The following is a 57,671-nucleotide window of genomic DNA, read 5'->3' as shown; positions in this document are numbered from 1 at the left end:
ACACGAAGTCGTGGGTTCTAGAATGTTTGTGGGTTAGACGTATTCCGCTGTGCGATACGGCGATACTCATCGCAGTTCGAGTCACTTGTAGCTCACCAAAGTGCCGTGTCAGCCCTGATAGAGCGCTCTCACGGGTAGTTTCGAGAAATTTATCTGTCGGAGATAGCAGTGATATTGTCCGAGTCTTTCGGTGACCAGCGACACCGCTTACCCCGAAAACGATTCAGGAAGATTGTACGTCTGAGTGCGACGACTTGCTCTATGTGTAGAATACTGCGGCCGCCGACTGGATTTCAGGGACGCCGCGCTACTTTGAGATCGGATTCAGCTCATCGCTCTCTTCGATCATCAGTTCCGAACCGTGATCTGTTTTCACCGTTCCCTTTTCGATCACGAAGTCCTCAAGAACGAGCACGTCGAGACCCATGCCGTAAAAGTCCTTGATCGCCTGCGTCGGCGTCCGGACGATCGGCTCAGCGTGGTCATTGAACGAGGTGTTGAGGAGAACCGGCACGCCGGTGAGAGCAGCGAACTCAGAGATGAGGCGATGGTAGCGCGGATGCTGGTCCTCACGGACGGTCTGTGGGCGTGTCGAGTCGTCAGCCGGATGCAAGACGGCCGCAAGGTCCTTGGTCTTCTCGGGTCGGACATCGTAGGCGTCGATCATGAACGGTGCGGGACCACCGTTGATCAGATACTCCTCGGCGGCCGACTCAAGCATCGATGGCGCGAACGGGCGCCACTCCTCGCGGTGTTTGACGAAGCGATTCACCCGATCACGAGACGCGGCGGTGCGGGGATCAGCGAGGATGCTTCTGGCCCCAAGCGCCCGCGGTCCGAGCTCCATCCGCCCCTGGAACCAGCCGACGAGGTTGCCGTCCGCGAGCCGTTCAGCAACGTACCGCTCAAGGTCGTCCGGTTCTGCGTACTCAAGCTTGTTCGTCTTGAGAGTCGACCGGATTTCCTCGGTGCCGTATTCGGGTCCAAGGTAGATATCGGTCTGGCGGTCAACAGCCGCCGGACGCTGCCGTGCCCAGCCCGCACCGAGTGCGAGGCCCGCGTCGTGGGCAACCGGCTGGACGAAGACATCGTCGATCAGCGGTGACTCACGAACGCGCTTGTTCAGTTTGCAGTTCAGCGCGACACCGCCTGCGATCGCGACGTTCGTTGTGCCAAGCGGATCAACGGCCGCCTCCGCGATGTTCACAACCGTCTCTTCGAGTAGTTTCTGGGCAACGTACGCGAGATCTTTCTCCCACTGATTGAACTCTCCGGGCGTCTCGTTTTGGGGTCGATCGAACGCTTCTTCGAGGGTTTCGACGCCGTGGTCGGTCCCCCAGCTTTTTGTCAACGCAGTAACATCGTAGTCAGCACCAACATCGATCAGGTCGCGCAGGACGTTCTCGATCTCCGGGTTATCCTCGCCGTAGGGAGCCAGCCCCATCACTTTCCCCTCACCGTTGAACATCCGATAGCCGAGGTACTCCGTGATAACCGCGAAGAAAAGCCCGAGGCTGTTTGGGTGTTCGTACGTGTGTACTCGCGTCAGGCCGTCGGCGTCGGCGCGCCAAACGACTGTTGAGTCGTACTCTCCTTTCGCGTCAATCGTAAGGACGACACCCTCATCAAAGCCCGACGGGTAGAACGCGCTCGCGGCATGGCAGCGGTGATGGGGGATCGTCTCGATCGGCGGGACCGGTGTGCCGATCGACTCAAGGCGATTCTCGATCTGCCGCGTCGGGACGAGCCGACTCCGGACGTGTGTGATGAGCGTTTCCTCCAGTGTGAAGAGTTTCCGCGCGACACCGGGCGCTTTGAGTGCGTCAGTGACGTAGTGAGAAACGATTTCGCCCCGGAGCCGCGGCTCATACGGGAGAAGAATACGATCAAGGTCCGGCAGCGTCAGCTCCCGGTAGTCAAGGCAGGCTTGAATCGCGCGTCTCGGGAAGGTGTCAGTCGCGTGTTTCTCCCGCGTGTATCGCTCTTCTTCGACACCGAAGACGGCACGCCCATCTTCAAAGAGTACGGCGCTTGGATCGTGTTGGCCGTACAGCCCGATCGCGGGTTTGAACGCGAGTAGATAGTCAGTCATGGCTGGTGAAAGTAATGTACCGTAATCTGAGACCTGGGACAGCAAAACGACGCTGCTGATTTTCTGAGTGAGCAAATCGTCGGTGTATAGCCGTGTAAGCCTCGTTCGACTGGACACTCGTGCAAGCGGACAATATATGACGTAGCTACAAGCCGCGTTGTCGAGGCGGAAAGCCCTCCCACTCGCCTTCAGCGGCTCCTTGAGAGAAGTAGTTCATCAAGTTATATTTGCGTTCGGCCTGAGGAGTAGAGACACGATGAAATACACATGAACCTTGATCGTCCATTCGTTGATCCATCTGCTATCGGTGAGTTCATCTCCTTGAATGGCTGTCCTCGCTATCACAAATTCCACTTCACAGACTACGAATCCGAGCGTCGTAACGAACGCGACTGGAAGGAGGCGTTTGAGCCGCTTTCGTTGTTATTCGCCAGGGATGGGGGTGCATTCGAGACAGCTGTCGGTGACGAACTGTCTCAGTTTGCGCACTCCGAAAGTAATTTCGAAGAGATCAACGACTGGAACGACTCCCAGTCCCGGCTTAGGAACGTCTTTGCCACTGTCGCAGACCGTCCACCCAGCGATCAGCCAACACTCCTTCTTCAGTCACGACTGGGGTTGCGTATCGAAGCGTGGCCTGTCGCGGGTGACGCTGATATTATCGCTGTCTGGCCGACAGCTGATGGGATTCGAATCCGTGTTCTCGATATCAAAGCGTCTCACGAAGAGAAAACGTACCAACAAATTCAAGTCGCAGTGTACACCACCCTCTTGCGGCAATTTCTCGATCAGCTTTCACCTGCCTATTCGTGGACTCTCGAAGGCGGTATCATCACCCGTGAAACGGACCTCACGAGTGGCGCACCCGAGGATCTTCCTGCCTTCGACGTGACGCCGCGAGAACTCGATGTGCGAAACCTCCTACAGGCAGATGGACGATTTGACGAGCTTCACCGACAAGAGCCAGAAACGGTACGATATCAACTTGGGTCGAAATGCGGGTCCTGTGTTTACAAAGAAGCATGCTACACAGACGCCGTAGAAGAACTCTCGACAGCCGCTCTCGGTATGTCGATCGGTGAGCAGAACCGCCTCGCGGAGTATGATCTCGAAACGATTCATGACCTTGCGGAACTGGCCTATCCGGAGGATGACCCGCGACCCTACGATTACGACACGGAGCTCATGGCTCGAAACGAGATATATAACGAGTTGCGGAATGATCCGGAACTCGGACCGGTGATTCACCAGTACGTCCAGCGAGCGCACGCCATGTTAGGAGAGATACACGATCACGGGACGAACACCTCATCTGGGAATGGGGCACCGCCGTATCTGCTGGGTAGCGGTGATGGCTCGCTGCCCGCGGATGATCCCCCTTACCAACCAGATGAACTTCCTGTCGCTCGGGGAGAGCTTATCCGTATCTACCTCAATGTTCAACATGACAATCGACGCGACCGGGTCGTCATGTGTGCCGCCTACGTGACGGCAACTAACAGCGACGAGGCGCGCCACGTCTCCGAGATCGCCCCTGATCTCTCGATGGAGACAGACGCGAGTCATATCGAGGAGCGAGCCGTGTTAGACGGCTTCTGGGAGCAACTGACCGCGACTATCCATGACATCGCTGACTCGCTCGGTCGAATGGAGCGTGTCCCCATCCACTTCTATATCTATACCAGCCACGAACGAACCGCTCTCATGGAGGCGGCAACGCGCCACGATACAACCGCTGGCACCGCACTGCAGGATCTGCTCAGCCTCCGAGACGCGACGGGCGATACTCATCCTGACCAAGCAATGGTCTCGATCGTTCAGGATGAGATCCGCTCTCGATTCGCCATGCCCATCCCGAATCTAGGGCTTCTGCCAGTCAAACAGTTATTCAGTCCACCCGCTGATCGAGTACCGAACTACGAGTGGGAATTCACCCGGAGTGACGGGACTCACATCGAGAACCTCCGAGATGCCTTTCGCTTCAAACTATTCGATTACACCGTCCGATACCGGACTGGCGAGTCTGGACTCCACCTTCATACTGATGAGGCGGCGGACGGCTGGTACCCATCGCGCCTTCGTGGCGGAGCTCAGATCCCGCTGGAGTACATCTGGGCCGCTCTCGGACAGCTCACAGAAAACTGGGTCAAAGATCTGATAGCGGATTATGACGTCTATCAGTCGCTCGATCCGTTCCTGTGGGTCGATCGGGACCAACAGACGACACGCATTGTTCCTGAAGACATTACAGCTCTTGGAGAGTATCTCGCTCAGTGTGTAGCACACATTGAGCGGGGAATTCGGTATCGGAACGATTCACTCACCAAACGGCCGCTTCGACGAGAGACACTGGAGACGTTCACAGTTGGCGAATCAGATCTGGCTGGTGCTCTTACAGATGTCCTCCATCTTGAGCATTACACTGCGCGGAATGAGACAGTAGACCATCTTTCACAGCCGATCCGTCAGCGTATCCAGTCTGGCGACGCGATACCCCTCGTTATCAGGGCGGCTGAACAACAAGACGACGGATCACTCCGGGTAGAGGGACGACTCCTCTACGACCAACTCTTCCCCGACGACCACGAGCGGATCGCAAACGCGTGTCGAAAGAAAGCAGCCGAAGGGTCGACGGGCGGATCGTGGATGGTTGTAAACGAACTCACACGCTCTGGAGAACCTGCCAGAAGTGCGCATCCGAACCATCTCGAACGCGGACCGGGCGTCACTATCGACGTACTCGATGTGGACAGCAATTACATCGAACTATCAGCAGTTCCTTCATTCACACAGGAGCACGAATTCACCCGCTATCATCGCTCCTGGGCAGTCGATGATACTGACGGTGACAATAACACACTCGTCTTCGATCAGCAGACGATTCTCATTTTGGATCCGCAGACTGATGACTTGCTCTCCCAGCGCGCGTTCAACGTCTTGGAGACGGCAGGGGATCAACACCCACTTCTCGGGCGGCTCGAGGCCTTGGCAACAGGACAGATAACCGACTCGATTTCGAACACGGATTTCCGTGCCGAGGTCGAGGCGTTCACCGCGTGGTGTAAAACCAACCTTGGCCCAAAGACGCTGCCAAGCCCGCGACAACGTGCATTCATTCATGAAACACGCGCGCAGTTTTCGCTCTTGCAAGGCCCGCCAGGAACTGGCAAAACCGGAGGTTCCCTTGCCCTCGCTGTCGTCGCCCGTCTCTACGCCTGGGCACAGCGCGATCATCCACTTGTCGGTGCGATCTCTGGCGAGTCGAACAAAGCTGTTGATGAAGTCCTTGCGGATGTTGCTGACACCGTTCAGGCGTTCGTCGAGCACCCAGACACCGATACCACCCCGTATGAGAATGTCGAACTCGTTCGTCTAACAAACGAACCGCCAGAAGATCCCCACCCTTATATCACCTATCTCAACTACCACGAGAAAAGCGACGCACGAGAGATGGTCGTGCAACGACTTCGTCGGTACGCCGAGCCAGTCAAGCAAACCCGCGTGTCGGAGACGCCACAACCGCAACCGCACACGCTGGTGTTTGCGACACCTGCACGCCTGTATAAGCTCATCGACATGCTTGCCGATGCTAGCAGCGCTGAAGAGCGCGTTGCACAGGGCGAAACGTACTTTGATCTGCTGGCGATCGACGAAGCGAGTATGATGCGCCTACCATCGTTCGCCCTCTGTAGCGCATGGCTGCATGAGTCATCACAGGTGCTTATCGCTGGGGATCACCGACAGATGGCACCAGTCCGCCAACACGAGTGGGATCATGAGGACCGCCGCCCGATCCAGGAGTACGCCCCGCACCTCTCGACGCTCGATTGGTTTCGAGCACTTCGAGGGGACGATGTTGCAGAACTCGACGAAACGTACGGGACCGAACTCACGGGAACCGCGACGATCCCTCTCACACAACTTGCTGAAACCCACCGCTGTCATGAGGCGGTGACGGCGTTCCTCGCTAACAACGTTTATGCGAAGGATGGTATCCCGTACACCTCAAACCAAACAAAGACCCTTGGCACGCCGAACCCCGTGACGGAGGGGTTGGCCGCAATGCTCCAACCAGACGCTCCATTTGTCCTAGTTGTTCACAATGATGATACAAGTCGGCAATCGAATCCCGTGGAGGCAGCGATCGCGGCGGCTGTCTCACAACATGTTGGAGACGGGGACGCGACCGGAATTGTGACACCGCACAACGCACAACGAGGACTTATCCAAGCACGTCTCGATGGAGGGTTTGATGTGGACACTGTCGAACGGTATCAGGGAGGACAACGGGAGTGTATCCTCGTCTCAGCCACAGCATCGGAGCCGGGGTTTCTCCAGACCGAGGACGAATTCATCCTTAATCCAAACCGATTGACTGTTGCTATGTCGCGGATGCAGCACAAACTCATCGTTGTTGCCAGCGAAGAGGTGTTTCGACTGATTCCACAAGAGGCAGATGTCTATGATCAGGCAGATCTCTGGAAGCGACTGTTCACTCACATGGACGCCCTTACCACCGTCCCAGCCTGGGAAGGAACTGTCACAGAATTGGTGCCGACTGATCTCGATATCGGATTTGCATTCGATGATGCATCACTTCAGGTGTACCACCCAGAATGAGTTCTCACCTGATTAGTCGTGTTCTAGAGCCATGATGTGCGAGCAAAATAAATGCATAGAGAAGAAACACTACTAGTATGATAGAATCGAGACTGATTCACATCTATCATGAGCTCCGGGGAGGTCTCTAATCCGCCATGTCCACATTCATCCACACAGCAGATACACATCTCGGATACACCCAATACAACCGACCAGAACGACAAGCGGACTATCTCGACGCGTTCCAGCAGGTCGTCGACGCTGCGATCGAGAACGATGTCGCAGGCGTTATCCACGCAGGCGATCTCTTTAATACGAGTCGTCCGGGGACGGCTGCGATTCGAGGGGCAGTACAGCAACTAAATCGGCTCGGAGACGCCGACATTCCTTTTCTCGCAGTCGTTGGGAACCATGATGGGACTCAGGACACGGACTGGATACAGATCTTCTCAGACATGGATCTCGCAGTTCGTCTCGGAGATGATCCTGTCGTGATCAACGACATCGCCTTTTACGGTCAACACTACGTTGCAGCAGCCAGACGGGACCACCTCGACTACACATTCACTCCTCACGACGCCTCGCATGCAGTCTTGGTCGCGCATGGTCTTTTCGACCAGTTGTCTTCCCACGGAGAGTGGAACGTTGGTGATATCATCGCGCAAAGCCCTGTCAAATTCGATGCAGCGCTGCTTGGGGATGATCACACACCGAAGGTCCGCCGGTGGACCGACGAGGAGATCGTCCTCACGTACGCCGGATCAACCGAGCGGACGGCCGTTACCCAACGAGATGACCGCGTCTACAACGTTGTGACTGTACAGCACGAGCAGTCTGGCCATACCGCCTTCGGTATCGAACAGACGCCGCTAACGACACGTCCCCACATCTATATTGAAACGACACTCGAACCGGGGCAAGGTGCTGAACGTATCAAAACGGAACTCGACGAGCACGACGTGACCGACGCTGTTGTTGCCACCATCATCGAGGGTGATGATTCGGAGGATATCTCTCCGGCAGCCATCGAACAGTACGCGCGTGACCACGGAGCACTCGTGGCCCGGACGAGTGATCGCCGCAAACTGAAGGATCTTGATGTCGACTACGATGTCTCGTTCGTTGATCCGGACGCAGCAGTGCGGGAACAGCTCGCTGACATGGAACTGAGCGCTGCTGTCGCTGAAGTGGAAGAGATGGTCCGGGATACTGCGGGACCGGAAGCCCCAGCAAAGACGAACTTAGACGCCCTCACGAAGTCGACTTTCCGTGACCGAATCGATCATGAACCTGAGGCGTTCGAGCGGACGGCTGAGATTGAGTCACCCGATGCTGCTACTGGGCTTGTTCCCGAAGAGAGCGACACTACCAGCGAGACAGAGCGTAACGGAGCGACGACCGACAGCGAGCAATCAACCGTGCAACAGACGTTCAAAGCAATCGAGGACACAGAAACAGAAGCGCAATCTGACATGACCGACTGATACCTACCACATACACCCGCAGCTACCAAAAAGATATGATATTCACACGACTTCGGCTGAAGAACTGGAAGTGTTACGAGGAAGAGGACTTGTCGTTCGATACGGGCATCACGGTTGTTCACGGCGTGAATGGTGCCGGAAAATCAACACTGCTTGAGGCTTGCTACTTCGCGTTGTATGGTACTGACGCGTTTCAAACCGGCAAGAGCCGCGAGGATGCTATCACAACGGGGATGACTGAACTAGAGGTAGAACTCTGGTTCATCCACAATGAGACTGAATACCGTATCTACCGCCGCATCAGCGATCCGCCATCGTCTGAGTACGTCTATTCTGATGTCGAGTTCGAGACACCATCTGACATTTACGAGAAAGAGAGTGAAGTCCAACAGAAGATTCAGCGGATCATGCGAATGGACGCAGAGGCGTTTCTCAACTGCTCATACGTTCGTCAGGGAGACATCACGCGGCTGATCCACGCATCGCCAGCAGACCGACAGAACATCATCGACCGACTTCTCCAACTCGGGAAGCTCAAGACCTACCGGGAACGGATGGAACACGCGCTTCGAGGGGCACGGAATGCTCGTGATGAGAAACAAACCGAACTCCAGACCGTCGAAGAGCGCATCGAACATCTTGAAGAGCAAGATCTCGAAGCCGAGCTTGCACGGGTGAACAAGCGACTTGAATCAGTCTCTACAGCTATCGAAGATCTTGATGACGATCTCACTACTGCTAAAGACCAGCATGATGATGCACACCAACAACTTGAGGCATTTGACCAGAAACGATCCGAATTGCAAGAGGTCTCCGAAAAACTGAGGACAGCACAGGATACCCTTGATGAGGCTACGGAGATTGTGTCACAACGACAGAACCAGCTTAACGAGGCCGCCACTGAACTGGAAGCACGTCGGGCAGCGGTGGCCAACAGTCTTGCAGCTGTAGATGTATCTATCGGTGACACCTTCGACGATCTCATCGATCCAGAGACGATCGATCGATCAAGGCTCAATACCGCCCTCAATGAGCGTGAAACAGAACGAACAGAGATCCGTGAGACGATAACCCAACTCGAAGCAACGATTGAGAGGATGCAGTACGACGCTGAATCGTTTGCCGACCGAGCAGATGAGCTTCAAGCGCAAGCCTCCGACGCGGAGGCGCGTGCAGAATCAGCTGCTACTCGTGCTGAGAAGCGGCGGACCGAGGACCTCGCGGAGAAAAAAGCGCGAAAAACCAAGCTGCAGGAGGCCATTGAGACGACGAAAGCTCAGTTTGATGCGGCTCCCGATGCCGTCGAATTCGGAGACGCAGACGCATACGCCGAGCGTATTGAGACTGAACTTTCGAATGCAACTCAGGAACAGACTCGACTCACGGGTAACATCAACGCTCTCGAAGAGCAGATCAGCCACGCTGAGTCACTCATCGATGAGGGACGCTGTCCCGAATGCGGCCAAGCCGTCGATGCAGCACCCGCTGTGACTCAACTCGACGACAAGCGGGAGAAAAAGGCAACACTAGAAAGTGAACTCGCTGCGCTAGAAGAGCGTATTGCGGCACTGACTGCTAAAGAGGACACTGCGGAAGCACTCCAACAGGCTGAGAGTGATGTGGCCCAGTACACCCGTGAACAGCAGACCGTTACCCACCGGATTGCTGAGATACAAGATGGTATCGACCGGCTTACACAAGAGGCCCAAGAGAAACAGGACCTCGCAACACGGAAGTCTGTCGCTGCGGAGCAGTGGACAGCTCGTGCCGACCGACTTACCGCTGAGCGGACAGCGTTAGAAAACACACTTACAGCAGTCAGAGATGAACTGGCAACGGTAGAAGAAGAGCAGGAACGGCTTCAGCAACTCGACGACGCGTTAGACGCCTACGTTGCTGCCCACGAGCAACGAGAGACGAAAGCGGAACTCCTCGCCAGTGCGCAGGAAACGAAAGATACCCGCGCGTCGCGTGTGACGCGTCTCTCTGAGCGCCGAGCAGAACTTACGGCAACGATCGATGAAGAACGTATCGAGCTACTCGAAGAGCAAGCCGCGGACGCCAACGAGACGATCAAGCAGTTGAAAGCTGAACGGGCGGAGAAAGCTGACGAGCGGGACAGCTTGACTGCCCACCGAGGCCAGATACAAGGAAAGCTCGATGATTTAGATACTGAACGTTCGCGCGCTGCGGAGCTTCGACGGCAGCAGACGACACTCGCTGACGCCGTCGCACAACTCGAAGCCGTGAATCAGATGTATAGTGGGTTGCGCGAGACGCTTCGTGCGGCAAACGTCTCATATCTCGAACAGCTGTTGAACAGTATCTTCGGGCTTATCTACGAAAACGACGCATACGCTTACATCGAACTCGATCGCGCCTATGAGATTACCGTCCATGAGAAGAGCGGTGAGACCCTCGATCCGGACGAACTCTCAGGGGGTGAACAAGCACTGTTTAATCTCGCACTCCGGTGTGCGATCTACCAGCTTCTCGCTGAAGGTATCGATGGCAAAGCGCCGTTGCCGCCGCTCATTCTTGATGAGCCGACAGTCCATCTCGATGAGACACACGTCGGTCGACTCAATGAGCTCGTCGAACGGATGCGACAGTTGGGCGTTGATCAGACAATCGTGGTTACCCACTCGCGAGAAGTCGTTGATTCAGCTGATGAACGAATCGCTGTGTCACAGGATCCCAGCACGAATCGATCGCGTGCTGAGGTAGAGAGTGCTGACCTGCTTGCTGGGATCTAATACCGATCTCGATCACAATCACGAACACTCGATCTCGAAATCTGGGTGTCCTCTCATTGGGCACGTAAGAGAACGAGACCGACCGTCTGCGCCGGTGTGAACCCGCCAGCGAATGCGTACTCATCGGCAGCGAAACGAGATAAACAGTAATAGCGAATGCTTCACATGAAGTAAAATGTATTCATCCCCAGTCACTAATCACTGATAGATGACTACAGAGCGCGAGTCCGTTGGAATTCTTGATCCATTTCGTCAGCTTTTCGCGCTCGAACGCGACGTACTCGTCCTCTCTGTGGCGATGTTCGCGTTCAGTCTCGGTTTTCAGATGACTAATCGGTTCCTTCCGGAGTACATGGTGACGCTCGGTGCGTCGGGGTTCGTGGTCGGACTGTTCGGGACGTTCAGTAACATCATTTCGGCTCTCTATCCGTATCCGGGTGGGGCGGTCTCCGATCGGATCGGCTCACGGTATGCCCTCACCGTGTTCGGATTGGTCTCGACGATCGGATTCGCTGTCTGGCTGGTCGCCCCGAACATCGGCGCGTTCACGATCGCAGGGGTATCCATCGAGCCGTGGCTGTGGATCTTCGTCGGTCTGATTCTCGCACAAGCGTGGAAGTCGTTCGGTCTCGGCGCGACCTTCGCTGTTGTCAAGCAAGCGACCGATCCCTCACGGCTCGCAGCTGGCTTCGCCAGCACTGAGACGTTTCGCCGGACTGCCTTCCTCATCGGTCCGGTGGCTGCTGCCGTCCTTATCGGGTTCCACCCGGCGTTCACGGTGAGCTTCCAGTATGTTCTCGTGGTGGCGGTCGGATTCGGACTCGTCGGCACGGTTGTTCAGCACTACCTGTATGATCCTAGTGCCGATGATATCGGCAGCACCTTCGCGGGAATCGAGCAGGTCAGGCAGGATCTCCGAGAGATGCCCGATCCACTCCGTCCGCTGTTGCTCGGTGATACGATCGTCCGCTTCGCAAACGGCATGGTGTATGTCTTCTTCGTGCTGGTGGTCACGCAGATTCTACAGGTCGGCGTCGAGACGACCGTGTCGATCGCGGGGTATTCGTACGCAGTCGATCTTTCGCCAGCTGCCTTCTTCGGCTATCTGCTCGGGGTTGAGATGTTGATCGCGTTGCTCATCATGGCTCCCGCGGCCAAGGCTGCCGAATACATCGGCCTGAAACCGATCGTTGGGCTTGGATTTGCGGTGTACGCAATCTTCCCGATTCTCCTCATCAACACGCCGGCCAACGCGACCGCGCTGGTTCTCGTCTTCGCGTTTTCCGGACTGCGGTTTGCTGGCTTGCCGTCGCACAAGGCGTTAATCGTTGGTCCTGCTGAACAGGGTGCCGGCGGACGCGTGACCGGTACCTACTATCTGATCCGAAATACACTCGTCATCCCGAGTGCCGCTGTCGGTGGCTATCTCTGGGAATTCGTCAGCCCCGAAGTGGCCTTTACGGTCGCTGCTGTTCTCGGGGGTCTCGGTGCCGGATACTTCCTAGCCTTCGGTAAAGAGTTCGAAGCCTACCAGAGGCGGTGATTAGGACGCAGGTCACTCACACCCGATTGAGATTGAACTACCATCAATACTGTGAATGGCCGGATATCTGTCCATACGGCATTCTGTACGCGGTTGCAGTTCGCGCTCTTCACACCAACGCCCGACACGGAGATCGGCTAACTGTGCCTCGGTGTCTGGCACCCTTACTGGATCGGGAATCCTGTTATCATGACAGCCGAACGATCGGCATGAGCATACCGCTTGTGAGTCACACGCTCATTCAGTCCCGTCCGAAACTTCCTGTTTTTCCGTTGATTCGAATGGCGAAGAATCAAAGCTGAGGGACCAACGGGATCACGAGTCGCTCATCGGCCGGCTCCGCTCTACGTCTAATGGGTCTGCTGGCGATGTCGCGGTGACCAATCGTAAGAGCTGACCCGCGTTCGTGAGGAGTTTGTTCTCGGCCTTCCGAAGGTGTTCTTCGTACGTCGAGCGTGCGACGGCAGTTTGTTCGGCCAGTTCACGACGTGATGTCTTCCGGGGCTGTTCGTAGTAACCTCGCTCCAGTGCCAGTCGAAGTGCTGCTAACTGCCGCTCAGTGACATCTTCGAACAGTTGATCAACTGGGGCAAGCATACTGTGAGGAATCTGTTGTTCTGCGATCGCCGTTTTCGAAAGCACCTCGATATCACGGTACGCCTCCAAATCCTGTAGCAGGGTGCGGACATCGCTCTCGTCGAATGCGATTACGGTGTAGTGCTCCCAGCCTTGGCGGTGAACTGTCGGCGGTTGGTACAGGCAGTTGTGCTTTTCAAACCGATCGATGATGGAATCCTCTAACGAGCAGAGACAGGACTGTGTGACAACGTGGAGACCAGAGTCGTCAACTGACTTATGGAGAACGGTTCCCATCTGATCGATCTCGTCGAGTAGCTCGTCGGCTGGTGATTCTGGGGATGTGATCTCAATTACTTGGCAGTCACTCAGATACCACTCGCGGATTGTGAGATCTGGATGGCGTTCTGAGATTTCTCGATACGGACACTCGTGTTTGACGCGGAACGACGCCTCGTACAGACTCATAGCGGACTATTCGATCTGATATAAATTAACAGTGCCGGTCATGTCCGGCATTACCTATATTCTAATACTGCTCATATAAGTGAATACAAATGGCGGAGGAAAATCCCAATGAACGCAGTAATCGGTTCCAAGACGGCGAAGACGCAAACGTCGGGCAGGACGCTACGACGCTCTGTGTGGGCCTTCAGCGGCAACTCGACCGACCGGACGACGCGCTCGCCCTGCTGGCGCACGGTACTAGTTCATCGGGATCACCGGTGACTTCGAGCGAAATCAGTCACCGAACCTCGGATACGTCAAGCGAACGAGTATGGGACAAGAATCTGTCCCACCAACGAGCTGGAACTGGGCCTGAACAACGGCGCAGCAGAATGATCTAGGAGTATGGAAACTGAACTCAAACAGGGTATCAGCGAGCACCTCGGACAGTTCTCGCTCCACATCCTCCTAGTGTTCGCCACCGGGCTGACCATCGGATCTGAACGCGCCGTCGTGCCTGTCCTCGGTCGCGACATGCTCGGCGTCGAATCGGTGTTCGTCATCGGCTCGTTCGTCGTCTCGTTTGGCTTTATCAAAGGACTTCTCAATCTCTACGCCGGAAAATGGGGCGGCGAGTACGGCCGCAAGCCCGTGCTTATCCTCGGGTGGGTGACTGCACTGCCGATCCCCGTCATCCTCATCTTCGCGCCGAGTTGGAGTTGGATCACAATCGGAAACATTCTGCTGGGCGTCAATCAGGCGTTGACTTGGAGCATGGCGATCAACGCCAAAATTGACCTCGCAAGCCCTGAGCAACGAGGATTAGCCGTGGGTATCGATGAGGCGTTCGGGTATAGTGGTGTCGCAGTCGGTGCCTGGATTACGGGCGTCATCGCAGCGCAGACGAACCTCCGTCCCGAGCCGTTCTACTTCCTTACTGCCGTCGTCGTACTGGCGTTCCTTATCTCGGTCTTCCTCATCAAGGAGACGGTTCAGTTCACGGAGATAGAGGTTGATGATGACGACAGCCACGACGCGAATCTCCCGTTTGGCGAGGTGTTGAAGCGGGCCACCTATGGTGACAAGACGCTGTTCGCCGCAGCACAAGCGGGCCACATTGAGAAATTCGTTGATACGCTGTTCTGGCTCGCCGTTCCGCTGTATCTCACGGGTCAAGGACTCGGAATCGCAGCGGCGGGGTTCGTCGTTGGGATTCACAGCGCGATGTATTTCCTCCAGATTGCGACCGGCGGACTCGCGGATCGGATTGGTCGACGTTCGCCGGTTGTCGGAGGAATGTTCCTCACCGGCGCAGGCGTCCTCGGGATGGTACTTATCAACGGGTATCTCTCGTGGGTGATACTCTCGGGGGTTTCCGGTCTCGGAATGGCGTTGCTTTATCCGAATCTGATGACGGTACCGGGCGACGCCGCCCACCCGACGTGGCGTGCAACCGGGATGGGGGTCTACCGGATGTGGCGTGACTCAGGTTACGGCGTCGGCGCAATCCTGATCGGATTCTCGATGGAGTTCGTCAACGCTGAAGCCGCTTTCTATCTGACCGCCGCCCTGATGTTCGTCTCTGGGACGATCGTGTACATCTGGATGGAAGAAACCCATCCCGACTTCGGGACGCATGAGCCTCCTGCGCCTGCCCCTCAGCAATCCGATCGGACACTCCCGCAAGACTAGCTCAGCAGAACTTTTTTGCACCAACTGTATCTGACTTCTCGGATCTCAATACGAACGAAGTCAGAAACAACTATCTTGCCGGCCTCGAATGTCTCGGTTGGTTTCAAAAAACGATCTTACCGTAACATGCCTGCTGAGACCAGTGTAGTGTGACAGCTGTGCTGTATCTGTTCGAATAGAGTATTAGGAGTCGACAACAATAGGTATTTTTATTTGGTACTGCCTTTGTAATAGAGCGTGATTATGAGGATTAAAAGTGGCATCCATCAGTTGCTTCCGGCAGTGAACAAGGACGCCGAACGTATCCACGGTGCAGACGCTCAGTACGCCAACTTCTCCGCAGGAAAGGCGCTTGCCGAGACCGTTCAGACCACGCTCGGACCGAAGAGTTTAGACAAAATGTTACTCACCGCAGACGGGAAGCTCGTCGTCACGAACGATGGGGCGAGCATCCTCGATCGGATGGATATCAATCACCCGATCGCTGAGATGGTAGTGGATGTAGCCGAAACACAAGAGGACACAGCGGGTGATGGAACCACGACCGCCGTACTCTTGACAGGTGCATTGCTTCGGAATGCAGCAGACCTCATCGAACAAGGTCTTCATCCCACTACTATCTCTGATGGCTATCACCTAGCAGCCGAACGAGCGTGTGAAACTCTGCAGCAAGCCACGATCAGAATTGACGCCAATGATCCCGATCAGCTCCAGAAGATCGCCCGGACGGTCATCACGGGCAAATGGGACAATCCCGATGCTCGGTTTCTCGCCGGTCTCGCCGTCAGAGCGGTGCAAGCGGTCGAGTGTGACGGACTCATTGATCGCCGGAACATCACCCAGCAGACTGTCGCTGGTGGCAGCTGTCGCGATTCAGAAGTCATCGACGGTCTGGTGATCGATATGGAGCGGTCCTCGACATCAATGGTGTCACCGACCACAGCATTTCCACGACGGATCGAAGACGCTACGATCGCGCTCATCGACTCTCAACTAACGGTCGAGACAGTCACCGGGCACGGAACGGTCAATTTCGGTGATCCCGAACAACGTCCGGCGTTGCTCGAATATGAGGATCGCGTGTATGAGGAGTGCGTCACGACAATCGTGGACGCTGGTGCAGATGTCGTGTTCTGTCAGAAGAGCATCGACGATCCGATCCGGCATTTCCTCGCGCGTGAAAACGTCCTCGCGGTCGAGCGAACACGCAAGGACGAACTGCGCAAACTCGGGCGCGTAACCGGTGCCCAGCACGTTGGGTCGATCGACCACCTCTCTGCCGCTGACACCGGCCGTGCGAGGGTAGTCGAGCGTCGGTCGGCCGGTGATCGAGAGCTGGCTATCGTTACAGGTGGCTCAGACTCCAAGCAAGTCTCACTTCTCCTCCGTGGCGGAACTGCACACGTTGTCGACGAGATGAAGCGGATCCTTTCGGATTGCATCGCTGTGCTCGAATTGACTATCGAACACAGAGAGGTACTTCCCGGCGGTGGTGCGATCGAGGTTATGCTCGCAACAGACCTCCGTGATTATGCTGTAGGTATCGAAGGACAAGCACAGTTGGCCGCCACGGCATTCGCTGACGCACTTGAGATCATTCCTCGAACGCTCGCGAAGAACGCTGGAATGGATCCGATCGACAGCCTCATTGATCTCCGCACCCGCCACCACGCAGGCAATCATACTGCCGGGCTCGCTGTCCTGACGGGAGATATTCAGGATATGGTTGCTGTCGGAGTGCTGGAGCCACTAACGATCAAACGGCGTGCGATTACAAACGCCCAAGAGGCTTCGAATACAATTATCAGAATTGATGATATTATCGTAGCGTCAGCAGATAACGACATCGACCGAGAACACGAACACGGTTCCAACACTGTTCGCACATCGACGGGCGGGCATCCATGGGCTATCGGACATTCGACGGATGGACACGGACACTAGCGACGCTTGATCCCACCGAAAGCGGGCGCAAAGCACTCTCTTAGCCTACCACTTGAATAATTCAAACAAAGTGCTCTGGATTTATATACAGACTTAAATTTTAGTGAAGGAATTAATCTATACCTATATAAGAATAGAATCATTATAAAAATTAAACATTTAATATAGCGCATAACTATTAAGGTCGGCAGGCTCGAATAAATACACTAAGCCTATTGATTGGTGATAACCATGCCAGAAGTAAAATTCGAAGTTGACGTAGATAGTCCGCCTGATGAGCAACCCGGTGCCAATCCGTTTAACCGGTGGCATCCGGACATTCCTGCCGTCATTGAAGCCGATACAGGAGAAACCATGCGTCTCGAAGCGCTTGACTGGACCGGCGGGCAGATCCGAGACAACGACAACGCAAACGAGATTCGTGACGTGGATCTCACGCAGGTTCACTACCTAGCTGGACCAGTCCATGTGAACGGTGCCGAACCTGGTGACTTACTGAAGGTCGAGTTCCTTGATATGGGACCGTTGAACGATCGTTGGGAGTTCGGATTCACAGGAACGTTTTCACAACAGAACGGGGGTGGATTCCTCACAGATCATTTTCCCGATGCAGCGAAGTCGATCTGGGACCTTGACGGATATACGGTCTCATCCCGGCACGTTCCGGATGTCCGGTATCAAGGAAAGATCCATCCTGGATTAGCTGGATGCGCTCCGGATCAAGAACTCCTTGAAGAGTGGAACGAGCGCGAGCAGAAACTCATCGACAAACACGAGGAAGACCCCGAATCGATTCACGATCATCCGACCGGTGAAGCCGAGCCGTCAGTTGCGAATCCCCCGACGAAGGAAGGCGCTCTGATGGGAGAAATGGACGCCGATGACGCTGAAGCGGCCGCAGAGGAGGCAGCACGGACCGTCCCGCCCCGTGAACACGGGGGAAACCACGACATTAAGGACCTTTCTATCGGCTCCACGGTGTACTTCCCAGTTTACGTGGAGGGCGCAAAGTTTGGGATCGGGGATTTCCACGCGTCTCAGGGTGATGGGGAGATTACCTTCTGTGGCGCTATCGAAATGGCTGCATACATTGATGTCGAGTTTGATGTAATTAAAGATGGGATGAATAAATACGGCGTCGATCACCCCATATTCGAACCGGGGAACCGGGGACCGACGTTCGAAGACTACGTTACTTTCTGTGGGTACTCAGTCACAGAAGACGGAGAACAGCACTATATCGATCCGCACATCGCTTATCGGCGCGCCTCGCTTCAAGCGATCGATTATTTGAAGAAGTTCGGATACACCGGCCAGCAGGCCTACCACATCTTAGGCACGGTCCCCATCGAAGGACGACAGAGTGGAGTCGTTGATGTCCCCAACGCCTGTTCGACACTCGCGCTCCCGAAAGCAGTGTTCGATTTTGACATCGCTCCGGGACGGCTCAACGAGCACGAGGAGGATCGCGGCGACATCAGTATTACAGACGATCCGCTTGGATAACGCCGTCTGAACGACCAGGAGCAGAGACCGTATTCATCCTCGTCAAAAATACATTCTGGGGACATGAAACACACACCGCGAGATACCTTTCATGCGCAACGACAGAGTGACGCGAACGAGTACACAGGATGGAAACCAGTTGAGGAACGGAATTCTGATCGTACAAACCACCTCCGAGTTCTGGACGCGTGAATTGCGGTTCCGACAGCCGGGTTGCCCGAATACACGATTTTGTCGGGTTGCTTCTGAATTTTTGATAGGTTCAGGTGCTGTACTGCTGTTCGAACCGAGTAGTGGCATCGTCGGTACCGACGATGACGACTTCATCCCCCGTCTCGAAGGTGAATCTCGCTGTATCGAAGTCGGTGATCGTCTCACCGTTTCTGACGATCGCAACTACCGTACACCCTGTCCGGGTTCGAACGTCTTCATCGGCCAACGTACGTCCCTCAAGTTCGCCTACAGAGAGACGGACAACGTTGATTTGTGTGTTGTACGTCAACACCTCCTCGTCTTCGAAGACCGTTGAGGCGAGCATCCGGCCGCTGACCGTCGTCAACGATTGCACGTAGCTAGCACCCGCTCGATACAGTTTCTCGACGTCATTCTCCTCGCTGGCTCGGACGATAATGGGAAGATCCGAATTCAATTCATGAGCAATAAGTGTCGTGAAAATAGCTGTTGTATCGTCTGCAACTGTGAGTACTAGTGCGTCAGCGTTCACAATTCCGGCCTCTTTCAGGATGGCTGGTTCACGTGCGTCACCCATGACATCGGTGTGCTCTTTCTCCTCGATATCAAGGACAGTCAGCTGCGATTCCGATCGGGATAGGGCGTTGTACACCGCTTTGCCGGAGTCACCGTATCCGGCAAGAACGATCCGGTGGGATGTGAACGCTCGGACTGTCGAGGGAGTCGCGTCCTGCAGCGACTCCACTTGTTCTAGCTCGCCTGCCACGAGAAGCCGCGTTCCGGCCTCCAATACATCGTTCAAGTCGATAGGCGTTTTGAAGTCGCCATTGAACCACGCGCCGATCACCTTCACACCGAATCGTGCACGTAGCCCAACCTCGGCAAACGTTGCGCCACAGAGTTCGCTTCCCTCCGCAACCGTGAGCTTGACAAGTCCAAAATCCTCCCCAATGGCGATTTCGTCTCCGATCTCTGTGGTGACCGCTGTGGGAACGTGTGCGGCCAGACTCTCCCCCAGTAACTGCCGAGGAGAGAGCACCGCATCCACACCGGCTGCACGGTGATACTGCGCGAGATCTGGATCTTCGATGAGTGTTATTACACGCACCTCAGGACGCGCATCACGAGCGGAAAGCGCAATGCTTGCACTCGTATCATCCGCGGCATCAACGACCACAGCGATCGCGGATCCGAGTTGCGCGTTGGCAAGCGTCTCAATAGACTCGGGATCGCCTTCGATGACCTGATATCCGGCCTCATGAAGTTCCTTGGCAGTATCCTCGTCGGACTCAATGAGGACGTATCCTCGATCCCGGGCGTCGAGTTCTGTGACAAACGCCTCGATTCGAGGTGTGTACTCACAGACGATAATGTGGTCTGACACCTCAGAAATCGTCTTTGGAGCCGCCGTGGTGAGCACATCACGGAGCCAAGGAACGGCGAACACGTCTACCGCAGTGAGGATGAGTCCGATGCCAGCGAACTGCATCAGTATCACCAACACGTTCATCTGGGGTGTTTGCCACGGCGCGTCCGACCCATATCCTGTGGTCGTAAAACTCTGGACAACGAACTCCAGAGACCGATACAGGGACTGCGGGCGATTCTCCCAACTGGCCATTCCGGCGTTGTACGCACCGGTAAAGACCAGGGTGGTCACGATAACTAGTGTGAGATAATAAACCGTTCGACGGGACTGCATTGTCATATAAAGACATACGCCCTCCACTTCATTTATGATCACAGTCTCTGAGAACAGTCGACACACGATCCGACAGCACTGTCGTCATGGCGCAGTGTTCCTTGATATTTAGTAACACTACGTATCCAACAGGGCACGTTCAACTGGCATTTACACCCGGAACGCCAAGAACATATTTCCAACAGCACATCGTAGAGAGAGTGACCCATGTCGAGACTCCCCGGTTCAACGAACCGACCCGACCATCAACTCACCAGCTGACGAAACGTGATTCGACGAACAGAGCTCGGGTCGAAACAAAACAACATGAAAAGAGGTGTTCACCATGACATATACACTGCAAATCAGCGATGATCTCAAAGCACGGTTAGACGACCACCTAGAGGAAGACGAATCATACGAGGAGCTTATTACCGAACTAGTTTCCATGTACGAAACAGGCGGCACCTTCCACAGGGAAGGGTATTCGGAATGAGCTACTGTCGAAATCACGGTCATTATGGAAAAACACGCTTCTGGGTTCCACATGCATGCCCATAAGACGAAGTCATCCACGGAAAGAAGTCTAGCGAAGCCTAGCGGACACAGCGTATCCCTTAGCGAGACAAGTATACATTATTTGAGTGTTTCGGTAGGTCGATTTTTCATGTTCCTTTACAAACGTAGCGATGTAAAGGAGAACACGATTGGAGTAATCAGAGGTTATCGTAGGGACTGCGATATCGTATTGTGATGATTCACCTTGACCGCGACGATGGCTATCAAGGTGTGTCTATGTTACAGAAGTTGTATGGTGTGAAATATGTGATTCCTTGATTTTCCATTTCTGTTTTCCATCTAGTAACGACTTCCTTACACTGTGCGAAGACTATAGACTATTGCCGTATGATAATGGTACATGTCTGGTAGCTACACCGCGTTCGGATTCTATCGAGGGTCTATCTGTCGGGGGGTGAGTCGCGGATTGCTGTGGCGCAATCGGTACACAACCCAGTTTCCTTGTCATAATGGGCGGCGCACACAAGAGCACCACACCGTGTACACTGATACTCAGCAGGCGCTGATTCACAGATCTGGCAGAGAGTTTGGACGCTCATTGTAACTATCGATCAACACGTGATCGTTGTACGGTTCTTCGTTTGCTTGAGTGTGAGATCGCCCTCGGGCTCGGGCCGTTGGAGATCTGACACATATTCTCCAGAACTTGCACCTCTGCTGTCTGGTCTCGGGGCTTTTTCTGCGACACCGATACACTTCATTGATATCCACCAACCCGTTGGCACGTGGTGACTATGCAAAATAGTTACTCCCAACCAATTGCTCCGCGAATACCTTTATCGCTCATTTAATACAGTAAGTTGCAACTTAAACGTAACAGATTCCACGAAGTGTTCACGAGTAGTAGCCAGATCAGCCGAATTTGGAGATACGACGGTGGCACCCAAACCAGTTACTCACGTGCAATACAGTCACTGTGCGGTGTATCCACCATCCACCACGAGGTTGTGTCCAGTAACGTATGCAGCGTCGTCAGTTGCCAAGAAGAGTACTGCGCCAGCGACGTCTTCAGGTTGACCGTCGCGATGCAAGGGGATCTGTTCATCGAGTGTTCCTGCGACCGATGCGTCTTGGGTCGTCATTGCTGTCTCGATCACCCCCGGATTGACCGCATTGACCCGGATGCCGTCCCCACCAAGTTCGACTGCGAGTTCTCTCGAGAGATTCGTGATCCCACCTTTCGACGCACAGTACGCCGACGCGTCAGGATACCCAACGAGTCCAGCGATCGATGAGACATTGATGATCGATCCTCCGTCGTCTTGCTCGCGCATCACCTCCGCCGCGAATTTGCTCCCAAAATAGACGCCCTTGAGATTGATGTTCATCACCCAGTCGTAGTCCGCTTCGTCGACCGTCTCTACTGGTTGATTCCCGGGAAAGACCCCCGCGTTGTTCACCATAACATCGAGGCGACCGAACGCTTCAACCGCCTTCTCGATGGCATCATGAACCGCTGTCATGTCTGAAACATCGGTCTCAATAAATTTCGCCCCTGAAATCATCTCGTGTGTCGGTTTCCCACCCTCACGGGGCTCTTTTCGAACGTCGGCAACGACGATGTTGGCTCCCTCGTCAGCGAATCGGAGCGCAATAGCACGTCCGATTCCCGACGCTGCACCCGTGACTACCACCGATTTGTCGATGAGTTTTCGACCCATGGATGATCCCATCACGAGATAACGTGAGCGATCCTCAAATAATGAGACGCACATTGGTCTCTATTCACTGCCGATTGGTTGATTCAACACTGCAGTATGACATCCTCTTACCCAAGCGAGCACTGATTGGTTGCTCGCTGAGACAATACAGTCTGTTTGTGGAAGCGAAACACGCCGAACGTTACCAATCCAACTTCATCGTGATGCCAGTCGGTCGCTGATAATATTTCATTAATATTATAATAAATTAACAGATGCTACTACTTCTGGTTTCTGTTGGACACAGATTCAGCGTTCGAGCACGTCGACACCAACAAACGGTTCGCCAGTGAGTGCACGAACGTATGCCCCGCCAGCGATCGAGACGCGTGAGAAGTCATCTTCATCGAAGTCAAACAATTCGATCGAGCGGGATGTGTCTCCTCCGCCAATGACTGACAAACAGTCACTGTCAGCGATTGCTGAGAGACCCTCGACCGTACCGTCGGCAAACCGTTCGTCCTCGAAAACGCCGAGCGCGCCCTTAACGAAGACGGCCTCGGATGTAGAAACGAGATCGGCATAGTGCTTGGCTGTTTCGGAGCCGATGTCGAAATAGGTCGTTTCCTCAATATCGCAGCCGACGTTGTACCCGTCAGCCCGCAGAAAAAGTTCTCCGATGATCCCGCTGAGACAGAACTGATCGGCCGTATCGTCGGCTCGGTCGATTACCCGAATAGAATCTTCAGGTTTCACCCTGCCCAAAACCATCGTGACGGTGCCATCGAACTCTCTCGCTTGAAGGGCGGAGTTTGCCACATATTCGCGTTCCATCACGCGACCCGCGTAGGCGTCCGTGACGCACGGGAAGCCGACAATCGAGGCGTGAGAACGGTGGGCAGAAGAGTATGCGTCGTCGACGTAAGCGTCAAATTCCGGTGCAAGCGTTTGAACGAACTCTGTTTAAGCCGTGATATCCGGTTCCGCTTCAGGTAGTTCTCCATCACACATCCACACGTTCTCAAAAAGGAGTACGTCACCCGGTTCAAGGTTATTGATCGCTGCGAGTGCGGACTCACCGTAGGTGTCGGAAATGAAGTCAATCTCGCGCTCAGGGAGATTTGCGAGAATATCGGCATGTTGCATAAGAGATGTCAACGTGCTTTAACCCAGCCGTCCCTGATGAGCGATCAGAGCGATTGCGTGGTTGTCGTCAAGCAGTTCCAGTATAGCAACTGCTGTCGTTTTTCAGGATCGTCGATAGTTTGAAACATGGTCATGGGTTTCAGTGTTCAGGGGCCTGCCATCGTTCATCTGACAAGTTAGTTGGTGTTAGTGTGGACTGCTTCTTTTGATTCCATGACTCCGGTTTCGGTAGCGATATACGCCGCGAGATTTAGCATCTGAGTCGAATAGCCATATTCGTTGTCGTACCACGTCAGAACCTTCACGAGGTTGCCCGCTACGACCATCAAGGATTCGAGATCGATGTATGACGCAAGCGGTAGTCCGATGATGTCCTGTGAAACGATCTCCTCATCCGTATAGCCGAGAATGCCTGCAAGGTCGTTGTCAGCCGCGTCGCGGAAGGCATCAGCCACTTCACTTTTCGTAATATCGGTTTCGAGGCTGATAGTGAGATCGGTAATCGATCCGTCCGGAACCGGGACACGCATCGCCATCCCGTCGAGTTTACCCTTGAGTTCGGGCAGGATTTCTGTCGTGGCAACTGCGGCACCTGTCGTGGTCGGAACGATATTTTCGGCGGCTGCACGGCCACGACGGCGCTTTGCGAGCGGACCATCTACTAACCCTTGGCTACCGGTGTATGCGTGGACGGTTGTGAGTAAGCCAGATTCAATACCGAACGCCTCATTGAGCACCTTCACGACCGGTACGACGGAATTCGTGGTGCAGGAAGCGTTCGAGATGACATCTTCACCGTCGTACTCCGCATGATTGACGCCGTAGATGAACATCGGAACTGTCGTCTCGCCTTTTGGTGGAGCCGAGATGATGACCTTCTCGGCACCCGCTTGGAGGTGCTGTGCTGCCTCCTCGTGTGTCCGGAACAAGCCCGTTGCTTCGATGGCAACGTCGATACCAATCTCGTCCCATGGGAGCGCGGAGGGTTCGTGCTCCGAAAGCAATTGGATTTGCCGAGAGCCGACAGAAAGGATATCTCCGTTGCGTGAGACCCCTTCGAGTTGACCATGAACCGAGTCGTACCGGAGTAAATACTCCATGTCGTCGTCGTCCATCACGTCGTTGATGGCGACAATCTCGACGGTATCATCGGACAACGACGCGCGAAAGACGGCTCGACCGATCCGCCCGAAGCCGTTAAGCCCGATTCGGAGTGTGTCGTCTGACCTCATGCTGTCGCTGTTTGGATGTTCCCCCATGATCGAAATTTCGATTTCTACCAGTAAATTAATTGTGTCTGTCTCGGTGGGACAGGCTGTCCATAGTCGTACCACCCGCTAACACCTGAATATACTCCGCGAGTAAGAGGATCAGCTGTACTGTCCAAGTCCCGTTTGTTGCTGTCCTGTTTTGACTTCGTCCCATGAGATGCCGATAGCCTCAAGAATACGCTCGATGGGGTTTTTGAGTGTTTTGTCGAGCATTTCGTCCCACTCGACACTGAACTCATCGGGCAACTGATCGGCGTACTCGATGCAGATGACATCTTGTTCCCTCTTGAATTCGGTGTAGAGATCACGTTCACCATTCGAAATTCGACCCTCAGATTCGATCTGCGTAAAGAAGTCGGGGTGGACCCGATCAAGATAGATCCGTTTTGGTTTTGAGCCACGCGCGAAGTTCGTCCCGAGCATCGCGTTGGCGTATTTCGCTCCTCGAACGTGGGCTCGATCCACATCATAGTTGCTCAAACGTTTACCGATCCCCCCTGGGATCCCCACTTCTTCAACTGAAATCTCCCCGCTCTGGAATCCTTCGATTACGTCGTGCACGTAGTCGGCCACTGCGTCTTGATACTCCTTGCCGTCGCTCGTCACGATCAACTCGATGACTTCGCGCTGGACTTCCTTGGTGATCGGTGCGATGTCAGAGCGCTTGTATTCAAAGCCCGTGATATCGATATCATCGACATCTTTACCCTCTTTCCAGATGATGTGGCCGGCGTACCGCTTTTTCCGACCGGCCTGGAAAAAGCGACGGTACAGTTTCTCGAACTCGATCTCAAACCGATGCTCCTGGGCGTTCAACTCCTCACCAGCGAACGCTTCGTAGGCCTCGTTAATCTGCTCTGCCAACTCAAACGACTGATTGATGGCTTCAGCTTTCGACACTTCCTGTCCAAATTCAATCATGACAGAATCTGTGTCGCCATATACAACGTCTTTGTCGTGTTTATTGGCGGCTTCTTCAGTGTATTTAATGACTTCCCGTCCGGTTGCCGTCACTGCAGCACCCATCTCCATATCGTAGAGACGGAATCGCTCCCAGCCGAGGACGCCGTACAGCGAGTTCATCAAGACCTTCACAGCTGATTGTTGCCGATCGTAGGTCTCGTATGCCTCGCTGCCAGGATCGTGTTCGTCGCGACGGGTTTTCTTCTCGTCGCGCTCAGAGAGCAACTCATTAACCATTTCCCGGATAATGCCGTCAGGCTCTTTCCGGAACAGTGTTCCGTTGGGTGCCTCGTACACATCACCGTCATACTCCGGACTGACTTTGGTTTCGGGACTGGCGTTGATAGTAACCATCGCCATCGGATAGAGGCTCTTCAGGTCAAGCACGCTCACCATCTCCTTGACACCAGTGATCGGTTCGAACACCGCGCCACCCTCATAGTCTTCTGCGTCGACGGAACCTTTCGAGGGCAATACCAAGTCGCCGTGTACTTTGTGGAGAATGTACAGATCAACCGCGTCACCCGGGGTGATCGCGTCCTCAAGCTTGCAGCCGACGAACGTGGCGACTTCTTCCCAAAAAGGAATGATCCCCTGTTTCCGATCGAGTTCAACACACAGCTCAACATCCCGCAGGTTGTATTCAAGCAATCGCTCAGGATCGTCCTCCCAAAGATCACCGATGTCGCCCGGATAGCGTTCCTTGCCGATTCCAAGCTCAACCTCACCGACGGCGTCCAACCGGTAAGATTCGAGCTCTGTGAACTGCGTGCGCTTGTACCCGTCCAACAGATCGAACACCACCCGGCCTTTCACGTTTGGCCCGTACCAATCGTCGAGCCACACCTCGTTCACTCGTGAGAGCCGATCTGGGTCGAGTGCTCCGTCACCTCCGAGTTGTTTCAACCGGTCGACGAGATACGGCATATCGAAATCAGTGAAGTTCCACCCGGTCAACACGTCCGGGTCGGTCGCCTCGATGTAATCGATAAACGCGGCGAGCATCCCCTCTTCACTCTCGAACGATCGAACGTCCGCGTCGATCGGTCCGTTATGGGGGTCATACTCGGACAGTTCGTCGGGTCCCGACGTTCCAGTGGGAGACTCGTACAGCCAGACGGTGTACTGGTCGTCGTAGGAATCGTGGCTAGTGAGACAGACGATCGGCTCCTCACCGTCTTCGGGAAAGCCGTTGCGGTCATCGACCTCGATGTCGAACGTGTTGATTCGCAGGTCGGCGTCGACAGGGACAGTCTCAATCTCCTCGTGTGGGATCTCGATGGTACCGTTATCTTTGCGGCACTCAGGAACACGAATACCGCTCGTGATGTTTTTATCGATGAGAAGTCGGTTCGGAAAGAGGATATCGGCTTCGTAGTGGTCAAAATGGTCCCGCAACTCCCCGACATCCGGAGGTGTTCGACCGAACACTTTCGTCAGTGGTTGGCCCCGAATGCTTTCGTATCCATCTTCGCTGCCGGTCAGACGGTCATAGTCGTCTTCTGGGGGATGATCAAGCGATTCGGTTGGGGCGTAAAAATACGGTCGAAACTCCCGGACGCGCACATGTTCAGTTTCGTTGTCTGCTGTTCGTCCGAATACATGAAGGACCGGATGTTGGTCGTCACCTCTCCCCTCGATGGTGTAGTTCACCTGCATGACCGCGATGTCGATCGTGCCATCAGACGCAGGATAACGATACTCTGACTTATTGATTATCTCTGCGGCCTCGCTGTCAGTGGTGTTCCCAGCAATGGCTGCTGCTTCTTCTGGAGGTCGTTTACTTTCACCTTCATCTATAAAATTTGTGAGAGAAGCGTTTTCGGCCATGGGTATCAATATCTCTGCGTGAATAAAAAGGCGGCTTATTTTAAATTTCAGGTGCAAAACCCCTGTACTACAGTACGAGGAGACAGCACCGTTCTTAGTCTCAACCACCGAAAATTGGCGGCTTGAGTTACTAGTTCAGGCGCGTTATCCACATGAGACTGTCTTGAGAACAACACCGTTCCATTGCCGAAGCTTCTGTTACGCCCAGAACTTCGGCACCGTCGCGTTGATTTGATAGCCCTCACTTTGGGCGCTATCGGATACGACTGTGTGTCGAGGACCATCCATCGACAGCGGTCCGAAGACGTTGGTGAGCAGGATCTTTCGGGTCTCCGTCCGGTACAGCTCGTACCATTCGGCTCCGTTGACGCTGGCGAGCACGACTGAATCCGTTCCCGTGTCCATTGGAGAGTAGCCGAACGCCATCAAACAGAGTTCGCGTCCGTCGTCTTCCCGAATGTGCCAGCGCCCACGGGCGTACATTTCCATCGTGTCGTCCGTCGGATCCGTCTCTATCTTAACGTACGGACGAACGAGGTCATCCACTCCGTCCGGTTTGTCGGTGGGTTTCTCACGCTCCCAGCGGATGATTCCCTCCGGAGTGCCGTCAGTACCGAACGCGACGCAGTCTTTGAAGGCAGCGATCTGGGTCAGCATGGTAACCTCACCTTGTTCTGCGATCGTCTCCCACGAACTGCCGAGATCGTCGCTCCAGTACAGTTGTGTGTTACCATTGTCACCAACCACCACCCAGATCCGGTCGGCGTACGGATCGTATTCAACATCGTGAATGTGGAGGTTTGCTGCGTCTGTGGTCTTGAGAGGGGCTTTGAGAATGCGGTTGAACGATTGACCACCGTCGGTCGAGAGAATCACCTCGTTGGCATACTGCTCCGCCTCGAAATCCGAGAGCGCATAACACGAGAGAACGATGATGTCGTCGTAGACTGCGTGACCCATGCCGGGCATGGCGCGGCCGTATTCGAACTGATACAGCTTCTCTGCCCCGCTGAGATCATCACGAAGGCGATAGATTCGTCCTCCGGTGTCTCCCCGGCCCCCCACCGCCGTGATGATGTTCCCGCTCTCTGGAACAATGACCATTTGGACATGGTCGTCATCTATATCTTCGAACGAAAACAGCACCTCGGTAGTCTGATACCAGTCGTCGCTGACCGTCACGTCGGTGCCGGAGCGTCCGTACATCCGACCGTTCTGATCGATCCAGAGGGGGTATGTGTTCCAACGTTTGTCCTGAACGGCTAATTGGTAGTCCGTTCGTGGATGGCTCCCCGGCTCTACATCTACTTCGTGTTCTGCTGTAGTAGTTTTCTCCCGCTGAGTCGGAGGAGGCGTTTCAGTGTCGGTTTTCGCCTTGTCCTCATCCTCTATGGGTAATTGGTCAGCGCCACACCCCGCTAACGCCATACTCGTACTTGTCGTTGCCGTGAGCGTTACAAATCGTCGTCTTGTTAGTGATTTATTGGATGCCATTAACCTCCTCCTTAGTCATATCCTCCCAACTATTTTGACTATGATCACTAGTCTGGAGCTTTTGATATTGTTCTTGTAAAATATCAGACCGTCCCAACCGACTAACCATAACTATACATACTATACATGGATTGGATTATTATATATTTATCTCTTAAAATAGTAACAAACCGGTCGATATACGTACTTCTGGGTCTTCGTTTCGTACTTATTCGTATGCGTTGTGAGTTATTATAAGAAATATTATGGGTACTATGATAGATGCTAGAGCAGAACACGACGACTATTCCGGTTAAAAAATGGTGCCGGAGCAATCGAACAACGATACGCGCGTGTGGTTAGTTGAACGCACCTACTCCGACGACGAGCAGAACTTGATTATTCTCACCTACGCGACCACGGACGGCAAGCAGGACTACCGGAAGGAGCGAGCACTGCCCTCCTTTACCGAAATGCGCGACACCACAGCAGCAGTCAACGCTGCTCCTGAGAATCTCGGCTCCGTCGATGATTCCGACCTCCAAGAACGGTATGCTGCCGAAGCACAGCGGATGCAAGAGGCACACGCCCCTAACGACGCGATCTAACGCTAGTAGCCGCATTTGAATAACGTACTATTCCCTCAATGGCTATAATACTGGATTTCCCTAGGTGAGTTCGGTACGATTGAACCGCCACATTCCGAACGCAAGTGGAACAACTATCCAAAATGCGAGAACGATAAACCCGAACCAGCCTTCCTGCCAAAAGACATCACCCGATGTATTATTCAGCATTGAGAGGGATGAATAGGCAGAATTAAAGCCCCTTTGTGGGTTCAGCGCACGGATGAACGATACGATATCAGCCTGGAACGTCTGTGATCCAAGATCATAACGACGGAGAAGCATACCGATCAGACTGGTGAGCACCCCCCATAACATAGTAAAGAGAAGAACCAATCCAAATCCGATGAACACGATCAGGTCCTCTGACCGAATACTCGCAGAAAACCCGACACTGATGCTAACGAATGCGGCACCGAGCACAACTGATAGCACGATTAAAGACAGATAGTCAACAATTGGCAGTTCCGCTCCGAGAGCGACCGTAACGATCCCTCCAACGAGAAACCCAATAAGCGTTGCAGATCCGACGAGGGCCGTTCGACCAAGGAACTTGCCGAGAACAACGTCTGTACGTGAGTGCGGCAACGAGAGCAGAAGTTTCAAGCTCCCGGATTCTCGCTCACCAACAATAGATCTATAACCTGAAAAGATTCCGACTGCAGGGAGGAAAATTCCGAGAGGAATGGTCAGCGAGAGGATAGCAGGGGTCTCCGGAGACACGTTCCCTCCAAAAGTATTCATGACTTTGATAATGACGAAGGCTGCGCCGGCAAAAAAGAGAACGAATGTGACGATCAGAGCGAACAATCGTCGGGACCGGCTGGCGTCCCGCAGCTCTTTTTTTGCTATTACACTCCAACTCATGCGGATCCCTCCGTTTGCTCTGTCGTGTACGCTGTAAAGAGGTCTTCCAACGACGCCTCGCTTGTCGAGAAGTCCTGTAATTCGACAGCAGAGGATTCAATCGTGTTGATTACTGCCGCTTTCGATCCGTCTGCGATCGAAACTGATATCTGATCGTTCCCTGTCGTCACGTTTGAAACACCAGTACAGTTCTGAACTGCGTCAACGACTGCGGGAGTAACATCAGAAACAACAAGGGTGAGTGTTGTTTTGGTGTCCATCTGCTGTCTCAGTTCGTGAATCGAGTCCTCAGCGATGAGCGTGCCATTGGAAAGGATACCAACACGGTCACAGATTGCCTCAACCTGTTCCATGATATGACTGGAGAAGAAAATCGTTGCACCACGCTGATTTTGTTCCATGATGATCTCGCGCATTTCACGCGCTCCATTCGGATCAAGTCCAGTTGAGGGCTCGTCGAGAATAAGCAAATCAGGATCACCAACGAGGGCCATGCTGAGAACAAGGCGCTGTGTCATCCCTTTTGAGTAGCCGTCAGCGGTACGGTCTGCTGCTTCGGGAATACCGACTCGCTCGAGGAGTTCCATTGGATCGTCGGACGCACCTTTCGATTCGATGGTAAATTCGAGGTGTTGGCGGCCAGTAAGTCGATCGTAAGTATCGTACGCGTCAGGGAGAACACCGATTCGATCTCTTATTGCGGCTGAGTTTGTATGGACATCTTGTCCGAAAAGGGTTGCTTGACCGTTTGTTGGTTGGATAAAGTCAAGAAGGATGTTGATGGTGGTTGATTTGCCGGAACCGTTGGGACCGAGAAATCCATAGATCTCGCCTTTCTCTACAGTGAGGTCAAGATTATCGAGGGCTGTCACGGAACCGAATTTCTTTGTGATGCCATCTAATTTGATTACAGTCATTATTATATATTATTATAAGAGGCCACTGGCTCTCCTAAGGAATGCGATACCGACAGGAATGCCGACAGTGATGATTGCGTTGCGTCGGGAAACATCGTGGAGCTGACTCATTGCAGCAGTCCAAATAACACCACTCCACACCAAGAGGACAAGTCCGATAACGCCCGCGGCAAGGATGACTGGATCATTTTGTAACTCTTGGAGCGTTGTCTGCGCGGCTACGGTCGCGTTTGGTAACGTAACACCAGAGTAGACGTAGTATGCGGCAGCCGCACTGATGAGCTGATGAATGAGCATCGGGATGTACCCCCATCCGGTGAACGCAAACGTGTTTCCGAGTGAAGCGGACCCACCGAACGCGAACCGAGCGATAAGGTAAAACGCGATACTGTAGACGATCCAACCCAATAGGACGGACAGGAAGCTGAAGATGGTACTAAAGACACTTGTGAACGTACCGACTGCGTTAACAGTTGACTCGTTAAGTTGTTGGCCCTGAGATGCTAATCCCTCTGTTGCAAGTTGACTGGTAAGATCTGCTACCGGAGCACTGCCAACTGCTGCAATAACCCCTGTGGCTATGACGATCAAGGTCGGAATAAGAATACCGGGATTATCGACACGTTCCCTGAAAAACGATGGAGGGTCAGTAAGTAATCTGGAATCCATATTGAATAGAAACAGTAGAAATGTATTAATGTTTTCATCGATCATGTATTGAAGTTCATTATACATAGTATAGAATCCACATTATACCAAAGAAAAATACATTATACTAAACTAAGTGAGGATAATTACATTAGTGGTTATCATTCACATTCATTATATTCATCTGAGAGACACACTGGTTCACGCGACGCAGTGGACGATTTACAGGGGTATCGATCCGTGCGCACCGATGCGAGGAAAGGGCTATTCGAGTTGGTGGTAGTCCAATTCGTAGTCCGCGTCGAGTGCTTTGCTGACCACGTCTGAAGGTTCTCCCGGCGTTGTCGTGTCGAGTGTAATACCGTCCTCGGTCTGTCTGTACGTAATGTTCTTGCGCCACGCCTCGTTTTTCTCCGGGTAGTCCGACCGGAAGTGAGCACCGCGCGATTCAGTACGCTCGCGTGCACCGTTGAACAGCGCCTTGGCAACGGTTAGCGAGAACCCGAGATCGATCGCGTACTCAAACGATCGACTGGTCCGTTCACCGGCCACAAGGTTGTCCGCCCGATTGTTCAATGCTTCGAGGCGTTCAAGACCCTTTTTCGTACCCTCTTCGGTCCGAATAATGCCCGCAGTCTCCTCTAAGAGATCACCAAGTGCCTGAAGAACCGCTTGTGGATCCTCGCTTCCTCCGTTACTGAGGGCGCTGAGTTCTCGGAAGTGCTCGCTGGCCGCGCGCTGCTGTGACGCTGGCAGTTCCGGGGCACCGATGTAGGACTCGTCTGCAAGGTGGTCACCGACAACTTTTCCGAGCACGACAGTCTCTGAGAGTGAGTTACCGCCAAGGCGGTTCGCTCCATGGATCCCCGCGATAGTCTCACCCACAGCATAGAGATTCTCGACGGCGGTCGCGCCAGTCTCGAAGTCGACTTCGACGCCACCCATCGCGTAGTGAGCTGTCGGGGCGACTTCGACCGGTTCTTCCGCCATGTCGACGCCCAACTCTGCAAAGCGCTCGTACATCCGGGGCAGTCGGTCCTGTAGAAACGCCCGATCCTTATGAGAGATATCGAGATAGACGCCGCCGTTCTCGGTGTCCCTGCCCTCGCTGATCTCCTGAGAAATCGCCCGAGCAACCACGTCGCGGGCGTCAAGTTCCATTTGATCGGGTGAGTACTTTTTCATAAACCGTTCACCCTCGGCGTTGAATAGCCGTCCGCCCTCACCACGAACCGCTTCAGTGACGAGCCGACCGTCCCAGTCTTCGCCGTACCGATCACCTATCATGCCGGTCGGATGAAACTGAACGAATTCGATATCCATTAGACGCGCACCAGCGTCGTACGCAAGCGCTACGCCGTCGCCGTTGTTCTCGTCGATGCGCGAAGAGTGGCGGTTGTACAGTCCCGAGTAGCCACCCGCTGCGAGTACGACTGCGTGCGCTCCAAAGCGGAGAAAGTGACCATCGTCCATGTCGTAGCCGATGGCCCCATAGGCTCGCTCACCGTCCGAGAGGAGCTTCGTGATCATTACGTTCTCCCGATACGGAATTTCCAACGCCCGGGCTTTCGAGACCAGTGCCTCAAGCATGGCCTCGCCAGTTCGATCACCGACGAAACACGTTCGGCGGAACGACTGGGCACCGAAGTACCTCTGTTCGATCTTTCCGTCTTCTGTTCGGTTGAACGGCATCCCCCACTCTTCGAGTTCTCGAATCCGATCAGGCATCGCGTTCGCAACCGTTTCAACACCGTTTGCGTCGTTAATGAAGTGGCCTTCTTTCAGGGTATCTGCGGCATGTATTTGCCAGTCATCTTCAGGGTCGCGGTTCCCGAGAGCGGCGTTGATTCCGCCAGCGGCCAGCGTTGTGTGCGCATCGCCATGGTCTCGTTTTCCGATTACCAACGGTTCCACATCGTGCTCGGCCAGTTCGATGGCAGTCCTAACACCCGCCGCGCCGGCTCCGATGACCAACACCGGAACCGAGACGTGCTCGTAGTCGACAGATGAGGTCGCTTGTGTGTCGTCTTCAGTTGGCTGTGAGGAGTGGAGCTGCTCGACTGAACTCTCATCCTGAAACGAACTCGGCGGCTGTTCACTGGATCGGGTCATCTACATCTATTCGTCGGGGACATAGCATCATGAGATGAGGACCTCATTATGACGGGATCTCGGGACAACTGCGATCGAATCAGCCGACGGTACGGTTATGACTCGAACACGATCAGTGGAATTCGATCCCGGTGAGTAGCTCGCGTTCTGCCTTACGGAGGTGTTCGAGAAACGTCGTTCGTGAGACTCCGAACTCGTCTGCAAGCTCCTGTGCAGCAACATCTCGTGGATATTCGTAGTAACCGCGAGCCCGAGCGAGTTGAAATGCTTCTCGCTGACGAGGTGACAACCCGTCGCTGGGAAGATCGCGCATTCCACTCGGGGTGGGTGTAGTGGTGAACCGTTCGATATCCAGATCAGCGTCATAGGACGCTTCGATGTCTTCGAGCGCTTGGTATACCGTGTCTCGTTTGGAGATAGTGAGAAGGGATCGTCGTTCCCGACCGTTCTCATGCTGTGACGGACCATAATGCATGAATCCCCGGTCGGTGAAGGCGGTTCGCATCCCCGGTGCTGGGTCGAACTCAACAAGAATATCCTGCGTGACGGGTCCGAATGCCCGTGAATCAGACGCTGTCGACGGCGACAAGACGATTACATCTTTGGTCAAATCTGTGTCATCAGCAGCTTCGATGAGTCGCTCTACAGCGGCCCAAGAGTCGCCGTACGTCCGATAAAGCCGAAATCGATCGGCAAAGTCATCGTCTCGCATCGTCATTTCGTATCCGAGTAACCCAGCGTCAACCGCCTCTGTCACGTGAAGCGTCCAGCAGTCCGGATGCCACACATCAACAGTCAAATATATGAGCTCAGTATCGGCTGTGGTCATACTGTTTCCATTGGAGTTGTACGCTCTAACACCTGCCGCTTACTTCTCGACGACGCGCTGTGGACTCAGTCGCGTCGGCGCCGTTCGTACTGTTCGTAAAAAATCCCAGAGCAAGTGGTATCTGAAACTGATTGATTGTATACCATAAGATGAATTATGTACGATCGAATGGAATAAAGGTAAGTCACCTGTCCGGTAAACACCGTTATAAGCGGGGCACAGACGAAGCAGGACTACGATAACACCGTTTATTCACTGATATCAATCATTGAGTTACGTCCCAGAACAGTATATTCTCGAATGTCAATAATAATTCAATAGTTTTGGAGATTAGTTTTATTATACAGTAATATAGAAAAATAATATAGTTCAAAAGAACATTTTTCACTTCGGATCGATGCGACGATCAAGTCCCTCCAGTAGGAACTCGGCAGAGGAACGGGTCGTCGCAAGCGGCGTGTCGTGAACGTCACAGATGCGTAACAGTGCAGAGATATCGGGTTCGTGGGGTTGAGCAGCGAGGGGATCCCGGAGGAAGATGACTCCGTCAAGGCGATTCTCAGCGATTTCAGCACCGATCATTAGATCACCACCGACGGGTCCTGATTCTTTTCGTTCGATGGTCAGGTCGGTCTCATCAGCAATACGTTTCCCCGTCGTTCCCGTCCCCACAAGATCGATAGTTGCAAGTAAATCCTCGTACGCGTGCACAAGGTCGATAATCTCCGGTTTCTCTTCGTCGTGGGCGATCAACGCGAGACGTGTCATAGCAGGTTTTTTGATGGGGTGCTATTAAAAATATACTCTACTGTCGATCGCTGTAACCATGTCTCTCACTCTGTTGAACTGATAGTATTCTCCAGAACTAACTGTATAGACCACGAGTAAAAACCACCAATTTATCTTATTCCGTCGTAATCATAAAAATATTGTGATATCAAGAGACATACAATATGGTAAGTTACTACCTATCTCAAGTATCTTAAAATTAATATGATAGAAAAATAATAACTCCCATTCACGGTGAGAAGAGCGAGCGTGTGTCTCAGCCTCGTGAGATCAGGGGACTCCATTCTCGGCAGTACCGTCAGCTGTGATCCTCTGCGGGCGCTTCAATCGGGAGACGGAATCGCATCAGTCCCCGAGGAAACTAGTTTCGGTGTGTCGCCCTGTTCGACTCGCACAGCAAGGTCGAACGTGCCAAGGAGATCAACACTGGTTGCGACGTGCTCGGTTACGTCGGGGATCGAAACGCGACCTCCAGCGAGCGCCAGCGGAAGGACGAGCTGGTCGGCCATGTAGCGATCCACGGCGGCACGAGAGTCCCGGACGAGGATTGCGTCCTCAACCGCTTCGTTTGCGACTACCTCTGCCGGTTTCCCTCGTTCCCCCAGTGCGTCCGCGCCCGCAATCGCACGAGCAAAATCGAGACGGATAACGACTGAAGACCCCGGCGAGTCGGTCTCAGCATACTTGATAGCGCATTCGACCGTACCGAGACCGTGTTCTTCGAGTCGTTCGACCGCTGTCTCTGCCTGTCGTTGTGCAACCTCGTCGCCAGCGAGCGCCTCGCTTGCTAGCGAGTAGACGCGCGCTCCTTGGAACGGTCCCCGGTCAGTGAGTGCGATCGGGGTGAGCGAGGAGGGTGCGAGTCGGAGCGTCGACACGCCGCCGCCCGCCGGATAGAACCCTGGACGGTCGCGCTCGACAACCGCGTGGAGTCCGTGTTCTCGGAGCACTGGGAGTTTCACCCGGCTTTGATAGGCAATCGGAGGCGACCACCGCACGTCCGTACCGCCACGCCCCGAAACGGAAAGCGGTTCGTCGGTGGCAACAGCGAGAGGAAAGAGAGCATCGAACAGGAGCGGGACGGATCCAGCGGTTCCGATATCGATCCCGTACGTCCCAGGGGTGATCGAACCGGGACGGAATTCGAATTCATCGGATCCCACCGCTACTTCAGAAACTGCCGCGTCACACACGTCAGTCAGTATGTTGAGGACTGCGAGATGCTGCTGTCTGAGCCCGGGATTCGATCGGGCACCGCGAACGTTCTCCATCCTGATAGGTTCGCCGGTGATCGCAGCGAGCGAGAGCGCCGTGCGAACGAGCTGGCCGCCGCCGTCGGAACCGTCGATCTCGATCATGGGGATGGCTGTGGTTCCACCGATCGGGCGGTGTCCGCGCCCCGAATTAAGGATTCGAGACGCTCTCGATCGATCCCAGACAACGGATCCGGACGCTCGCGGAGGCGCTGGTTGAGTTGCCTGAGCGCCCAGTGGATTGTAAGCGGCTTCGTTCCGCTCTCGCCGTCGCGCGCAAAGACGTGATCCATCGGTCTCTTATACTGCAGTGAGGAAGTTGATCCTACCGGGGATTCGCCCGTGAGACCAACAAACTTTCAATCGCTCGGTCTATCACGTTGGCTGATTCAACTCTCGTTTCGGCGGTGATGAATACAGTGGAACGGCGGTTCACGAGACCACGTCCAGCACCAGTGTGACCACAGCCAGCAGAAGGTACGCGTGTTGCCCGCTGATCGAGTAGTCGCCAGCGCGTCTGTGGACGACAACGGCACCGACGAAGTATACAACGAGACCGACTGCAGCGGCCGTCCCGATCGGTGGCACTGGCACACCGATGCCGATCAGTAGCCCGAGCGCGCCCGCTGCCTTCAGGGTGCCCAGCATCGGCAGCCACGATTCCTCCACGTCTGTCTCGGCCATGGATTCAAGGATGACCTCTGGGGGGCGAAAGAAGGCTATAGCCGAGACGCCGACAGCGACAATTGTCAGAATAGTGATGGTGGTGTGGGCGGTAGATATGGTGAGTGCCATGATTTATTCTTGTGCGTTTTGCGCAGGCATTCGTTCATCATGTTCCATCCACGTCTTCGACTTTGCGATTACACACGGATGATCTAATTTGATTTCTATCTGAATATTAATGAGATTAATGTACTTTTGCGTCACATTCAGCCACGTGATTTCGACAATCTCTCGATCGTCGAAATGCGTTCGGAGTTCTTTGAACGTGGCGACGGAGACAGTCTTGCGCGTGGCTCCCTCCGCATACGCCAGCGCCACACGTTCCTGATCAGAAAAGAGCGGACTCGTCTGGTACCCCGTGAGCGCACTGAACGTCTTCGTGCCGAGGTCCCTGCGGATCGCCCCTGACTGCGCGAAGCCCACACAAAAGCCACGCCCGTTGCTCTCTGCGGTGAGCGTCCCCACCATGGGCTTGAGTTCAGGCTCAATCTGGATCCCATTCGCATGGAACGGGAGGGTAAGTCCCAGAGACTCCGGTAGACAGGCAGTCACGACCTTCACCGTTCCGGGCTTCCGTTGCACCATCCAGTAGCCGAACCGCATTTTGAGTCCATCGGACTTCTCGATTGACTCTGGTCGTAGAACCATAGATTCACGTACGAGAGCACGGAGGATGGATGTTCGCTGCAACATGTTTCATTCGACGGCCAGTCACACAACTTCGAGCGAAGATCTCTGTGTATCGAGCCAGTCGACGCAGAGGGATATTGGCGTACCCAAACGCCGGTGTTGTTGTGCACCGTAGATCGCCGTTAAACAGCCACCGATTTACTCAATTGGCTCTGCGAAGAACTCCTTGATAACCGTCTCTTCGGCGTTGTGGAGCACCCTGCTCGCCGTCGATTTGCTGACAGTAAGTGTGACCGCAAGATCGGTGAGCGAACACTCGCGGGGGCTGTCATAGTAGCCGCGCTGGAGAGCCTCGATCATGAATCGTCGTTGGCGGTCGGTCAACAGGTCCACCGGATCGGTCGTTTGTGTGACCGAGACGACCTCATACGTCAAGCCAGTGTCCTCGAACTCGGCTTTGAGCTTCGACAACCGCTCGTGTGAGGTCGTCAGGTCGAACGTTATCCATCCATCTCGGAGGGTGAGTGGGAATTGCACAAGATTTCCGGAAGCCAAGATTGCGCGAACTGGTGGTGGAATGGACGGCATCTCATACTGGATCAGAACGGATTGGTCGTCGGTGTGGAGCACGTCATAGGAGAGCGGAACGTCATCGAAATCCCGAAGGACGGCCTGACGGTGCTCCGTTGGTGCTTCGAACGCGACGAAGAGTCCACTGTCCACAGGGAAGGCAGCGAGTATCCGGAACTCCCTGTCAGGATGATCGGTTGAAAACTCGAACGCACCCCCCGGAAGTTTGAACTGCAATCGGGTGTGGGGCATCTACTGCCCTGTTCGATCCCTAACCACTTCTGCTTTAACGCGAACATGTATCGCTCCCGGACCGCATTTTTGTGGATTCGCAATACCGAAACACCGCTTTCTCTTTTTTCTTCGCTTCGATCATCACATCGGCACCGGTTTCATAGGTTCGGATCGGTCCCGCAACGTAATCACTGTGGTTCTGGGGTCGAATCGACGGATCGGCTTCGTGCAGTCGCCGGGATTCGCTGTAGTGGATGACCGGTGTCGTGTCCCACGTCGCTGTCGCGCGCGTGATCGCCTCCTGGCGGGTCAGCCCACGACTCGTGAATTGGTGGTGAAGCTCATCATAGGTGATCGGAACGTCGATGCGATCATGAACGGCCTCAATCAACTCAGGAATGCTCCAGAGTGATTCTGTGTCATCATTTTCGACAGTCAAACGGTGTCGAACAGATTGTGAGAGCCGCTGAAAGTGCTCACAGAATCGTTTTCCGGTGGTTTCCTTGTCACCATAATGTGCGCCGATGTGGATGTTGATCGCGTTGTAGGGTGTCCGCGACAGGTCCATCGCGTCACACAGCGCGCCGTGATTTTCCAGGTCGGTTAGCGATCGCTCGACGACGCCCTCGTCGGTACTCGCCAATTTCACAAAGTGACCTGGATGAAAGGTGAGCCGAAGGTCATGCTCGCGGGCAAGCGTGCCGATTTCCTCGAATAAACGATGGATCTCAGTCGCGTTCGGCAAGTCATCGAGTTCGTACTGGCTGAACCACGGAAGCAGATCCGAACCGATACGATAATAGTAGATACCGTGGTCGAGATTCCACTCGATGATGCGTTTGAGATCACGGCAATTCTGGACAGCGAGGGTACCAGCGTATTCAAGCCCGCGATCCTCGAAAGTCGCCTTGCGCATCCCACGATTCGTACGGATGTCCTCCTCACGAAGAGTCACATTCATTACAGCATAGCCATAGCGTGTCATGGGACCATTGTCTACAGCTACGCGCTGCTATCTGCTATCATCTTCGCTTTCGTTGCTGTCTGCAGCGGGTATTTCCAGTTCACGGGATCAACAGTCATTCATATCAAAAAACGGTGTAACAGCATTCAGTACATTGTCGTACCGACCACGGCCGTAGTAGTTGTCACCATACTCACATACTAAGCCAGCCAGTTATAACAACGACGATAAAACGAACATACATAATCACACTGTTAGTTGCAATGGTTCAACCGGGGTCCAGAGTGGACAGTGAACACGCGTACTGTCTGCGATCAAAATATTTCTCTAAAATAACCGTATAGATATTAATAACTCAACCCATCCAGTAGTTTAACGACACACGCGTTCTATTATGGGACTATGTGGTTTCACTGGCACCGGCGGGATTTGCGTGAACCGGACAACCGAGGACTCGCTGCTGCGGATGAACCAGTGCTCCCGCTTTTCGTTTTTGATCCGAACGTATTAAAGTATGGTGCGCCCCCTCGTGTTTCTTTTCTGCTTGACGCACTCGTGTCTCTTCGCAATTGGTATCGTAATCAGGGCAGCGGTCTCATCGTCAAGAAAGGTTCTCCAGAAGATGTGATTCCTTCACTCATCACAGAGTATGACGCCACCGGTGTCACATGGAACCACAACTACTCCGGACTCGCCCAGCGCCGAGACGAGCGAGTCGCCAAATCACTTGATACAATAGACGCTGCGTATGATACGTACCACGACGGCGTCCTCCACGAACCAGGCACTATTCGGACAAACGACGGCAAGCCATACTCCGTGTTTTCGTACTTCTGGAAGAAATGGACGGACCGAGAAAAGAGAGCGCCTATCTCTGCCCCTGATCCGGCGGACCTCGTTGATCAAGACGTCAACAATTCTGATGACACACACTCATTACCGACGCTTGACGATCTTGGATTCGATGAGCCAGTAGCTGAGATACCGAGCGCAGGAACAGAGGCAGCGCGCAATCGACTGGAGACGTTTTGCGACGGCCCGATCTATCGATACGACGAGGACCGCGATTATCCCACTCGTGACAGTATCTCGCGGCTCTCACAGGATCTGAAATACGGTACGATCGGTATCCGTGACGTGTATGCTCGGACTGAAGCGGCGATGGACGACGCCGACAACGAGGCAGAACGCGAGTCCGTCGAGGCGTATCAACGACAGTTAGCATGGCGAGAGTTCTACACGCAGATAGTGTACTTCAATCCGAATGTGGTTACAGAGAATTACAAGACATACGAAAACGAGATACAGTGGCGTGACGACGATGAGGAACTACAACTGTGGAAAGACGGTGAAACGGGGTATCCAATGGTGGATGCCGGAATGCGACAGCTGCGGGCAGAAGCGTTCATGCACAACCGAACGCGGCTGATCGTTGGCTCGTTTCTGACCAAAGATCTCATGCAAGACTGGCGGAACGGATACAACTGGTTTCGTGCACTGCTCGTCGATCACGATACGGCAAGCGAGAACGGCAATTGGCAGTGGGTCGGATCGACAGGGGCGGACGCACAGCCGTACTTTCGTGTGTTCAACCCGATGACACAAGGAGAACGGTACGATCCTGACGCCAAGTACATCAAGCAGTACGTGCCCGAACTCCGTGATGTGGCACCCGACAAGATCCACCAGTGGCACGAACTCAGCGACGACGAACGCAATGAGATCGCCCCTGACTATCCCGCCCCGATCGTCGATCACAAAGAACGGAGAGAGCGGGCGATCGAGATGTTCGAAGCGGCACGCGGAAAGGAGTAGCAGTATCGATCAAACGGTCTCAGCGAGACCATCACCCCTATCGAGATACGTACTGAAGGCCGATTCGCTCACCCCAACCGCTTCGGCATCGTTGTTTTCAGTGATATTGTTCGGTAGAAAGCGTGCGTGATCGACGCCAGCAAACGACAGTGGATCAAGCGACTCTCTCGTTCAACTGTCGGATTCGCGTGCTCCTCGTACCTGCACGATGTGAGTGAGCGTAACCAGACCAAGTCCGCCAACGACGTTGCCAGCCGTGATGACAACCGTCATTCGGGCGAGTGTTCCAACGCCAATGCTGGCGTCGAAGAGCATACCGAAAACGACGTGCAGTACGGTGACGATTACGTGGTCGAACGGGCCGAGCGCCAGCAGGAATCCGACGATGTACGCGAGAGTAATACGGTCTCTGACGCTGTCTGCGGCTTCCAAGAGAAAAGACAGCAGACTCACGAGGATGCCGCCCGCGATTGCGTCCGCGAACTTCGCCAGCGGCGCTCGGTGAACGAATTCATTCGCTGACGTGCGTAATGACGCCGCTGTCGCCGGTGTCAGCGCACCCTCGACCGAAAAGACGAGCGCCATGAGAACACCACCGATGAGGTTGACCACGAAGGTGACGCTCCACAGGCGAAGGAGCGGCACGACCATCCACGAATCTGGCTGATTGACCGCCTTCGCGACCGGGCTGAAGAAGTTCTCGTTGAATAGTTCCGTTCGCCCGATCACCAAAAATATGAGGCCAGGACCGAAGGCAAGTGCACCTGCAACCGAAGCGAGAGCACCGGACAGGGGCTTGACCGCTGCGTGGACGATACCGAGAGCGACGATGCCGAAAACGACTGTGAACCCCGCGATGAAGCTCGTCGCAACGAGTTCGAGCGCCGACTGGTCGAGTCGCCGTTCGCCCTCTTCGACTGCCCGGTCGAAGATCTCAGCCGGAGAAGGGGCTACAGTCACGTACTGGCTATCGGTTTGCTGAGTGATAAAGATTCAGTCTAACAAATGACAAGACTCAGCTGCCGCAGTGGCTCGCTGTCAACCCGATGCCCTATACGAAGGTGTCGGCCGTGGAGAGTGCCGAGTCGAGCTAAACAGCATTAGTGGGTACCGGCGCAAGGAACAAAGTCCTCTGGAGCCACCCCGAACGTATCAATATACCATTCATTAGGCGTCGCTCATTCGCAGGATGGGTTTGATAGTCTCGCCGTTCTCTACGTCTTCAACGGCGTTATCAATATCCTCAAACTCGTAGTACTCGACAAACTCGTCGAACGGGAATCGGCCTTGCTGATAGAGATCGATAAGCGTTGGAATAAATTCCTTGGGGTACGAGTCTCCTTCCGTTACGCCCCGTACCGAACGGCCAGTGGTGACAAAGCTGTTCACATCGAGACTGACCTCCGTTCCAAGCGGTGGTGCACCGGGAACACCAACAGTGCCGAGTTTGGCCAGCGAGTCGAACGCCTGCCGTAGGACATCGGTGACGCCCGTTGACTCAACGGCGTAATCCGCCCCGTTGTCGGTTGCTTTTCGGACCGTCTCAACAACGTCATCAACTGATTGAGGGTTCACCGTCATTGTTGCGCCGAGATCTGACGCAAGTTCAAGGCGACTGTCCACGAGATCCACAGCAATGATATCTGTCGCTCCGACAACCTGCCCAGCCATGATAGCACTGAGACCGACCGTTCCGGTGCCGAAGACGACGAGTGATGACCCTGGAGTAACAGTGAGAGAGTTCATTACTGCTCCTGCACCGGTCTGAACACCACAGCCAAGCGGTCCGGCCAGCTCTAGGGGGAGATCGTCCGTAACGGGAATAACGTTCTCTTCATGCGCAATAGCGTGTGTTGCAAACGATGACTGGCCAAAGAAGTTAGCGTTGATGGGGTCACCGGTATCGCTTATCGGCGAGGAGTCGTCTTCGAATCGAGCCCCGCCGAAGTTCTGTTCGAAAAACGACTCACAGTACGCGACAGCACCCTGACGACAGTTTGGACACGTCCCATCGTAGTTGAACGTCAATGCAACACGATCACCTGGTTCGACTGCTGCAACACGGTTTCCAACGGACTCAACAACGCCAGCCCCTTCGTGGCCAAGAACAACCGGCGGATCCGGTGGATAGTTACCGTCGCGAACGGTAAGGTCTGTGTGGCAGATGCCGGTGCCGACAATGCGGACAAGTACTTCCTTCTGGCGAGGGTCTTCGAGGGTGAGACTCTCGATCTCGAACGGTCCTTCTTGCTCTCTTACAACCGCTGCTTCGATCTCCATAGTTAATATTCTCTCCGCCCCTGTATTACTATTCTTCCCAACTGCATGAAAATACACCGCCGTGACCGACACAGCTAAAGTCGAGCGAGTACCCGCATATCTCAAGCGAACGACCACCCCGATCGGAGTCACCACGCTTTCACCGTTCTCAGCCGTTACGAGTGGTGTCTGTTCGTACTCGCCAGTCAACTCAACCTGCACGAGCAAATCAACAGCCCTCCAAATCGAGATAACAGACAGGCGAACGCGAAGTAAAAGAACCGTAGCACGAAATTTTTCGATGTCGTCGCCGCCATGAACCTCTTAATACTCTTGTAGCCGCTCTCGATCTCCCATCGCGAATTATAGAAGTGAATCGCTCCTGGGTGGCAGTTCGTCATGAAAACACTGTACTGCGTGTGATCGTCACTCTCAGCGTTTTCTCGTCGTCTGTAGATTAGGGTTGTCTCATGCCATTCGTTCTGCCCCAGGTGCAACTTCCGGTCAGTAACGTAGCGGTCTCGATCCCACCGGAGTAGACACTTTGCGTGAGCCCGTTCACTCGTATACATCCGCTTTGGAACAACATATCCGAGACCACGTTGGTCGATTTCTTCGAGAATGTGCCGACTGTCGAACGCCCGATCCATCAACACACGATCAACGTGGACAAGGTCTTGCGCTGAGTCTAACAGATCCATGACAATCTCACAGCGGTTCTCTCCCCTTCGAATCGGCCGAGCGTCTAAGACTAACGGAACGGCTTTCCCAACCAACTGTACCGTCGCCCACTGGTAAGCGTACTCGCCATCTTTCGTACCGAGTATCTCGTCCTCGTGGCCCGTTCGATCGCCTGTAAACGGCTCTGCCTCGGTTGTGTCGATTACAACGAGTCCAGCCCGATGGAAAACTTCCGTCTCCGACACTCGGTCGATGAGCCGCTGCAACGCCTCATGGTACATCTCACGGATCGACTCGATCGAGAGGCCACGGATATGATCTCGATGAGCATGCCCTAACGGAGTTCGCTCCCGCTGCGAGTCATAGAGGAAACTACGTGCTCCTTCGTTCGCTGCTAGGTTCTCCCGAAGCCCCAGATACGTCTGGAGATCCCAGAACGCATTCGGATGGATCTCACAGCTGTCCCCGCGATTAAGCGAGAACGCTGGATAGGCGATATGACTCACCTGTTCAGTAATTTCATCTGTATGGGTGAGCACTTCGTGATCGATGGGACTGGTCTCTTCATGGCTCGCCGTACTGATCATGCGGAGTCAGAACAACGTATCGCAGCGGGAGCTCGCAAATGAACTCGTCAACCGAATTGTGGGCTTCATGAGCAAACCAGGCCGATGCAACAGTTTGGATATCTTCTTCGAGTGCGCTAAGCGAGCTTTGCTCGTACAACCCTGTCGTGTCGTACGCTGGCCACTCTCGGTACGAATCCGTTGCAATCGTTCGAAAGACATCGCGTCGCGAAGCCTGCGTTGAGGCCATTGGGCGAACGCTGCTGACTCGACTGCAAGAGCCTATCTATCCTGCTCAGTACAGGGTATGTACGTAACAGAAATTGAGGGTATTTTTCGTTAGAGTTAATTATGTGATTTTAATAATATACAGCAATATCGGAAGTCAACCTCGTTCGTGCTCGTATTGAGGACGGGAAAACAGATCGGCTGCGTTCGTGGTTTAAGGAATTAGAAGAACGAGAGTCCGAAGTCATAGAGACACTCCAACACGAACGAGTCTATACAGAGACGGCATTCACCTTGTCATCTGATGATACAGCGTACCTTTATGTGTATATGGAAGCCGAAAACCTAGAGGAGGCAGTTGAAGCCGGTGATAAAGAGGAGTACGAGATTGACGAAGAACACCATGAGGTGTTGCGAGACTCTCTCACTGGTGATTGGGAGACACTAGAGACGATCGGGCATTTCACAAACCCCTCTCTACGCTAACTTGACTGAGAGTGAGTCGTACGCACATCTACGTAACGCGTGTTCGTCTACGAGCGCAACAGTACTCAAGAGTAACAGCCGCTATGTACAGGAGAAGCAGGTAACAGAGCGCCGTCGATTTCTCTGAGAACTGTCAAAATTGTCTGCTGAATACAGAAGGTGACTTCAGAAACTCAAGAATTGATGAGCCAGTAGACAAAACGATATCACTTAATAGGTAGTCGTGTTAGCTACGACGATGATTCAAGGTATCTATGAAACTCACCTCGAAGTGAGTAATCTCGCTCAGTCTATCGATTTCTTCGAATCCTTGGGTTTGGAACTTTCTAGAGTAGAAGAAGAACGCGGAATTGCATTCCTCCATATTGAAGCAAGCGAGAGGTCGATGATTGGGCTATGGGAAGCAGATAGCGTATCTAAGCGGCATTTTGCGTTTCGAGTGTTAGAAAGCCGTATTGATGAGGTACCATCGTTCCTTGCTGACCGTGGAATCGAACTCCGCTCGGCATTCGGTGTAGAGCCAGACGACCAGCCACTCATCTTTCCGTGGGCTACTCTTGCTTCGGTTTACTTCTACGATCCAGACGGAAACTCAATCGAAGTCACTGCAAATCTCTCGGATGAGGCTGATGAGGACTTAGATCCGATACCGCTGGACGAATGGCGACAACTCCACCAATAAGCTTGAGCGATTTGCGCTGTATTCAGCATGGCTCCCTCAACATCTCTATTAGCTGATGGAAGAGACGGCGTTAGGTGCGCACTTTCTCTGTATCAGCTCTTTCGGTGAAGACTCGTCGAAACGAAGTGACGAAACGGGTGACGATTCCATATGCATTGGAGAACGCAGTCTCAACTTCTGCAACGTATGCATATTCACTACAATGAGCAATACATCCCGTTACCGCCTCTTGCGTGTGCTGGTCCGGTTATGGGTTTCGGACTGCTCGCTCTCACTGGAGTCCTACATGCACACCGAGTTTCTTCCTTTGGCCCAGTGGAGTGACCGGTACTGGCCGATGCTTGTAGTCGGTCTGATCGGTCTGTATCTCGTGCGTCCCTTCTTCCTGTGGCCACTCAGCATATTCTCCGTCTTTATCGGCTATGCGTTCGGCTTTCCAGTCGGAGTTCCGTTGGCGTTGCTTGGAACACTCCTCACGTGTGCCCCACCGTTTCTCATCGCTACTTGGTTCAATGAGGGAATACCATACTTCGGACGGATTGTAGAACACGGAACGACACTCGTGGAGACGACAGGTGAACTTCGCGGGATGGTTGCAGCGCGACTCTCACCAGTCCCTGCAGACGCTGTTTCATACGGGGCCGGACTTGCCGGTGTCACAACACAGGCGTTCGTTGTGGGCACACTCATTGGTGAACTACCGTGGGCGATCTTTTATGTCCTCCTTGGCCGATCACTCCGGACGTTTTCAGCCGCAGCGATTCGACACACAGATAGTCGTCTGATTCTGGTGGTCGCCGTGATCTCGCTTCTTCTTATCGCTCGCCCGCTATACGAATTCGTTCAAGAACACACGGGCCGAGACGAGAAGACATCTACGGACCACTCTGGATAAATCGACGGTGTTCCACTCTCACCGTTCGAGTTGAGCGCAGCAATCGGAAGGGCAGTACAGGCACGTTCATGGGCGTCGTCGTGAGTACGGCCGCTGGCGTACGCCGGTCCGCTGCCACCACTGAATTCGACAAAATCCTCTCGAGACACCACAATGAGTGGTGTAGACGTTGTGTCGTTTTAATATTATTTTCTGATTTGGTTAGACGGTGTAGAGTTCACCGACAACGAGAGTGTGTTTACAACCAAACGCGACTACTGCAACAACCCTTCCTCAATCACCATTGTGAGTCCGTGCTGTCCATTGGTGGACACACTCGGGTCCACGGAATGGTATCTACGGCGACGGATAAGATCTCTGGATCACTATTTATTCCGTATCGAGTTTTGATCGGCGCTGCTCGTATTCCTCTTCAGAGATCTCTCCGCGAGCGTATGCCAGTCTAAGTTCTTCGAGTGCAGGATCGGATCCATGTCTCGCGGAGTTAGATAGCCACCGGTAGACGAGATATCCTCCACTGACGAGGATCACAAACCAGACCAGCATCATCCCAACGTTCCAGAGTGGAGAAACGAACCTACCCCCGTGCACCATTCCGCCCCACATGCCCATCATCGGAAATGCCAACAGCATCAGTAGTATCGGTCCGAGAACGATAACCGTGAGGACAATGAGAATGATCCGAAGAGTGTCGTCAGTCGTGCGCTGAGGGGGCATAGTTGCCTCTATCTTCGGTCTCTGCACACATAAATTTGTGTAATGTCCTTATTTTGAAATAGACAGTGTCGAACTGATAGTTACCAGCTCTCCTATCGCTTCCTCAAGCATCCACGGCTGCTTCCTCCTCTTCCTGTCATCTTGAAAAATAAAACTTACGACACGTATACCGATGGGATTCCCGAACGTACATCTCATTGGGAATCTTTCATTATTCTACTACTATCTAGTAATCATTTAAAGTGTCGCATTAGATTACGCTAGGGAGTTTTCCGTTTCGGGAGCGTACACGTGGTAGTAGAATGGTCAGTATCACATCCCAACTGTATGTAGATCCGACGATGAGTAGAAGAACTGTAGCCGGCGGTTACTCTCAGCATATCCGCCACTAAGGAGCGTAATGAAATGACTATCCTCTATCTCGTACTCGGTGTTCTCTTTCTCTTCGTTGTCATCACCGATTTTCTGTGGACGACACTCTGGGTGGAAGGCGGTGCCGGACCTCTCACGTCCCGGTTGATGGTGTGGACGTGGGGTCTGGTGCGACGCGCAGGCGATCGAAACTCACAGTTGCTCACGGTTTCAGGGCCGTTGATTCTGATTTTCGGTCTCGCTAGTTGGATCGTCTTTCTTTGGGCTGGGTGGACCCTACTCTTTGCGAGTGCCGAAAATGTTCTTATCGATACGGTTGACGCACGTCGAATCTCATGGTCCGAACTAATCTACTATACGGGATACACGATTTTCACATTGGGTAACGGCGATTTCATTCCACAAGACAGTCTCTGGCAGATCACTACGACACTCGCGTCTGCGACTGGCATGCTTTTTATTACGCTGAGTGTCACCTATGTTCTCTCTGTTCTTGGGGCTGTTACCCAGAAACGATCGTTCGCTGCGAACGTGAGTGGACTCGGTACGCAGAGCACAGAACTCCTCGGAACGAGCTGGGACGGCAGTACATTCCGGGGGCTTGAAACTCCTCTCAATACGATTGCGACACAGCTCAATACGCTTACAGCGAACCACAAGGCGTATCCGATTCTTCACTACTTCCACAGTAAACGAACAACGCAAGCGCCGACCACCAGTATTGCCACTCTCGATGAGGCGCTCACGCTGCTTCAATTCGGCGTTGCTGAACAGGACCGTCCCGATGAGTTACGTATAATGCAGGTCCGGTCAAGCATTCAAAATTATCTGAAGATAGTTGGCAGCACCTATGTTGAACCAGCGGATCGTTCCCCACCTCCACCAGAGATTGCCACGCTTCGCGAAATGGGTATTCCAACGGTGTCTGACGAAGAGTTTACCAGCTCAATAACAGAATTAGACGAGCGACGACGAACGCTACTGGGACTTATTGAATCAGACGAACGGCAATGGCCAGCCTCAGATCGTACATAGTGTGATAAATTCGACTCTAGTCACTGTATCCACCATTCTCTGGTTCGTACCGTCATCCAACGTCAATCCGTAACGACCCACGATCCACTGACAAGGGCGACTTATATATCTGAAACTATCACAGATATTTAACGTATGAATTGTCCTTAGAAAGTTCGATGTTCACTCGGCCGTCGACGGCTTGGAGTGAGATACTGTTATGTTGCCGTATACTGAACGTCTACATGTCCATCTGAGTCTTAGTGGCTATGCTATTTTTAGGAAATATTCGGTGTTCGATTCCTCTGAACAGTCGTCGAACTGTACTGGGACGTTGATCAGACGAACGTAGATCGAGCTAGACGTTGTCACACTGATTTCGCTGGCCCTAACGCGGATTGTCGGCTGGAGCTGCCATTTGGCCGGCTACCAGCAGATCAGGGAGGTCACGATTTTCACTCGTGATTGTGGTTTTGGGTGTCGTCGATCTCAGTGATTCGGGAAGAGACGTGTGTGTACTCAGAAGGATCGTTTTCGAATGTCTGCTTGCAGGTTATCGAGCAGAAATAATACGTGTCGCCATCGTAGGTGATACTCGGATCGTCATCGTTTGTTCGCATCCCACACACGGGGTCGCGGTACTGGCCCGGCGCTCCAAGTCCACGGTGATACACGTAGTAGAGGAATCCCGAGAGACTGAACGCGATCACGTTGAGGTAGAAGGTGTAGTTGAGTTCGAAATACGTCTGTTCGGTCGCCGTCTGTCCGCCAGCGAGGTCGGGAACAATGCCAAGGGCGGCAAACAGTTGCTCCATCAGCAACCCTGTAAAGGCCATCGTCACGAAGAACACGCCGAGGATGTAGAGCATCACGTGCCAGCCGTAGTACTTGCGATAGACGTTCAGAACAGGGATCGTGATGAGATCTGCGTAGACGAACGCGATGACGCCCGCGAAGCCGATTCCACCGCTCCAAAGCGCGACGGCGAACGGGACATTCCCGATGCTGCCAACGAAACTGATGACGGCGATCGTCACGCCCATGAGCGCGTTCTCGGCGCTCACGAGCACCCCTTGTCCTCGAAAGAACAGCGCGTTCCAAACCCACTGTGGCACGAATACGATGACGAAGCCGGAGATGAGGAAGCCGGCGACGATATCACTCCAGATCATCGTCCATTCTTTACGATACTGGTTCCCGAGTTTGTACCAGCCACCCCACGACAACAGCTCGTCCTGCCAGCTACCGTTACTGGCCACCGCTTGCTGGTAGGTCTCCATGCACCCCGCCGAGCAGAACTTCAGCGTCTCACCGCCATCGGCCACGAGCGAATACTCGTCGGTACCCTCCATGCCACAGGTTGGATCTTCGGTGATACCCTGCTCGGCCTCACCCTGATTGAGTTCCGTACGAACCTGTTCAAAGAGGGTCTCAGGAAGCGTTACGTGCACGATGAGCGCCATCACCGCGATCAGGATGAGTCCCCCGAGGAGTTCGGCAACGAGAAACTCCCAGCCGAGGAGGATTAGGATCATCAATCCGAGTTCAACAATGAGGTTCGTCGAAGCGAACATGAACGCGAGAACGTTCACCACGTGCGCGCCTTTCTTGAAGAGGCCCTTGCCAATGGCGACGGCACCGAAGCTACAGCCACTACTCGCGGCACCGAAGAGCGTTGCTTTCGTGAGTCCGCTCGGATCTGCCTTTCCGAGCACCTCCGCCATCCGCTCTTTCGAGACGTAGACCTGTACGAGACTTGTGATGATAAGTCCCATAACGATCGCCCACGCAGCGGTCCATAGGAATCCAACACCGATCCGTAACGATTCAAGGATCCCATTAGTGAGTGTGCCTTGCACAGAGAAGCTATAACTGCCTATTGGACCATTATTTTTATCAAAACTATTGATGGTTAAGCATTTTCACGAATTATTTAGGCTGATGGGGATGTCCGGTTACCGCGATTTCAAGAGAGATGACCAGATACTCAACGACAAAGCCGAAAGAGTGTGAGCCAGTTACCAAGAAAGAATAGATTCCAACCCTCGCCCACTCCATTGTCAACTGGTGACGTGAGGTGTTTCCCTTTTGGAACGCTACCCTGCTATCGACGGCACTGGTGGGGTGTCCCTTCTACTGAAACGCCGAAACTGAAGGGGGAATGAAGTTTCTTACTATCTCTTGCCAAAGACGATTTGCCTGATAGTCTCACCAGAAGTCCAGTACGTACGACGCGAGGCCCACAGCGCACTCGTCCGTGGTCAACGGTCCCCCGGCAACAACGCTCAGCATGGCGATAATCTATTTGGTATTTATTGCTGTGTGATGTCACATGTTCGTGTTGCATCCGCCGGACAGGAAATCCCGTTCACGACGACTACTCGTAGCCCTTTTTGAAACTCCGGAACTCGCTCCGGTGTGATTCTTCGTCGCTCAGGATATCGATCGCGAGGTCTTCGGTAACCGGATCGTCTGCGTCTTGGGCCGCCTGCATGAGCGAACGATAGGTCCCGATCGCGTCTTCTTCGTACTCAATCACCCCATCGATGACCGAGAGCACGTCGGCAGTGTCGTCGGGGGGTTGGAGGGTTTCCTGACCCGGTTCAAATTCGAACGACCCGAGCGGCTGTGCATCGAGTTCTTTCAGCCGGTTGGCGATGCGTTCGGCGTGGATGAGTTCCTCCTGTTTTGCATCGGTTCGGAGGCTGTCTTTGACTTCCTCGGCGCTGACACCGTCAAGGACGGTTGCATTGGTGAGATAGTTCATTACCGTCTCAATCTCGTCGTTGTACGCCTGTCTCAGGAGTTCGATGATCTCTTCGTTCGTCATGCACTAGCATTTGACTCAATAAGACCTTATAGATTGCTGCTGAAGCGACAGAATTACCAAATAGTGGTCGCTAAGTCGTTATCGAATCGGATACAGTCGAATCATTATTAGATCGACTGTTCGTTCCAGACATGTATTTGTTCATTTATCTATTTTTAAATACATAGTTGATCAGTCGCTCAGTCTACTACTTTCCGATGGGGGAGTGTAGCTGTCTAACAGATCCGAACTGAAGGTGAATTGCAATCTGACGTGTCGCAATCGTAGATGGCCGTAATCAATTTGAATTTACATACATATTTATACAATTAACAGATAGTATAGACCAGAGCTGAGACTGATGAAATTCGGCATTGGCACGTTTAGCTGTGACCGGCATCGTGACGACGACAGACCGCACGCGGCGCTGTATCAAGAGATGCTTGCTGTCGCGCAAGTCGCTGAGGAGAACAACTTCGACTCCGCGTGGGTGACAGAACACCACTTCACGCCCGGCGGTTACATGCCGTCAGTGACATCCGGACTTGCTGCGTTGGCAACGGCAACCGAGAAGATCGAGATTGGGACGAACATCGCCCTCGGACCGCAGTATCAACAACCGGTTCGCCTTGCGGAAGATCTCGCGGTAATCGACCACATCTCCGAGGGGCGGCTCAAATTCGGCGTGGGAAACGGGTATCGGGTCCAGGAGTTCGAAACGTTCGACATTCCGCTTGACCAGCGGGCGCTCAGACTGGAGAACCTCATCGAGATTCTTCGGAAAGCGTGGACGGACGACGAGCTCACGCACGAGGGTCATCCCATTCTTGGAAACGGATTCTCTTTCGACGGCGTTCCGATCACTCCGAAACCCTATCAGGAGGGCGGACCACCGATCATCGTCGGTGGGTTCGCTCCACCCGCGATCCGGCGGGCAGGACGGATGGGTGATGGCTTCTCGATGGGTTCGCTAGTCGGCGTCGACCAAGCGAAAGAGGCCGTCGATCTCTACTGGCAGTCGATCGACGATGTCGGGAAGAACCCGGACAATCAGGAGCTTGTGATTTGGAATTTCGCGTTCCTCCACGACAAGAAGGATCCGATGAACGTCATCGAAGCGGGCTGGGAACAAACACTCGACCAGTACGGCCGCTGGTATCACAACGCGGGAATGATCGAGAATCCGGACGACCTCCACGATGGGTTCAACGAGGCCGCGATGTTCTACGATTCCAGCGAGGAGATGATCGAGAAAATCGAGGAGTACCGAGAGATATTCGGTGAGGATACTCACTTCATTTATCAAGCGTCGCTGCCCGGTCTCGATGTTGAGGATTTGAAATATTCCGTGGAACTCTTCGGTCAGGAAGTCATCCCTGCGTTCACGTGACAGGCCGGCTGAGACGCCGAGAGCACGCTATCAGCCGCGATCATCGTATCAAACTCGTCTGCCCCCGACACCGGAGAGAATCTCCTGCGTCCCTTCCTCTCAGAAGAGGATGATTCGTACACCGTCGCCACTGATGGTGGTCTCGGTATATAATGTAAGATGAATTACTTTATTGTCTGAATATTTATAGAATTTTATTGGTTGAAATAAGATTTGATATCACAGTTCAATTTATTGAAAAGCATTCAAAAGCGTGTGAACTGATGACAGTTGCTGCAAAGCCGGACAGTAACACGTTGAACGGATAAACACTATCGGTGTGCCGATACTGTGGTTCGCTACTGTTCGGATCACCGATCAGCGATCAGTGATGCACGTCGATATACTGTGCTTCCCACTCAGTGCGGGCGTTAATCTCGCGCTGGCCACGCCGTGTCACCGAGTAGTAGTTCGTCCGGCGATCCTGTTGGCCCTTTTCGACCAGTCCCTTCTCCACAAGCGTGTCGAGGTTCGGGTACAGTCGACCCGCTTTGATCTCTTGTTCGTAATAGTCTTCGAGGTCGTCTTTGATTGCCAGCCCGTGGGGTGCGCCTTTCCCTGCAATCACATACAGCAGATCCCGCTGAAACCCAGTCAAATCATACATCGTTTCTGGCGATTCGATGGCTCGGGGTATATCCCTTGTGAGAGCGATATTCGTCACAGAATCAGTCGGGTGAGACCCCTGTCATGAGTACAGTTATCTTATATAATTCGTGTAAAAATAAGATATAATGTATTTTATATGTATACTAAATCAAATACATGGCGGTCTGCTTCTCCTGTCAGGGTCCACCCACTCGGAATGAGTATCACCTGTCATTCTGTGACACGATCAACCGCAACGACAACAGGGGGAACGATGTACAATCGAACGTCTCAGTCCTGCGTGAGTCCGTATAGGTATACAAACGAGACGCCACTGACGAAAACCAGACACAGCACGGCGACGGGGGTGCGATGCACGTTATCCCACACATCGTTCAGTTCAGCCATCGGCGTAGCGTCATTCGGGTCCGGTTGATATGATTGATTGTCGACAAACGTAACACGTGTCGCACGGTCGATATGATCGTCGGTTCCGTTAGCGTGCCACCGGACGGCAGTTCCGGATTCCGTTGCTGACGCGTAGTCGCCCGTGACCGTATAGTCGTTCGGGGCGCGGAGCACCACTGTGTCTGCACCGGGATACGGCGTCCCTTCGCCGCCTATAACGAACGGGGACTGAGGCTCGGTGGCATGAAACCGAGTGAACACGATAGTCTCACCATGCGTCTCAGCAGCACCGTGATCACGATATGAGACGGTAAGGGTCTGTTCTGAGAGGTGGCTGGTTACACGAGTTGGTTTGGCAACCGTTCGAGAACGATCGAAGACGTCCGAAACGATGGCTCTCCGCAGTGAATCGTTCTGAAGGGCACTGGCACCGTCTGTGAGTTGCACGGTCGCCGTCCACCGCGTTGAGGTGTTCTCATAAACCTGAATCACTAGCTTCGATTGTCCTCGGGCAAGCGTCACCCCGTGATCAGCACCCGCCTGATCGAGAGTGTCAGTACAGATCCCACACGCTGCTTGGGGAGGGGCACGTGCCAACCCTGGAGCAGTGCATCCGACGGCAAGGCTGAGGAGGATCCCAACAAGGATGGCTTTCTGTCGAAACATAGTATTTTCTCAGTCACCCACCAATAAAAAGACACAGTACATACCACATTGCTTTATGCCGGTGGATGGCCCTAGTGTGTGCCACGTCGGCAACTCCGCCATCTAGTGCTACGCATCAGGACCATCCCTGCAGTACCGATAGATCGTCTGGCGGGTAGTGTCAGTGTCGAGGATCTCTCCGGCAAGCGTAGCGACCTCGCTGTAACTCAGCCCCTTCTTGCGCTGTTGAACCAACTCAGACACGTGTTCACACCGAATGTGATCTGTTCGATATCCCTTTGCCCAGTCGCAGGCCTACTTAAACACCTTTTCCTAGATAGCATCACTCCTAACCCGCTCATGATCCTTATTACAGTTGATGACAACAGAGTTTGATTCAGAGCTAGATGGACACGTTGCGATCGTTACAGGGGCCTCTTCAGGAATTGGGGAAGCGACGGCCACCTCCTTAGTGTCAGAGGGAGCGAGCATCGTTCTCGCTGCACGCCGTGAAAGCGAACTCGAAGAACTCGCAGCCCAAATTGAAGACGAAGGCGGTGAGGCGCTCATTGTTCCGACTGATCTCACGGACGATACGGATATCGACGCCCTCGTGGATGCGACGATCGACGCACACGACCGAGTCGATATCCTCGTGAACAACGCTGGACTCATGCCTCTTGCTCATATCGCGGACGTGGACCGCGAGACGCTTCAGACCACTATCGATGTCAATCTCAGTGGGCTGATCAAACTCACTCATGCTGTTATCCCCACGATGGTAGAACAAGGAAGCGGACACATCGTCAATCTTTCTTCGGTCGTTGGACGCTTCTCTCAGCCTAACAGTTCACATTACGACGCGACGAAAGCCGGTGTTATCCAATTCGGTGAGTCGCTTCGACGCGATATTGCCGAAGCGGGAATCCGCGTCGCGACAATTGAGCCGGGAGCCGTCAATACGGAACTCATCGAACACATTCCTGATGAGGAAGTCCAGTCAGCCACCGAAGACCTTTTTGAATCGATGGAGCAGCTCGCGCCTGAAGACATCGCCCGAACAATCACGTTTGTCGTGACACAGCCACAACGCGTAGATATCAATGAAGTCCTGATTCGCCCGACGGACCAAGTTCAGCCGTAGCGGTGGTGTCCGTAACGATGGTACGCTCGTTTTTGAGTGATAGTGCTGAGATAAGAGCCCACAGTATTCAGACACGGTGGCTTCAAACCCCGAGCTCATCCGCAAGGTCATGGAACGTTTCGATCGTAGCGACAGGCGTGCCGTCGTATGGACTCCACGGTAATCCTTTCCGGTCGATACGAACACTCACCATTCCAGCGTGTAGTGCGCCGCGAACGTCCCACCACCCAGCAGCCACGTATGCAATCTCCTTGATCGGTGTTTCTGACCGGGTAGCAGCCTCACGGTATGGCTCGGGGGCAGGTTTGTGACATCCTCCCCGCCGTGAACGGCGGGGCTTCCCTCCCAGAG

Annotated in this window: 44 protein-coding genes and 3 pseudogenes; 17 read left to right on the top strand and 30 right to left on the bottom strand. The window is 53.8% G+C overall.

Annotated features, from left to right (window positions below; all coding sequences use genetic code 11):
* Positions 1 to 307: 307 nt before the first annotated feature.
* Entirely contained in the window at positions 308 to 2,092 is a 1,785-nt protein-coding gene (locus EIK79_RS12325; protein ID WP_124955414.1) for a carbamoyltransferase family protein, read from the bottom strand.
* A gap of 267 nt (positions 2,093 to 2,359) precedes the next feature.
* Here EIK79_RS12325 and EIK79_RS12320 point away from each other — a divergent pair, with 267 nt between their 5' ends.
* From EIK79_RS12320 to EIK79_RS12305, 4 genes are all read left to right on the top strand, one after another.
* Positions 2,360 to 6,712 (top strand): bifunctional RecB family nuclease/DEAD/DEAH box helicase, encoded by a 4,353-nt coding sequence (locus tag EIK79_RS12320; RefSeq protein WP_124955413.1) that lies wholly within the window; start codon positions 2,360 to 2,362, stop codon positions 6,710 to 6,712.
* A gap of 137 nt (positions 6,713 to 6,849) precedes the next feature.
* A complete protein-coding gene (locus EIK79_RS12315; RefSeq protein WP_124955412.1) occupies positions 6,850 to 8,178 on the top strand; it encodes a metallophosphoesterase family protein in 1,329 nt (442 codons plus the stop codon).
* A gap of 35 nt (positions 8,179 to 8,213) precedes the next feature.
* Positions 8,214 to 10,934 carry an AAA family ATPase gene (locus EIK79_RS12310; RefSeq protein WP_124955411.1) on the top strand — a complete coding sequence of 907 codons (2,721 nt, stop codon included), beginning with the start codon at positions 8,214 to 8,216 and terminating at the stop codon, positions 10,932 to 10,934.
* Positions 10,935 to 11,142: 208 nt separating this feature from the next.
* Positions 11,143 to 12,477: an MFS transporter gene (locus tag EIK79_RS12305; protein WP_124955410.1), complete on the top strand. Its 1,335-nt coding sequence runs from the start codon at positions 11,143 to 11,145 to the stop codon at positions 12,475 to 12,477.
* A 315-nt stretch (positions 12,478 to 12,792) separates the two neighbouring features.
* Here the strand turns inward: EIK79_RS12305 and EIK79_RS12300 are convergent, their stop codons facing one another.
* Positions 12,793 to 13,521: a helix-turn-helix domain-containing protein gene (locus tag EIK79_RS12300; protein ID WP_124955409.1), complete on the bottom strand. Its 729-nt coding sequence runs from the start codon at positions 13,519 to 13,521 to the stop codon at positions 12,793 to 12,795.
* Between the two features lie 89 nt (positions 13,522 to 13,610).
* Between EIK79_RS12300 and EIK79_RS12295 the strand changes: the two genes are divergently transcribed.
* The 4 genes from EIK79_RS12295 to fmdA all read left to right on the top strand — a co-directional run bounded on the left by EIK79_RS12295 (position 13,611) and on the right by fmdA (position 18,642).
* Positions 13,611 to 13,901, top strand: a complete 291-nt coding sequence (locus tag EIK79_RS12295; RefSeq protein ID WP_124955408.1) for a hypothetical protein — start codon at positions 13,611 to 13,613, stop codon at positions 13,899 to 13,901.
* Between the two features lie 4 nt (positions 13,902 to 13,905).
* Positions 13,906 to 15,192 carry an MFS transporter gene (locus EIK79_RS12290; RefSeq protein ID WP_124955407.1) on the top strand — a complete coding sequence of 429 codons (1,287 nt, stop codon included), beginning with the start codon at positions 13,906 to 13,908 and terminating at the stop codon, positions 15,190 to 15,192.
* Positions 15,193 to 15,435: 243 nt separating this feature from the next.
* Positions 15,436 to 17,136 (top strand): thermosome subunit alpha, encoded by a 1,701-nt coding sequence (gene thsA, locus EIK79_RS12285; RefSeq protein WP_124955584.1) that lies wholly within the window; start codon positions 15,436 to 15,438, stop codon positions 17,134 to 17,136.
* A gap of 231 nt (positions 17,137 to 17,367) precedes the next feature.
* Entirely contained in the window at positions 17,368 to 18,642 is a 1,275-nt protein-coding gene (fmdA, locus tag EIK79_RS12280) for a formamidase (protein WP_124955406.1), read from the top strand.
* Between the two features lie 262 nt (positions 18,643 to 18,904).
* Here the strand turns inward: fmdA and EIK79_RS12275 are convergent, their stop codons facing one another.
* On the bottom strand, positions 18,905 to 20,542 hold the full coding sequence (locus EIK79_RS12275) for a potassium channel family protein (RefSeq protein WP_124955405.1): 1,638 nt from the start codon (positions 20,540 to 20,542) through the stop codon (positions 18,905 to 18,907).
* Positions 20,543 to 20,861: 319 nt separating this feature from the next.
* Here EIK79_RS12275 and EIK79_RS18140 point away from each other — a divergent pair, with 319 nt between their 5' ends.
* Positions 20,862 to 21,011 carry a DUF7557 family protein gene (locus EIK79_RS18140; protein ID WP_185715619.1) on the top strand — a complete coding sequence of 50 codons (150 nt, stop codon included), beginning with the start codon at positions 20,862 to 20,864 and terminating at the stop codon, positions 21,009 to 21,011.
* A 994-nt stretch (positions 21,012 to 22,005) separates the two neighbouring features.
* Here EIK79_RS18140 and EIK79_RS12265 read toward each other — a convergent pair.
* From EIK79_RS12265 to EIK79_RS12245, 5 genes and pseudogenes are all read right to left on the bottom strand, one after another.
* Positions 22,006 to 22,755, bottom strand: a complete 750-nt coding sequence (locus EIK79_RS12265) for an SDR family oxidoreductase (protein WP_124955583.1) — start codon at positions 22,753 to 22,755, stop codon at positions 22,006 to 22,008.
* A 288-nt stretch (positions 22,756 to 23,043) separates the two neighbouring features.
* Positions 23,044 to 23,973: pseudogene (gene pgk, locus EIK79_RS12260) on the bottom strand (phosphoglycerate kinase); the annotation flags it as partial.
* An 83-nt stretch (positions 23,974 to 24,056) separates the two neighbouring features.
* The gene (gene gap, locus EIK79_RS12255) at positions 24,057 to 25,139 is read right to left on the bottom strand and encodes a type I glyceraldehyde-3-phosphate dehydrogenase (RefSeq protein ID WP_124955403.1); all 1,083 of its coding nucleotides are present in this window, start codon (positions 25,137 to 25,139) and stop codon (positions 24,057 to 24,059) included.
* 111 nt (positions 25,140 to 25,250) lie between these two features.
* Complete coding sequence (locus EIK79_RS12250; RefSeq protein ID WP_124955402.1) at positions 25,251 to 27,944, bottom strand: DNA-directed DNA polymerase; 2,694 nt, start codon at positions 27,942 to 27,944, stop codon at positions 25,251 to 25,253.
* Positions 27,945 to 28,142: 198 nt separating this feature from the next.
* On the bottom strand, positions 28,143 to 29,438 hold the full coding sequence (locus EIK79_RS12245) for a beta propeller repeat protein (protein WP_124955401.1): 1,296 nt from the start codon (positions 29,436 to 29,438) through the stop codon (positions 28,143 to 28,145).
* A gap of 299 nt (positions 29,439 to 29,737) precedes the next feature.
* Here EIK79_RS12245 and EIK79_RS12240 point away from each other — a divergent pair, with 299 nt between their 5' ends.
* The gene (locus tag EIK79_RS12240) at positions 29,738 to 30,025 is read left to right on the top strand and encodes a hypothetical protein (protein ID WP_124955400.1); all 288 of its coding nucleotides are present in this window, start codon (positions 29,738 to 29,740) and stop codon (positions 30,023 to 30,025) included.
* Positions 30,026 to 30,085: 60 nt separating this feature from the next.
* On the opposite strand, the gene EIK79_RS12235 is transcribed toward EIK79_RS12240, so the two are convergent.
* The 12 genes from EIK79_RS12235 to uvsE form a co-directional block, all read right to left on the bottom strand.
* Positions 30,086 to 30,910 (bottom strand): ABC transporter permease subunit, encoded by an 825-nt coding sequence (locus tag EIK79_RS12235; protein WP_124955399.1) that lies wholly within the window; start codon positions 30,908 to 30,910, stop codon positions 30,086 to 30,088.
* On the bottom strand, positions 30,907 to 31,827 hold the full coding sequence (locus EIK79_RS12230; RefSeq protein ID WP_124955398.1) for an ABC transporter ATP-binding protein: 921 nt from the start codon (positions 31,825 to 31,827) through the stop codon (positions 30,907 to 30,909). The genes EIK79_RS12235 and EIK79_RS12230 overlap by 4 nt, the downstream gene beginning before the upstream one ends.
* Positions 31,828 to 31,839: 12 nt before the next feature.
* On the bottom strand, positions 31,840 to 32,496 hold the full coding sequence (locus tag EIK79_RS12225; protein ID WP_185715618.1) for a Yip1 family protein: 657 nt from the start codon (positions 32,494 to 32,496) through the stop codon (positions 31,840 to 31,842).
* Positions 32,497 to 32,739: 243 nt separating this feature from the next.
* On the bottom strand, positions 32,740 to 34,587 hold the full coding sequence (locus EIK79_RS12220) for an L-aspartate oxidase (protein WP_124955396.1): 1,848 nt from the start codon (positions 34,585 to 34,587) through the stop codon (positions 32,740 to 32,742).
* A 112-nt stretch (positions 34,588 to 34,699) separates the two neighbouring features.
* The gene (locus tag EIK79_RS12215) at positions 34,700 to 35,416 is read right to left on the bottom strand and encodes a helix-turn-helix domain-containing protein (RefSeq protein WP_124955395.1); all 717 of its coding nucleotides are present in this window, start codon (positions 35,414 to 35,416) and stop codon (positions 34,700 to 34,702) included.
* A 384-nt stretch (positions 35,417 to 35,800) separates the two neighbouring features.
* Positions 35,801 to 36,184 (bottom strand): methylglyoxal synthase, encoded by a 384-nt coding sequence (locus EIK79_RS12210; protein ID WP_124955394.1) that lies wholly within the window; start codon positions 36,182 to 36,184, stop codon positions 35,801 to 35,803.
* A gap of 344 nt (positions 36,185 to 36,528) precedes the next feature.
* Entirely contained in the window at positions 36,529 to 37,563 is a 1,035-nt protein-coding gene (gene rtcA / locus EIK79_RS12205; protein ID WP_124955393.1) for an RNA 3'-terminal phosphate cyclase, read from the bottom strand.
* Positions 37,560 to 37,751, bottom strand: coding sequence for a hypothetical protein (locus EIK79_RS12200; protein ID WP_124955392.1), 192 nt, complete (start codon positions 37,749 to 37,751; stop codon positions 37,560 to 37,562). Before EIK79_RS12200 ends, rtcA begins: the two co-directional genes overlap by 4 nt.
* Before the next feature lie 139 nt (positions 37,752 to 37,890).
* Positions 37,891 to 38,253, bottom strand: coding sequence for a DoxX family protein (locus EIK79_RS12195; protein WP_221621745.1), 363 nt, complete (start codon positions 38,251 to 38,253; stop codon positions 37,891 to 37,893).
* A gap of 3 nt (positions 38,254 to 38,256) precedes the next feature.
* A complete protein-coding gene (locus EIK79_RS12190) occupies positions 38,257 to 38,832 on the bottom strand; it encodes a carboxymuconolactone decarboxylase family protein (RefSeq protein WP_124955391.1) in 576 nt (191 codons plus the stop codon).
* Between the two features lie 180 nt (positions 38,833 to 39,012).
* Positions 39,013 to 39,636, bottom strand: a complete 624-nt coding sequence (locus EIK79_RS12185) for a helix-turn-helix domain-containing protein (protein WP_124955390.1) — start codon at positions 39,634 to 39,636, stop codon at positions 39,013 to 39,015.
* Positions 39,637 to 39,670: 34 nt separating this feature from the next.
* Positions 39,671 to 40,603 carry a UV DNA damage repair endonuclease UvsE gene (uvsE, locus tag EIK79_RS12180; RefSeq protein ID WP_124955389.1) on the bottom strand — a complete coding sequence of 311 codons (933 nt, stop codon included), beginning with the start codon at positions 40,601 to 40,603 and terminating at the stop codon, positions 39,671 to 39,673.
* Between the two features lie 381 nt (positions 40,604 to 40,984).
* Between uvsE and EIK79_RS12170 the strand changes: the two genes are divergently transcribed.
* A complete protein-coding gene (locus EIK79_RS12170; RefSeq protein WP_124955388.1) occupies positions 40,985 to 42,397 on the top strand; it encodes a cryptochrome/photolyase family protein in 1,413 nt (470 codons plus the stop codon).
* A gap of 171 nt (positions 42,398 to 42,568) precedes the next feature.
* Here the strand turns inward: EIK79_RS12170 and EIK79_RS12165 are convergent, their stop codons facing one another.
* The 3 genes and pseudogenes from EIK79_RS12165 to EIK79_RS12155 form a co-directional block, all read right to left on the bottom strand.
* On the bottom strand, positions 42,569 to 43,357 hold the full coding sequence (locus EIK79_RS12165) for a formate/nitrite transporter family protein (protein ID WP_124955387.1): 789 nt from the start codon (positions 43,355 to 43,357) through the stop codon (positions 42,569 to 42,571).
* A 207-nt stretch (positions 43,358 to 43,564) separates the two neighbouring features.
* Positions 43,565 to 44,677, bottom strand: a complete 1,113-nt coding sequence (locus EIK79_RS12160) for an NAD(P)-dependent alcohol dehydrogenase (RefSeq protein ID WP_124955386.1) — start codon at positions 44,675 to 44,677, stop codon at positions 43,565 to 43,567.
* 144 nt (positions 44,678 to 44,821) lie between these two features.
* A pseudogene (locus EIK79_RS12155) lies at positions 44,822 to 46,153 on the bottom strand (transposase); the annotation flags it as partial.
* Between the two features lie 125 nt (positions 46,154 to 46,278).
* Between EIK79_RS12155 and EIK79_RS12150 the strand changes: the two are divergent.
* The 3 genes from EIK79_RS12150 to EIK79_RS12140 all read left to right on the top strand — a co-directional run bounded on the left by EIK79_RS12150 (position 46,279) and on the right by EIK79_RS12140 (position 48,194).
* Positions 46,279 to 46,617, top strand: a complete 339-nt coding sequence (locus EIK79_RS12150) for a DUF6176 family protein (RefSeq protein ID WP_124955385.1) — start codon at positions 46,279 to 46,281, stop codon at positions 46,615 to 46,617.
* Between the two features lie 238 nt (positions 46,618 to 46,855).
* A complete protein-coding gene (locus EIK79_RS12145) occupies positions 46,856 to 47,299 on the top strand; it encodes a VOC family protein (protein ID WP_124955384.1) in 444 nt (147 codons plus the stop codon).
* Between the two features lie 286 nt (positions 47,300 to 47,585).
* On the top strand, positions 47,586 to 48,194 hold the full coding sequence (locus tag EIK79_RS12140; RefSeq protein WP_185715617.1) for a TVP38/TMEM64 family protein: 609 nt from the start codon (positions 47,586 to 47,588) through the stop codon (positions 48,192 to 48,194).
* 369 nt (positions 48,195 to 48,563) lie between these two features.
* Here EIK79_RS12140 and EIK79_RS12135 read toward each other — a convergent pair whose 3' ends face one another.
* Positions 48,564 to 48,911: an SHOCT domain-containing protein gene (locus EIK79_RS12135; RefSeq protein ID WP_124955382.1), complete on the bottom strand. Its 348-nt coding sequence runs from the start codon at positions 48,909 to 48,911 to the stop codon at positions 48,564 to 48,566.
* Positions 48,912 to 49,316: 405 nt separating this feature from the next.
* Between EIK79_RS12135 and EIK79_RS12130 the strand changes: the two genes are divergently transcribed.
* On the top strand, positions 49,317 to 50,318 hold the full coding sequence (locus EIK79_RS12130) for a potassium channel family protein (protein ID WP_124955381.1): 1,002 nt from the start codon (positions 49,317 to 49,319) through the stop codon (positions 50,316 to 50,318).
* Between the two features lie 434 nt (positions 50,319 to 50,752).
* Here EIK79_RS12130 and EIK79_RS12125 read toward each other — a convergent pair whose 3' ends face one another.
* Both EIK79_RS12125 and EIK79_RS12120 read right to left on the bottom strand, forming a co-directional pair.
* Positions 50,753 to 52,156, bottom strand: a complete 1,404-nt coding sequence (locus tag EIK79_RS12125; protein ID WP_124955380.1) for a permease — start codon at positions 52,154 to 52,156, stop codon at positions 50,753 to 50,755.
* Positions 52,157 to 52,674: 518 nt separating this feature from the next.
* A complete protein-coding gene (locus tag EIK79_RS12120) occupies positions 52,675 to 53,127 on the bottom strand; it encodes a ferritin-like domain-containing protein (RefSeq protein ID WP_124955379.1) in 453 nt (150 codons plus the stop codon).
* A 340-nt stretch (positions 53,128 to 53,467) separates the two neighbouring features.
* On the opposite strand from EIK79_RS12120, the gene EIK79_RS12115 reads away from it, so the two are divergent.
* Positions 53,468 to 54,496 carry an LLM class flavin-dependent oxidoreductase gene (locus EIK79_RS12115; RefSeq protein ID WP_124955378.1) on the top strand — a complete coding sequence of 343 codons (1,029 nt, stop codon included), beginning with the start codon at positions 53,468 to 53,470 and terminating at the stop codon, positions 54,494 to 54,496.
* 364 nt (positions 54,497 to 54,860) lie between these two features.
* Here the strand turns inward: EIK79_RS12115 and EIK79_RS12110 are convergent, their stop codons facing one another.
* The 3 genes from EIK79_RS12110 to EIK79_RS19030 all read right to left on the bottom strand — a co-directional run bounded on the left by EIK79_RS12110 (position 54,861) and on the right by EIK79_RS19030 (position 56,440).
* On the bottom strand, positions 54,861 to 55,142 hold the full coding sequence (locus tag EIK79_RS12110) for a PadR family transcriptional regulator (protein ID WP_124955377.1): 282 nt from the start codon (positions 55,140 to 55,142) through the stop codon (positions 54,861 to 54,863).
* 272 nt (positions 55,143 to 55,414) lie between these two features.
* Complete coding sequence (locus EIK79_RS12105; protein WP_124955376.1) at positions 55,415 to 56,197, bottom strand: hypothetical protein; 783 nt, start codon at positions 56,195 to 56,197, stop codon at positions 55,415 to 55,417.
* 108 nt (positions 56,198 to 56,305) lie between these two features.
* Entirely contained in the window at positions 56,306 to 56,440 is a 135-nt protein-coding gene (locus EIK79_RS19030) for a hypothetical protein (RefSeq protein WP_267900539.1), read from the bottom strand.
* A 115-nt stretch (positions 56,441 to 56,555) separates the two neighbouring features.
* Here EIK79_RS19030 and EIK79_RS12100 point away from each other — a divergent pair, with 115 nt between their 5' ends.
* Positions 56,556 to 57,320 (top strand): SDR family oxidoreductase, encoded by a 765-nt coding sequence (locus EIK79_RS12100; RefSeq protein WP_124955375.1) that lies wholly within the window; start codon positions 56,556 to 56,558, stop codon positions 57,318 to 57,320.
* 82 nt (positions 57,321 to 57,402) lie between these two features.
* Here EIK79_RS12100 and EIK79_RS18135 read toward each other — a convergent pair.
* Positions 57,403 to 57,671, bottom strand: a pseudogene (locus tag EIK79_RS18135) (hypothetical protein); the annotation flags it as partial.

The sequence above is a fragment of the Halocatena pleomorpha genome, from assembly GCF_003862495.1.
GTDB classification, from domain to species: Archaea; Halobacteriota; Halobacteria; order Halobacteriales; family Haloarculaceae; genus Halocatena; species Halocatena pleomorpha.
The sequence above is the reverse complement of the archived record's forward strand: the minus strand, read 5'-3'. Positions and strand labels throughout refer to the sequence as shown.

Bases quoted from the DNA above. Each gene is read 5' to 3' on its own strand.
- EIK79_RS12325 (WP_124955414.1), bottom strand. From the start codon at position 2,092: ATGACTGACTATCTACTCGCGTTCAAACCCGCGATCGGGCTGTACGGC.
- EIK79_RS12320 (WP_124955413.1), top strand. From the start codon at position 2,360: ATGAACCTTGATCGTCCATTCGTTGATCCATCTGCTATCGGTGAGTTC.
- EIK79_RS12315 (WP_124955412.1), top strand. From the start codon at position 6,850: ATGTCCACATTCATCCACACAGCAGATACACATCTCGGATACACCCAA.
- EIK79_RS12310 (WP_124955411.1), top strand. From the start codon at position 8,214: ATGATATTCACACGACTTCGGCTGAAGAACTGGAAGTGTTACGAGGAA.
- EIK79_RS12305 (WP_124955410.1), top strand. From the start codon at position 11,143: ATGACTACAGAGCGCGAGTCCGTTGGAATTCTTGATCCATTTCGTCAG.
- EIK79_RS12300 (WP_124955409.1), bottom strand. From the start codon at position 13,521: ATGAGTCTGTACGAGGCGTCGTTCCGCGTCAAACACGAGTGTCCGTAT.
- EIK79_RS12295 (WP_124955408.1), top strand. From the start codon at position 13,611: ATGGCGGAGGAAAATCCCAATGAACGCAGTAATCGGTTCCAAGACGGC.
- EIK79_RS12290 (WP_124955407.1), top strand. From the start codon at position 13,906: ATGGAAACTGAACTCAAACAGGGTATCAGCGAGCACCTCGGACAGTTC.
- thsA (WP_124955584.1), top strand. From the start codon at position 15,436: ATGAGGATTAAAAGTGGCATCCATCAGTTGCTTCCGGCAGTGAACAAG.
- fmdA (WP_124955406.1), top strand. From the start codon at position 17,368: ATGCCAGAAGTAAAATTCGAAGTTGACGTAGATAGTCCGCCTGATGAG.
- EIK79_RS12275 (WP_124955405.1), bottom strand. From the start codon at position 20,542: ATGACAATGCAGTCCCGTCGAACGGTTTATTATCTCACACTAGTTATC.
- EIK79_RS18140 (WP_185715619.1), top strand. From the start codon at position 20,862: ATGACATATACACTGCAAATCAGCGATGATCTCAAAGCACGGTTAGAC.
- EIK79_RS12265 (WP_124955583.1), bottom strand. From the start codon at position 22,755: ATGGGTCGAAAACTCATCGACAAATCGGTGGTAGTCACGGGTGCAGCG.
- gap (WP_124955403.1), bottom strand. From the start codon at position 25,139: ATGGGGGAACATCCAAACAGCGACAGCATGAGGTCAGACGACACACTC.
- EIK79_RS12250 (WP_124955402.1), bottom strand. From the start codon at position 27,944: ATGGCCGAAAACGCTTCTCTCACAAATTTTATAGATGAAGGTGAAAGT.
- EIK79_RS12245 (WP_124955401.1), bottom strand. From the start codon at position 29,438: ATGGCATCCAATAAATCACTAACAAGACGACGATTTGTAACGCTCACG.
- EIK79_RS12240 (WP_124955400.1), top strand. From the start codon at position 29,738: ATGGTGCCGGAGCAATCGAACAACGATACGCGCGTGTGGTTAGTTGAA.
- EIK79_RS12235 (WP_124955399.1), bottom strand. From the start codon at position 30,910: ATGAGTTGGAGTGTAATAGCAAAAAAAGAGCTGCGGGACGCCAGCCGG.
- EIK79_RS12230 (WP_124955398.1), bottom strand. From the start codon at position 31,827: ATGACTGTAATCAAATTAGATGGCATCACAAAGAAATTCGGTTCCGTG.
- EIK79_RS12225 (WP_185715618.1), bottom strand. From the start codon at position 32,496: ATGGATTCCAGATTACTTACTGACCCTCCATCGTTTTTCAGGGAACGT.
- EIK79_RS12220 (WP_124955396.1), bottom strand. From the start codon at position 34,587: ATGACCCGATCCAGTGAACAGCCGCCGAGTTCGTTTCAGGATGAGAGT.
- EIK79_RS12215 (WP_124955395.1), bottom strand. From the start codon at position 35,416: ATGACCACAGCCGATACTGAGCTCATATATTTGACTGTTGATGTGTGG.
- EIK79_RS12210 (WP_124955394.1), bottom strand. From the start codon at position 36,184: ATGACACGTCTCGCGTTGATCGCCCACGACGAAGAGAAACCGGAGATT.
- rtcA (WP_124955393.1), bottom strand. From the start codon at position 37,563: ATGATCGAGATCGACGGTTCCGACGGCGGCGGCCAGCTCGTTCGCACG.
- EIK79_RS12200 (WP_124955392.1), bottom strand. From the start codon at position 37,751: ATGGATCACGTCTTTGCGCGCGACGGCGAGAGCGGAACGAAGCCGCTT.
- EIK79_RS12195 (WP_221621745.1), bottom strand. From the start codon at position 38,253: ATGGCACTCACCATATCTACCGCCCACACCACCATCACTATTCTGACA.
- EIK79_RS12190 (WP_124955391.1), bottom strand. From the start codon at position 38,832: ATGGTTCTACGACCAGAGTCAATCGAGAAGTCCGATGGACTCAAAATG.
- EIK79_RS12185 (WP_124955390.1), bottom strand. From the start codon at position 39,636: ATGCCCCACACCCGATTGCAGTTCAAACTTCCGGGGGGTGCGTTCGAG.
- uvsE (WP_124955389.1), bottom strand. From the start codon at position 40,603: ATGACACGCTATGGCTATGCTGTAATGAATGTGACTCTTCGTGAGGAG.
- EIK79_RS12170 (WP_124955388.1), top strand. From the start codon at position 40,985: ATGTGGTTTCACTGGCACCGGCGGGATTTGCGTGAACCGGACAACCGA.
- EIK79_RS12160 (WP_124955386.1), bottom strand. From the start codon at position 44,677: ATGGAGATCGAAGCAGCGGTTGTAAGAGAGCAAGAAGGACCGTTCGAG.
- EIK79_RS12145 (WP_124955384.1), top strand. From the start codon at position 46,856: ATGATTCAAGGTATCTATGAAACTCACCTCGAAGTGAGTAATCTCGCT.
- EIK79_RS12140 (WP_185715617.1), top strand. From the start codon at position 47,586: ATGCACACCGAGTTTCTTCCTTTGGCCCAGTGGAGTGACCGGTACTGG.
- EIK79_RS12135 (WP_124955382.1), bottom strand. From the start codon at position 48,911: ATGCCCCCTCAGCGCACGACTGACGACACTCTTCGGATCATTCTCATT.
- EIK79_RS12130 (WP_124955381.1), top strand. From the start codon at position 49,317: ATGACTATCCTCTATCTCGTACTCGGTGTTCTCTTTCTCTTCGTTGTC.
- EIK79_RS12120 (WP_124955379.1), bottom strand. From the start codon at position 53,127: ATGACGAACGAAGAGATCATCGAACTCCTGAGACAGGCGTACAACGAC.
- EIK79_RS12115 (WP_124955378.1), top strand. From the start codon at position 53,468: ATGAAATTCGGCATTGGCACGTTTAGCTGTGACCGGCATCGTGACGAC.
- EIK79_RS12110 (WP_124955377.1), bottom strand. From the start codon at position 55,142: ATGTATGATTTGACTGGGTTTCAGCGGGATCTGCTGTATGTGATTGCA.
- EIK79_RS12105 (WP_124955376.1), bottom strand. From the start codon at position 56,197: ATGTTTCGACAGAAAGCCATCCTTGTTGGGATCCTCCTCAGCCTTGCC.
- EIK79_RS12100 (WP_124955375.1), top strand. From the start codon at position 56,556: ATGACAACAGAGTTTGATTCAGAGCTAGATGGACACGTTGCGATCGTT.